52 protein-coding genes and 2 pseudogenes (1 of these 54 running past the window's edge) are annotated in these 55838 nt (G+C 73.7%); 15 read left to right on the forward strand and 39 right to left on the reverse strand.

Translation table 11 applies throughout. From position 1 onward, the window contains the following. Together QP089_RS18130 and QP089_RS18135 are read left to right on the forward strand one after the other, a co-directional pair. Window positions 1–420: hypothetical protein (locus tag QP089_RS18130; protein ID WP_285912825.1), on the forward strand; the 420-nt coding region annotated here is incomplete at its 5' end. 200 nt (window positions 421–620) lie between these two features. Next, entirely contained in the window at window positions 621–1463 is an 843-nt protein-coding gene (locus QP089_RS18135; RefSeq protein ID WP_285912826.1) for a patatin-like phospholipase family protein, read from the forward strand. A gap of 54 nt (window positions 1464–1517) precedes the next feature. Here the strand turns inward: QP089_RS18135 and QP089_RS18140 are convergent, their stop codons facing one another. The 16 genes from QP089_RS18140 to QP089_RS18215 form a co-directional block, all read right to left on the reverse strand. Further along, window positions 1518–2900, reverse strand: coding sequence for a nucleobase:cation symporter-2 family protein (locus QP089_RS18140; protein WP_285912827.1), 1383 nt, complete (start codon window positions 2898–2900; stop codon window positions 1518–1520). 111 nt (window positions 2901–3011) lie between these two features. Further along, window positions 3012–3863, reverse strand: a complete 852-nt coding sequence (locus QP089_RS18145; RefSeq protein WP_285912829.1) for a crotonase/enoyl-CoA hydratase family protein — start codon at window positions 3861–3863, stop codon at window positions 3012–3014. Between the two features lie 81 nt (window positions 3864–3944). Next, on the reverse strand, window positions 3945–4436 hold the full coding sequence (locus QP089_RS18150; RefSeq protein ID WP_285912830.1) for a metallophosphoesterase family protein: 492 nt from the start codon (window positions 4434–4436) through the stop codon (window positions 3945–3947). Between the two features lie 45 nt (window positions 4437–4481). After that, a complete protein-coding gene (sigJ, locus tag QP089_RS18155; RefSeq protein WP_285912831.1) occupies window positions 4482–5354 on the reverse strand; it encodes an RNA polymerase sigma factor SigJ in 873 nt (290 codons plus the stop codon). 8 nt (window positions 5355–5362) lie between these two features. After that, on the reverse strand, window positions 5363–6298 hold the full coding sequence (locus QP089_RS18160) for an NAD-dependent epimerase/dehydratase family protein (protein WP_285912832.1): 936 nt from the start codon (window positions 6296–6298) through the stop codon (window positions 5363–5365). A 367-nt stretch (window positions 6299–6665) separates the two neighbouring features. After that, window positions 6666–7388, reverse strand: a complete 723-nt coding sequence (locus QP089_RS18165) for a hypothetical protein (protein WP_285912833.1) — start codon at window positions 7386–7388, stop codon at window positions 6666–6668. Between the two features lie 372 nt (window positions 7389–7760). Beyond that, entirely contained in the window at window positions 7761–8570 is an 810-nt protein-coding gene (locus QP089_RS18170; protein WP_285912834.1) for a hypothetical protein, read from the reverse strand. A 56-nt stretch (window positions 8571–8626) separates the two neighbouring features. Continuing rightward, the gene (locus tag QP089_RS18175) at window positions 8627–9679 is read right to left on the reverse strand and encodes a 2-hydroxyacid dehydrogenase (protein WP_285912835.1); all 1053 of its coding nucleotides are present in this window, start codon (window positions 9677–9679) and stop codon (window positions 8627–8629) included. Then, window positions 9676–10308, reverse strand: coding sequence for a histidine phosphatase family protein (locus QP089_RS18180; protein ID WP_285912836.1), 633 nt, complete (start codon window positions 10306–10308; stop codon window positions 9676–9678). The genes QP089_RS18175 and QP089_RS18180 overlap by 4 nt, the downstream gene beginning before the upstream one ends. Then, entirely contained in the window at window positions 10305–11780 is a 1476-nt protein-coding gene (locus QP089_RS18185; RefSeq protein ID WP_285912837.1) for an FGGY-family carbohydrate kinase, read from the reverse strand. Before QP089_RS18185 ends, QP089_RS18180 begins: the two co-directional genes overlap by 4 nt. Then, window positions 11777–13288 (reverse strand): FGGY-family carbohydrate kinase, encoded by a 1512-nt coding sequence (locus tag QP089_RS18190; protein WP_285912839.1) that lies wholly within the window; start codon window positions 13286–13288, stop codon window positions 11777–11779. The genes QP089_RS18185 and QP089_RS18190 overlap by 4 nt, the downstream gene beginning before the upstream one ends. Window positions 13289–13319: 31 nt before the next feature. Then, window positions 13320–14564 (reverse strand): sugar ABC transporter permease, encoded by a 1245-nt coding sequence (locus QP089_RS18195; RefSeq protein ID WP_285912840.1) that lies wholly within the window; start codon window positions 14562–14564, stop codon window positions 13320–13322. Continuing rightward, entirely contained in the window at window positions 14557–15459 is a 903-nt protein-coding gene (locus QP089_RS18200) for an ATP-binding cassette domain-containing protein (RefSeq protein ID WP_285912841.1), read from the reverse strand. Before QP089_RS18200 ends, QP089_RS18195 begins: the two co-directional genes overlap by 8 nt. Window positions 15460–15506: 47 nt before the next feature. Beyond that, on the reverse strand, window positions 15507–16583 hold the full coding sequence (locus QP089_RS18205; RefSeq protein WP_285912842.1) for a substrate-binding domain-containing protein: 1077 nt from the start codon (window positions 16581–16583) through the stop codon (window positions 15507–15509). 290 nt (window positions 16584–16873) lie between these two features. After that, window positions 16874–17659, reverse strand: coding sequence for a DeoR/GlpR family DNA-binding transcription regulator (locus tag QP089_RS18210; RefSeq protein WP_285912843.1), 786 nt, complete (start codon window positions 17657–17659; stop codon window positions 16874–16876). A gap of 72 nt (window positions 17660–17731) precedes the next feature. Continuing rightward, complete coding sequence (locus QP089_RS18215; protein WP_285912844.1) at window positions 17732–18130, reverse strand: rhodanese-like domain-containing protein; 399 nt, start codon at window positions 18128–18130, stop codon at window positions 17732–17734. 232 nt (window positions 18131–18362) lie between these two features. Between QP089_RS18215 and asnB the strand changes: the two genes are divergently transcribed. After that, window positions 18363–20165 (forward strand): asparagine synthase (glutamine-hydrolyzing), encoded by a 1803-nt coding sequence (asnB, locus tag QP089_RS18220; protein WP_285912845.1) that lies wholly within the window; start codon window positions 18363–18365, stop codon window positions 20163–20165. Between the two features lie 65 nt (window positions 20166–20230). Here asnB and QP089_RS18225 read toward each other — a convergent pair whose 3' ends face one another. The 6 genes from QP089_RS18225 to QP089_RS18250 are packed head-to-tail and all read right to left on the reverse strand — an operon-like array spanning window position 20231 to window position 25703. Then, on the reverse strand, window positions 20231–20758 hold the full coding sequence (locus QP089_RS18225; RefSeq protein WP_285912846.1) for a DUF8788 domain-containing protein: 528 nt from the start codon (window positions 20756–20758) through the stop codon (window positions 20231–20233). Next, a complete protein-coding gene (locus QP089_RS18230; RefSeq protein WP_285912847.1) occupies window positions 20755–21201 on the reverse strand; it encodes a DUF8788 domain-containing protein in 447 nt (148 codons plus the stop codon). Before QP089_RS18230 ends, QP089_RS18225 begins: the two co-directional genes overlap by 4 nt. A 57-nt stretch (window positions 21202–21258) precedes the next feature. After that, window positions 21259–22035: a DUF8788 domain-containing protein gene (locus tag QP089_RS18235; RefSeq protein ID WP_285912848.1), complete on the reverse strand. Its 777-nt coding sequence runs from the start codon at window positions 22033–22035 to the stop codon at window positions 21259–21261. A 28-nt stretch (window positions 22036–22063) separates the two neighbouring features. Then, a complete protein-coding gene (locus tag QP089_RS18240; RefSeq protein WP_285912849.1) occupies window positions 22064–22525 on the reverse strand; it encodes a DUF8788 domain-containing protein in 462 nt (153 codons plus the stop codon). A gap of 33 nt (window positions 22526–22558) precedes the next feature. Further along, entirely contained in the window at window positions 22559–24115 is a 1557-nt protein-coding gene (locus tag QP089_RS18245) for a phenylacetate--CoA ligase family protein (protein ID WP_285912850.1), read from the reverse strand. 58 nt (window positions 24116–24173) lie between these two features. After that, the gene (locus QP089_RS18250; protein WP_285912851.1) at window positions 24174–25703 is read right to left on the reverse strand and encodes a pyridoxal phosphate-dependent decarboxylase family protein; all 1530 of its coding nucleotides are present in this window, start codon (window positions 25701–25703) and stop codon (window positions 24174–24176) included. A gap of 417 nt (window positions 25704–26120) precedes the next feature. On the opposite strand from QP089_RS18250, the gene QP089_RS18255 reads away from it, so the two are divergent. After that, window positions 26121–28922: an FAD-binding and (Fe-S)-binding domain-containing protein gene (locus QP089_RS18255; protein ID WP_446474068.1), complete on the forward strand. Its 2802-nt coding sequence runs from the start codon at window positions 26121–26123 to the stop codon at window positions 28920–28922. Here the strand turns inward: QP089_RS18255 and QP089_RS18260 are convergent. Beyond that, window positions 28891–29631, reverse strand: coding sequence for an IclR family transcriptional regulator (locus tag QP089_RS18260; protein WP_285912853.1), 741 nt, complete (start codon window positions 29629–29631; stop codon window positions 28891–28893). The genes QP089_RS18255 and QP089_RS18260 overlap by 32 nt on opposite strands. A 174-nt stretch (window positions 29632–29805) precedes the next feature. Between QP089_RS18260 and QP089_RS18265 the strand changes: the two genes are divergently transcribed. From QP089_RS18265 to dmpG, 3 genes are read left to right on the forward strand one after another with little or no spacing between them, the layout of a single operon-like run. Next, the gene (locus QP089_RS18265; RefSeq protein ID WP_285912854.1) at window positions 29806–30588 is read left to right on the forward strand and encodes a 2-keto-4-pentenoate hydratase; all 783 of its coding nucleotides are present in this window, start codon (window positions 29806–29808) and stop codon (window positions 30586–30588) included. Next, window positions 30585–31532, forward strand: coding sequence for an acetaldehyde dehydrogenase (acetylating) (locus QP089_RS18270; protein ID WP_285912855.1), 948 nt, complete (start codon window positions 30585–30587; stop codon window positions 31530–31532). Before QP089_RS18265 ends, QP089_RS18270 begins: the two co-directional genes overlap by 4 nt. A 50-nt stretch (window positions 31533–31582) precedes the next feature. Then, a complete protein-coding gene (gene dmpG, locus QP089_RS18275; protein WP_285912856.1) occupies window positions 31583–32617 on the forward strand; it encodes a 4-hydroxy-2-oxovalerate aldolase in 1035 nt (344 codons plus the stop codon). Window positions 32618–32628: 11 nt separating this feature from the next. On the opposite strand, the gene QP089_RS18280 is transcribed toward dmpG, so the two are convergent. The 9 genes and pseudogenes from QP089_RS18280 to hsaA form a co-directional block, all read right to left on the reverse strand. Further along, a complete protein-coding gene (locus tag QP089_RS18280) occupies window positions 32629–33303 on the reverse strand; it encodes an HAD family hydrolase (protein ID WP_285912857.1) in 675 nt (224 codons plus the stop codon). 243 nt (window positions 33304–33546) lie between these two features. Then, window positions 33547–34659 (reverse strand): NDMA-dependent alcohol dehydrogenase, encoded by a 1113-nt coding sequence (locus QP089_RS18285; protein ID WP_285913249.1) that lies wholly within the window; start codon window positions 34657–34659, stop codon window positions 33547–33549. Between the two features lie 116 nt (window positions 34660–34775). Then, entirely contained in the window at window positions 34776–34943 is a 168-nt protein-coding gene (locus QP089_RS18290) for an SDR family oxidoreductase (RefSeq protein WP_285913250.1), read from the reverse strand. Window positions 34944–34998: 55 nt separating this feature from the next. Continuing rightward, a pseudogene (locus QP089_RS18295) lies at window positions 34999–35334 on the reverse strand (SDR family NAD(P)-dependent oxidoreductase); the annotation flags it as partial. Next, the gene (locus tag QP089_RS18300) at window positions 35331–35561 is read right to left on the reverse strand and encodes a ferredoxin (protein ID WP_285912858.1); all 231 of its coding nucleotides are present in this window, start codon (window positions 35559–35561) and stop codon (window positions 35331–35333) included. The pseudogene QP089_RS18295 and the gene QP089_RS18300, both read right to left, overlap by 4 nt. 3 nt (window positions 35562–35564) lie before the next feature. Beyond that, window positions 35565–36713: a 3-ketosteroid-9-alpha-monooxygenase, oxygenase component gene (locus tag QP089_RS18305; protein ID WP_285912859.1), complete on the reverse strand. Its 1149-nt coding sequence runs from the start codon at window positions 36711–36713 to the stop codon at window positions 35565–35567. Next, complete coding sequence (locus QP089_RS18310) at window positions 36710–38410, reverse strand: FAD-dependent oxidoreductase (RefSeq protein ID WP_285912860.1); 1701 nt, start codon at window positions 38408–38410, stop codon at window positions 36710–36712. Before QP089_RS18310 ends, QP089_RS18305 begins: the two co-directional genes overlap by 4 nt. Window positions 38411–38426: 16 nt before the next feature. After that, entirely contained in the window at window positions 38427–38906 is a 480-nt protein-coding gene (locus QP089_RS18315) for a flavin reductase family protein (RefSeq protein ID WP_285912861.1), read from the reverse strand. Continuing rightward, window positions 38903–40120 (reverse strand): 3-hydroxy-9,10-secoandrosta-1,3,5(10)-triene-9,17-dione monooxygenase oxygenase subunit, encoded by a 1218-nt coding sequence (gene hsaA / locus QP089_RS18320; protein ID WP_285912862.1) that lies wholly within the window; start codon window positions 40118–40120, stop codon window positions 38903–38905. Before hsaA ends, QP089_RS18315 begins: the two co-directional genes overlap by 4 nt. Before the next feature lie 147 nt (window positions 40121–40267). On the opposite strand from hsaA, the gene QP089_RS18325 reads away from it, so the two are divergent. Both QP089_RS18325 and QP089_RS18330 read left to right on the forward strand, forming a co-directional pair. After that, the gene (locus QP089_RS18325) at window positions 40268–41056 is read left to right on the forward strand and encodes an IclR family transcriptional regulator (RefSeq protein ID WP_285912863.1); all 789 of its coding nucleotides are present in this window, start codon (window positions 40268–40270) and stop codon (window positions 41054–41056) included. A 127-nt stretch (window positions 41057–41183) separates the two neighbouring features. Next, complete coding sequence (locus QP089_RS18330) at window positions 41184–42080, forward strand: tyrosine-protein phosphatase (protein WP_285912864.1); 897 nt, start codon at window positions 41184–41186, stop codon at window positions 42078–42080. 21 nt (window positions 42081–42101) lie between these two features. On the opposite strand, the gene QP089_RS18335 is transcribed toward QP089_RS18330, so the two are convergent. Both QP089_RS18335 and QP089_RS18340 read right to left on the reverse strand, forming a co-directional pair. Further along, window positions 42102–42836 (reverse strand): glucose 1-dehydrogenase, encoded by a 735-nt coding sequence (locus tag QP089_RS18335; RefSeq protein WP_285912865.1) that lies wholly within the window; start codon window positions 42834–42836, stop codon window positions 42102–42104. Further along, on the reverse strand, window positions 42833–43972 hold the full coding sequence (locus QP089_RS18340; protein WP_285912866.1) for an LLM class flavin-dependent oxidoreductase: 1140 nt from the start codon (window positions 43970–43972) through the stop codon (window positions 42833–42835). Before QP089_RS18340 ends, QP089_RS18335 begins: the two co-directional genes overlap by 4 nt. 101 nt (window positions 43973–44073) lie before the next feature. Here QP089_RS18340 and QP089_RS18345 point away from each other — a divergent pair, with 101 nt between their 5' ends. Next, window positions 44074–44721: a PadR family transcriptional regulator gene (locus QP089_RS18345; protein ID WP_285912867.1), complete on the forward strand. Its 648-nt coding sequence runs from the start codon at window positions 44074–44076 to the stop codon at window positions 44719–44721. Between the two features lie 28 nt (window positions 44722–44749). Here QP089_RS18345 and QP089_RS18350 read toward each other — a convergent pair whose 3' ends face one another. Next, window positions 44750–45271 (reverse strand): flavin reductase family protein, encoded by a 522-nt coding sequence (locus tag QP089_RS18350; RefSeq protein WP_285912868.1) that lies wholly within the window; start codon window positions 45269–45271, stop codon window positions 44750–44752. Between the two features lie 117 nt (window positions 45272–45388). Between QP089_RS18350 and QP089_RS18355 the strand changes: the two genes are divergently transcribed. Further along, window positions 45389–46978, forward strand: a complete 1590-nt coding sequence (locus QP089_RS18355; RefSeq protein ID WP_285912869.1) for a FadD3 family acyl-CoA ligase — start codon at window positions 45389–45391, stop codon at window positions 46976–46978. On the opposite strand, the gene QP089_RS18360 is transcribed toward QP089_RS18355, so the two are convergent. Further along, a complete protein-coding gene (locus QP089_RS18360; protein WP_285912870.1) occupies window positions 46979–47635 on the reverse strand; it encodes a helix-turn-helix transcriptional regulator in 657 nt (218 codons plus the stop codon). A 108-nt stretch (window positions 47636–47743) separates the two neighbouring features. Between QP089_RS18360 and QP089_RS18365 the strand changes: the two genes are divergently transcribed. Both QP089_RS18365 and lipP1 read left to right on the forward strand, forming a co-directional pair. After that, the gene (locus QP089_RS18365) at window positions 47744–48502 is read left to right on the forward strand and encodes a glucose 1-dehydrogenase (RefSeq protein ID WP_285912871.1); all 759 of its coding nucleotides are present in this window, start codon (window positions 47744–47746) and stop codon (window positions 48500–48502) included. Window positions 48503–48504: 2 nt separating this feature from the next. Beyond that, window positions 48505–49452, forward strand: a complete 948-nt coding sequence (gene lipP1, locus QP089_RS18370; protein ID WP_285912872.1) for a LipP1 family hormone-sensitive lipase — start codon at window positions 48505–48507, stop codon at window positions 49450–49452. Between the two features lie 159 nt (window positions 49453–49611). Here the strand turns inward: lipP1 and QP089_RS18375 are convergent, their stop codons facing one another. After that, complete coding sequence (locus QP089_RS18375; RefSeq protein ID WP_285912873.1) at window positions 49612–50445, reverse strand: PIG-L family deacetylase; 834 nt, start codon at window positions 50443–50445, stop codon at window positions 49612–49614. Between the two features lie 50 nt (window positions 50446–50495). Between QP089_RS18375 and QP089_RS18380 the strand changes: the two genes are divergently transcribed. Both QP089_RS18380 and QP089_RS18385 read left to right on the forward strand, forming a co-directional pair. Continuing rightward, complete coding sequence (locus QP089_RS18380) at window positions 50496–51659, forward strand: glycosyltransferase family 4 protein (protein ID WP_285912874.1); 1164 nt, start codon at window positions 50496–50498, stop codon at window positions 51657–51659. A gap of 45 nt (window positions 51660–51704) precedes the next feature. Continuing rightward, window positions 51705–52358, forward strand: a pseudogene (locus tag QP089_RS18385) (phosphatase PAP2 family protein); the annotation flags it as partial. Between the two features lie 59 nt (window positions 52359–52417). On the opposite strand, the gene QP089_RS18390 reads toward QP089_RS18385, so the two are convergent. Further along, the gene (locus tag QP089_RS18390) at window positions 52418–53533 is read right to left on the reverse strand and encodes a lysylphosphatidylglycerol synthase transmembrane domain-containing protein (protein ID WP_285912875.1); all 1116 of its coding nucleotides are present in this window, start codon (window positions 53531–53533) and stop codon (window positions 52418–52420) included. 116 nt (window positions 53534–53649) lie between these two features. After that, window positions 53650–55838 carry the 3' portion of a bifunctional glycosyltransferase/CDP-glycerol:glycerophosphate glycerophosphotransferase gene (locus tag QP089_RS18395; RefSeq protein ID WP_285913252.1) on the reverse strand. It continues 565 nt past the right edge of the window, so the window shows 2189 of its 2754 coding nt (coding positions 566–2754); the start codon falls outside the window, past its right edge — the gene reads right to left on this strand; the stop codon is at window positions 53650–53652.

A 55838-nucleotide genomic window follows, 5' to 3' on the forward strand; every position in this document is an offset into this window, starting at 1 on the left:
GCGAACCCCAGAGCAGCCAAACCTCAGAAGAAAATCCCAGCAAACGATCCCGAAGGACCGTATTGCCTCAAAGAAATCCCCACCATCCCCGAAAAACGAGGACGGCCACGGGGCGATCCGACCTATAAAGCCGGATCGATAAAGGCACTGGCTTTTAACACGCTGTTGAGTTCTCAAGAAACGGACACCCACCGTGCTGGTCCCGCTTTCGCGTTTCCCGCCCCGGGGCGACTGCTCTTACTTTATCAGATCCGCTCGGAGTGTCAATTTCCGGGCTTTTCCGATTGCCTTTCCGGTCCGCTTGCGCGTCCCTTCCGGGCGGTGACTCCATTTCATCAGATCCGGCTCGATTCGCAAAATCGGGCCCTCTCCGACGCCACCACGTCACGGCTGGCACGGCAAAGCCGCGTCGGCTGCTGAGTGGTGGTTTCCCCATCGGCCGGCCGCCGCCATGCGGGCGTCCTGCATCCGTGAGGGGGACGAGGGATTAACTTACGTGGTCCGCGCGGCGTCGTCAAATCGGCGCGCGGGACCGCGTGGCGTCACCGGGGCGACGGGGCCGTCGAGGGAATGGATCTTCCTGCTCCTACGCTCTGTCCGTCACCGAGGAAGGGACGGGTATGAGCGACAAGGGACGCGCACTGGTGCTGGGCGGCGGAGGGGTCGCCGGCATCGCCTGGCTGAACGGGGTGCTGGCCGGCCTCGCCGAGGAGGGCGCGGACGTGACCGGCGCCGACCTGCTGGTGGGCACGTCGGCGGGTTCAGCGGTGGCGGCTCAGGTCGGGAGCGGGCGGCCGCTGAAGGAGCTGTACGCCCGGCAGGCGGATCCGGCGTTGCAGAACCGGGAGCTGGTGCCGACCGGGGTGTCGGTGAGCACGGTCATGGAGACCTGGATGGAGCTGGCCTACGAGCACCAGGGTGATCCGGCGGCGGTGCGGTCGGGGCTGGGGGCGCGGGCGCTCGCGGCCGACACGGTGCCGGAGGCGGAGCGGCGCGCGGTGATCGAGGAACGGCTGCCGTCGCACGAGTGGCCGGAGCGCAGGCTTCTCGTGACGGTCGTGGACGCGCTGACCGGTGATCTGCGGGTGCTGGACCGCGATTCCGGGGTGGAGCTGGTGGACGCGGTCGCCGCGAGCTGTGCGGTTCCGATGATCTGGCCGCCGGTGACGATCGACGGCGTGCGGTACGTGGACGGCGGCGTGTACTCGCCGACCAACCTCGCCCTGGCCGCGGGATACGAGCGGGTGCTGCTGATCGCGCCGATGGAGGACCCGTATCTGCAGGACGAGATGGCGGCTGTGACGGAGGCGGGCGCGCGAGTCGAGGTGATCCGGCCGGACGAGACGTCCCAGCAGGCCTTCGGCGCCGACCCGCTGGACCCGGCGACGCGGACGCCGGCGGCCGAGGCGGGTCTCGCGCAGGGCAGGGCGGCCGCCGCGGGCATCGCCGCCTTCTGGAACTGATCCACAGCGGCCCGCGGCGGGCGGTCGCACACCGCCGCGGGCCCGCGGGCCAGGTCAGGACGTGGTGGCCGGCTCCGCAGGCGGGACGGCGGCGTCCTCCGCTGGGGGCGTGCGCGTGAAGATGTTGAACACCAGGTTCAGCACGATGGCGCTGATGCTGCCGATGGTGATGCCACTGTTGAGGATCGCGGCGACGTCCTTGGGCATGTTCTCGCCGAACTGCGGGACGACGGTGGGCAGCAGTGCGAGCGCGATGCTGACGGCGACGACCAGGGCGTTGCGCTCCTGTCGCAGGTCGACCTTGGCGAGGGTCTGGATGCCGACGACGGCGACCATGCCGAACATCGCGACGGCCGCGCCGCCGAGGACGTCCGGTGGGATGGACGCGACGTAGGCGGCGGCCTTCGGGAACAGCCCGAGGACGATCATGATGGCGCCGGCCGCGACGACCACGAACCGGCTGCGCACCCCGGTGAGCCGGACGAGCCCGACGTTCTGCGCGAAGCAGGTGTAGGGGAAGGCGTTCAGCGAGCCGCCGAGGAAGGTCGACAGGCCGTCGGCGCGCAGCGCGCGGGTGATGTCGGCGTCGGTGACGTCCTTGCCGACGATCTCGCCGGTTGCCTTGGAGTCGCCGACGGTCTCCACGACGGTGACCATCATGACCAGCAGCATCGCGATGATCGGGCCGATGTGGAACGTCGGGGCACCGTAGTGGAACGGGGTGGTGACGCCGAACCAGTCGGACTCGCCGACCTGGTCGAAGGCGGTGTCGCCGAGCGCGTAGGAGACGACCGTCCCGCCGACGAGTCCGAGCAGCACGGCGATGCTGCTGAGGAACGGGCGCCGCAGCCGGTAGAGGGCGATGATGAACAGCAGCGTGCCGCCGGCGTAGACCAGGTGCTTCCAGCTGCCGAAGTCCTTGCCGGCGGCCTTCGCGGCGGCGCCTCCGGCGGCGTCGGTGAGCGCGTTCGGCAGCAGCACCAGGCCCATGATCGTCAGGACGGTGCCGGTGACGAGCGGCGGGAAGAACCGCAGCACCCGGCCGAGGAACGGGGCGGCGACCAGGGTGACCAGGCCCGCGGTGATGGTGGCGCCGTAGATCGCCAGCAGCCCGGCGGTGGCGTCGTGGGCGCCCTGCCCGATGGCGATCATCGGCGCGACGGCGGTGAACGTGACGCCCTGCACGATCGGCAGCCGGATGCCGATCCTCCAGATGCCGAGCGACTGGACGATGGTCGCGATCCCGCAGGTGAACAGGTCGGCGTTGATCAGGTAGACGAGCTGCTGCGGGGACAGCCCGATCGCGCCGGCGACCAGGATCGGCACGACGACGGCGCCGGCGTAGAACGCCAGGACGTGCTGGAAGCCGTAGAGCGCGAGCTTGGGGGCGGGGAGCACCTCGTCGACGGGGTGCCGGCGCGGTCCTTCTTCGGGCATGCCTGCTTGCCTTCCGGGGGTGGGTCCGACCAGGTGGACGCCCTGATCACGACGGCAGAAGATACCGGTGCCGCGCCCCGGACCCGATGCCCGGCCCCGCCCCCGGCGGCGCTAGGCGGGGTCGGTGAAGGCGGGCGGGCGCTTCTCGAAGTAGGCGCGGACGGCCTCGGCCTGGTTGGGCGAGCCGCGCAGGGCGCCGAGTTCGCGGGATTCCTCGAGGTACTGGCCGGCCAGGTCGCCGCCCTCGGCGGCGCGGTTGAGCAGCCGCTTGGCGGTGCGGATCGCGTCGGGGCTGCTGCAGGCGATCTGGCGGGCCAGTTCCAGCGCCGCCGCGCGCGGGTCCTCGGCGGTGCGCGTCGCCAGCCCGAGCCGGACGGCCTCGTCCCCCGGCACCATGCGTCCGGTGAACGTCAGCTCCTTGGCCACGTCCTCGCCGACGAGGCGCAGCAAGGCGGCGGTGCCGGTCATGTCGGGCACCAGCCCCCACCGGATCTCCAGCACCGACAGCTTCGCGTCCGGCGCGACGATCCGGATGTCGGCGCCGAGCGCGATCTGGAACCCGCCGCCGAGCGCATGCCCGTGCACGGCGGCGATGACGGGTTGCGGCAGCTCGTGCCAGGTGTGCACGGCCTGCTGCCCCAGGTTGGTGATGCGGCCGGGCTCGCGGTCGGTGATGTCGGACAGCACGCGCTTCTGCCGCTCCCCGCCGGATCCGCCGGTGCCGTCGCCGGACGGTGCGTCCCCGGCCATCGCGGCGAAGTTGGCGAAGTCGAGCCCGGCGCAGAACGCGCGCCCCTCCCCCGACAGCACGACGGCCCGCACGGAGGAGTCGGCGGCGAGCGCGTCGCCGGTCTCGGCGAGCGCCTCGAAGGTCGCGAGGTCGAGGGCGTTGAGCTTGTCGGGACGGTTGAGCCGCACGTCGGCGACTCCCTCGTGGACGTGGACGGTCACGCGGTCGGTCATGCCGGTTCCCTTCGTAAGCGCGGCCTTACATGCCCGATCATCTCAAGAGACGTCCCTGATGACCGCATTGCCCGCCGATGATCAGGTCACGGGGACGATCCGCGCGCCGGTCAGCCGGCCGCCGTCGATGTCGAGCAGGCCGATCGTGCCGTGCGGCTGGCGGCGCCGGTCGGTGGGCGAGCCGGGGTTGAAGATCCGCACGCCGTCGCCGGTCTCGTCCATCGGAATGTGGGAGTGCCCGAACACGACGAGGTCGGCGGCGGGGAACCAGCGCCGCATCCGGGCCGTGCGGCCGCGGGCCTGGCCGCTGTCGTGGACCATCGCGACCGCGAGGCCGCCGAGGTCGAGTTCGAGGCGCTCGGGCGCGCCCCACTCGGCGACGTCGGGGCCGTCGTTGTTGCCGAGGACGGCGTGCACGGGCGCGTACTGGGCGAGTTCGTCGAGGACGGAGGCGACGCAGACGTCCCCGGCGTGCAGGATCACGTCGGCGCCGCGCAGGTGCTCGGCCACGCGCGGCGGGCACGTCTTCCAGCGCCGGGGCGCGTGGGTGTCGGAGACCACCACCGCTCTCACCCCGCCATTGTCCGACGCCGCGCGCCGGCGTCCGGCACCGGGGGGTCAGGACGCGGGGCGGACGCGGCCGAGCTTGCCGGGGTTGAGGACGGCGAACAGCCCGTGGACGCGGCCGTCGCGGACGTCGAACGCGGTGAGCTGCTCGTGGCCGCCGATGCGCGTCCAGATCGCGGGCGCGCCGTTGGCCTCGACGATCCGGACCTCGCCGAAGCCGTAGCGGGACCGAAGCCCGGTGATGAACGCGGCGACCGCGTCGCGGCCCACGACGGGGCGGAGCGCGGCGCGGACCTTGCCGCCGCCGTCGTTCCAGGCCACGACGTCCTCGGCGAGCAGGTCGGTGAGGGCGGCGAGGTCGCCGCCGCGCGCGGCGTCGAGGAACCGGCCGAGCAGTTCGGTGTGGTCGGTGGTGGACGGCCGGAACCGCTCGCGGCCCTCCGCGAGCCGCGCCGCCGCGCGGCGGTGGTGCTGGCGGCACGTCGCGGCGGGGATCCGGACGATGCCGGCGATCTCCTCGTAGGGCAGTTCGAACGCCTCCCGCAGCACGAAGACGGCGCGTTCGGGCGGCGACAGCCGTTCCATCATGTGCAGGGTCGCGTAGGCGAGGGTGTCGGCCATCTCGGCGGTCTCCAGCGGCCCGAACGCGGCGGCGGACACCGGTTCGGGCAGCCAGGGCCCGGTGTAGGCCTCGCGGGTGACGCGGGCGGAGCGGAGCTGGTCGAGGGCGAGCCGCGACACGATCGTCACCAGGTAGGCGCGGGGCGTCTCGACCCCGGCGGGGTCGGTCCGCGTCCACCGCAGGTAGGCCTCCTGGACGACGTCCTCGGCGTCCCACATGCTGCCGAGCAGCCGGTAGGCGAGCCCGAGCAGCAGCGGGCGGTGCTCCTCGAACGCGCCGGCGGCGCCTCCCCGCGGGTCCATGCGGACGATCATGCCGCGTCGGGGGCGGCGGCGCCGGTCCCGCCGGCCTCGATGCCGTCCGTCCAGCTCGGGTGGCGGGGGCGCCAGTCGAGGCGGAGCCGGGCGCGGGCATTGTCGGCGCCGCGCAGCCCGTTCATGAACGCCACGCCCCAGCCGCCGACGGCGAGCCGGGCGAGCGCGGCGGGGGCGCGCTTGGGCGCGGGGGCGTCCAGCATCCGGGCGTAGCGGGTGAGGAAGTCCGCCATGGTGACGGGCGTGTCATCGACGATGTTCAGGACGCCGGTGACGTCCTTGTCGAGCGCGGCGACGATCGCGGTGGCGGCGTCGTCGGCGTGGGTGAACGACAGGACGGCGTGGCCGCCACCGACGACCGGCACCTTCCCGGCGCGGACCTGGGCGGTGAACGACCCGTCGGGCGCGAAGGCGGAGCCGGGCCCGTACAGGTGCCCGAACCGCAGGACGAGGCCGTGCTCGTCGGCGGTCGTCCTCTCCAGGTCGATGAGCGCGGACAGGACGGGCGCGAACTGCCTGGGGGTGCGCTCGGTCCACAGCGGCGCGTCCTCGTCGGCGAGACCGCCGGCGGGCTGGTAGGCGTAGGCGAGGCCCTGGGCGAGGACTCGGGCGGTGCCGGCGTCGCGGGCGGCGTCATAGAGGTTGCGGGTGCCCTCGGTGCGCAGCCGGTTGGTGAGCGCGAAGTCGCGGGCCAGGTGCTTCGGGTCGGGTGCGGCGGGGATGGCGGTGAGCAGGTTGACGACCGCGTCGGGCGCGGCCTTGCGGACGGCGCGGGACACCGCGTCCCGGTCGAGCGCGTCGGCGGCGAGGGTGCGGCCGTCCGGGCCGCGGCCGGAGCGCGACAGCCCGATCGGCTCGTGGCCGACGGCGTCGAGCAGCGGCATCAGCCGGCGGCCGATGACTCCGGTGGATCCGGCGACGAGAACGCGCATGACGGCTCCTGACGTCCGTCCCGGCGCGGGGCCGGGGAAGGTCGGTTACGGCATCAGGACGGGCCGGGATCGCCGGGCGTGACAGCGCCGGGTGTGATTCAGGGCACATGTCCGAAACCGGGTGATCTATCCACTCCGGGATCTGGACACCGGTCGGAAACAACTGTAAGCGCCGTGTCATGAGCCACCGCTGACCTGCGGGGTTAGGCTCGAAGTCCTCGCGCATCGTCCGCGGGATCCGGCCGAACGCCCCCGGCCGCTCCGGCACGGCGACCCAGCACCGCGAGGATCAGGGGGCGGCCGGGCGCCGAGGTGGAAGACCACTCCCTTGCACCGGCCCCGGGGCCCGGCCGCCGCCCCTGACCGGCTAGGAGGTCAGGTACAGCTTGCGGTCGAACGTCCCGGAACCGGGAGTGCTCTCGCCGCGGCCGATCGCGGCGCCGCTGCCGGTGCCGCTGGACGGGCAGAGCCCGCTGCTGCCGGACTCCGGGACGAGCTGGATCGCGTCGGACTTGCCCTGCAGGTCGTCGTCGGGCAGCGGCCGGTTCGGGTTGTCGCGGTTGTAGACGTCGAACGTCAGCCCGTCGGAGCCGCCGGTGCGGAAGCCGTAGATGCACGTGACGGTGAGGCCGAGCACCTGCCCCTTGAGGGTGATCCGCAGGTTCCCGCCGATGGCGATGACGCCGTCGCGGCCGCCCTGCACGGGGTCGTAGGTGAGCTGCCCGGACCGGTCGGACACGCCGCCGAGGTCCAGGTCGGTGGCGGGCGAGCTGAACCCGTTGGAGGTGTGGCACGCGCCGATGGAGGCGGCGGTCAGCTCGCCGGCGCCGGCGGAGGTGGTGGTGCCCTGCAGCCGCGCGCTGTCGCAGGTGCCGGTGACGTTCATGCCCAGGAAGCTGGTGGAGAAGTTCAGCGCGCCGACGGTGGAGATCTGCCAGTTCCCGGCGTAGGGCGCGCCGGTGGCGGTGTCCTGGCGGACCGTGGTGGTGGCGGCGGACGCGGGTCCGGCCGCCAGGGCGAGCGCGGCGCACGCGGCGGCCGCCGGGACGGCGAGCCGGGCGAGCGGGACGGGTCGGGCGGGAGCTTTCACGGGGTTTCCTCCTCGGAGAGGGTTTCCTGCCTCCGCGCGCGGGGGCGCCCGCGCGCGGCCCCCTGCGCGCGGCCGGCGGACGCCCGCCGTGACCGCGCCGATCACCATTTGTTCATACCCGAGTGATCCCGGAAAGCAAAGAGCGGATCGGAAGGCCGCCCGCATTTCATCGGATTCCGACAAGGAATAGAAGATGATCACTCATCTGGCCGTGGGTCGGAGCCCTGCGGCCTTGTTCTCCGCTCCCATCTTATAAAGCGAGCCGGAATTGGAACGGTCGCGGGGAGGAAATTCCCCGCGACCGCGGAACACCCGTGGGATGGCGCGCGGCCGGGCTGGGAGGTACGGACGGACCCGGCCGCGCGCCTGGTCTCAGCGGAACACGGGCTTCATCGCGTACACGCGGTTGGGCTTGTTGTAGCCGACGAACACGCGGGATCCGCGGCCTGCGGGCGCGACGGCGAGGCCCTCGCTCTCGCCCGTCAGCGGGATGGCGATCGCCTCCAGGATCGTGCCGGACCGCTCCAGGACGGTGATCGTGTTGTTGGTGTAGTAGAGGACCTTGTCGCCGGACATTTCCAGTCCCTGCGGAACGCCCTGGTAGGCGAGCGGGAACGTCGAGCGAACTTTCCCGTCCAGGTCCGTGAAGGCGAAGACGAACGGGCCGTTGTCCCCCGGTCCGGCGTGGACGAGCAGCCCGTCCCGCTTGTTGTCGACCGCGACCAGCCCGGAATTGCCGAGGGAGCCGAAGTCGATGGTGCGGACGATGCGGGGCTCGCCCGTCCAATCCACCACGTTCACCTTGGTCGGGTTGGTGCCGCCGCCGGTCGCGACGTAGAGCAGGCCGTCGCGGTCGCGGACGCCGACCTCGGCGGCGTGCCCGACCTCGAGCGGCGCGCTCTCCTTGAGCTTGGTGCCGTCGCGGTCGTACTCGCGGATGACGCCCTTGCCGCCGCCCACGTCGAAGCCGATGTAGAAGCGGCCGCGCCGGTAGGCCAGGCCCTGCATGTTGCCGGTGTCGGGGACGTCGAAGACCAGGTCGAAGGTGTAGGAGCGGGCGGCCGCGGCGGCGGGACGGGCCGTACCGGCCAGCGCGGCGGCGCCGGCGAGCGCGGCGGCGCCCGCGTAGCCGATGGCCGCGCGGCGGGTCAGTCCGATCTCGCCGGGTCCGGATGGGTGCATCGTGCCTCCTCTGGTGGGGGGTTGCGCGGGGAGTCTCGGGAGCGGCGCAGGAGGGGTCAGGCCGGGCGGGGGAGGTCGAGGACGCCGGGGTTGGCGCAGTGCAGGAGCGGTTCGCCGCGCAGGTGGCGGCCGACGTCCTCGGCGATGATGCGGGCGGCGTTCGCCGCGGTCTGCTTGCTGGCGCCCGCCAGGTGCGGGGTGACGATGATGTTCGGCGTGGTCAGCAGCCGCGAGCCGGCCGGGATGGGCTCCTCGGGGAAGACGTCGAACGCGGCGGCGAACAGGTGCCCGGACTCCACCGCGTCGCACGCGGCCTCGTAGTCCAGCAGCGATCCGCGCGCGCAGTTGACGATGATCGAGCCCGGTGCCATCGCGGCGATCTGCGCGGCGCCGATCATCCCGGTGGTCTGCGTGGTGGCGCGGGCGTGCAGCGAGACGATCTGCGCGCGCGCCAGCAGCTCGTCCAGCGGCACGAGCTCGGCGACGTCGGCGAGGTCGCCGAGGTCGTCCAGGTACGGGTCGTGGACGAGGACCCGCGCGCCGAGCGCGGCCAGCATCCGGGCGACGCGGCGGCCGACGGCGCCGCAGCCGACCAGGCCGACGGTGCTGCCGAGCAGCTCGACGCCGACGTCCTCGTAGCGGTAGTAGTCGCCGCGCCACTGGCCCGCGACCAGGTCGGCATGGGTCTGCGGGATCCGGCGGACGGCGGCGAGGATCAGCCCGAGGGTGTGCTCGGCGGTGGCGCCGGCGTTGCGGCCGGGCGCGAAGCAGACCGCGACGCCGTGCTCGGTGGCCGCGTCGAGGTTGGCGTTGACGGGCCCGCCGCGGCTGATCCCGAACAGCTCCAGGTCGGGGCACGCCTCCAGGACGCGGCGGGTGAGCGGCGCCATCTGGGTGACGCAGACCCGGGCGCCGCGCAGCGCCTCGATGAGCCGCTCCTCGGTGCCGGACGCCTCGTCCACCTCGGCGACCCGCCCGAACGGCTCGACCGGCCACGGCAGCGTGAGCTCGGCGAACTCCAGCTCGCCGGGGGCGGCGGCGCGCAGCGCGTCGATGAACAGGCGGTTGCGGACGAACAGGTCACCGGCCGCGAGGACGCGGGTCGTCATTGCAGGCTCCAGGGAACGAGCGATCCTTCGATCGCGGTGTTGAACTCCAGGAGGGCGGCCTCGCCGTCCCGGAGCCGGATCTCGGTCAGGGCGCAGTTGCCCAGCGACGGGAACCGCCGCCGGTAGTCCTCGAGCGGCATCCCCAGCAGCCGGCACAGCGCGAGCCGCAGGGCGGTGGAGTGCGCGACGACCAGGACGCGGCCGCCGGGATGCCGTCCGGCGATGTCGTGCAGGCAGGCGGTGAAGCGGTCGGCCGCGGCCCGCGGGTGCTCGCCGCCGGGCAGGTGGCCCGCGACGGGGTCGGCGTGGAAGGCGCGCAGCGCGTCGGGGAACGCGCGCGCCATCTCCTCGCGGGTGAGGCCCTCGCCGCGGCCGAAGTCGAGTTCGCGCAGGCGCGCGTCGACGACGGGGTCGGTGCCGATCGCCTTGGCGGCCGGCTCGGCGGTGATGCGGGCGCGGCTCAGGTCCGAGCACCAGACGGCGTCGGGACGGGCGGCCTGCGCCCACGCGCCGAGCAGCCGCGCCTGCTCCAGGCCGCGCGGCGTCAGCGCGACGTCGCTGGTGCCGGCGTAGCGGTTGTCGCCGTGCCATTCGGTCTCGCCGTGGCGGACCAGGACGAGCCGCGTCATCGGGCCGTCCTCGTCCGCGCGTGGGCGGCGGTCGGGGCGGGGAGCCATCCGCGTCCTTCCAGTTCGTCGACCATGCGCAGGTAGGCGTCGTCGAACCGGCCGGCGTTGCCCGGGCTCGGGTCGACGGTGGCGGCCACGGCGACCATGGACGCGGCGACGTCGGCGACGTCGCGTCCCGGGGACGCGGCGAGGACGGCGGCGCCGAGCGCGGGTTCGGCCTGGCGCGGCAGGAGGACCGGCCGGCCGAGGACGTCGGCGCGCAGCCGGCACCAGTACCGCGACTTGGCGGCGCCGCCGGTGAGGGTGAGGTCGCCGCCGGTCGGGGCGCCGAGCAGGTCGAGGTGGTCGAAGCAGAGCCGCTCGATGAAGGCGACGCCCTGCAGGACGGCGGCGTAGGCGTCGGCGTCGTCGCCTGTCGCGCCGAGGGTGAACCCGCGGGCGTCGGGCGCGACGAACGGGAACCGCTCCCCCGCGCCGACCAGCGGGTAGGTGAGCGCGGCGGCGGGTTCGCGGGCGGCGGCGCGGCGGTCGAGGTCGGCGAGGTCGCGGCCGGGGAAGTCGCGAGTGAGGGCGCCCGCTCCGGTGCTGGACGCGCCGCCGGGAAGCCACCGCCCGTCCGGCGCCTTGTGCGAGTACACGACACCGAACGGGTCGTGGACCAGGTCGTCGGTGACGCCCTTGAGGACCAGCGTGGTGCCGAGGACGGAGTTCCACGAGCCGGCGGTGAGGCGGCCGGTGCCGAGCTGGGCGGCGCAGCCGTCGGTGGCGCCCGCGATCACCGGCGTGCCCTCCGGCAGGCCGGTCGCGGCGGCGGCGTCGGCGCAGACGGCGCCGAGCGGGGTGCCGGAACGTTCCAGCTCAGGGAGCAGCTCCGCCGGGACGCCGAGCGCGTCGAGGACGTCCGCCGGCCAGGTCTCGGCGACGAGGTCGGCGCCGGTCTTGAGGGCGTTGCTGAGGTCGGCGGCGACGGGATGGCCGGTCAGCCGCCGGTTCACGAAGTCGGCCTGGTGCGCCAGGCGCGCGCCGTCCGGCAGGGCCGGGCCGTTCTCCAGCAGCCACAGCAGCTTGGGCAGCGCCCAGGCGGGCTGCATGCGCTGGTAGCCGAGCCTGCGCCACACCTCGCCGCCGGCCTCGTTGATCTTCTCCACCGCACCGGCGGCGCGGGTGTCGTCGTACATCAGCGCCGGGGTCAGGGGCCGCCCGTCGCGGTCGGTCAGCAGGACGGTGCCGGACGTGGCGTCCACCGCGACGGCCTGCACCGCGCCCGCCGGGACGCCGCGCAGCGCTTCGCGGCAGGCCGCGCCGACGGCCGTCCACCACTGCTCCGGGTCCTGCTCGTGGCGCGGGCCGTCGCGCCGGCCCGACAGCGGGGACGCCCCGCTGCCCGCGACGTGCCCGGTCGCGGTGACGGCCAGGGCGCGGACGCTCTGCGTCCCGAGGTCGACGCCGACCCAGACAGGTTCGGCGGTCACCGCTCGCCTCCGCGCTCGCGCATCGCGGCGAGCGTGGGCCAGGCCGGCGCCGTGGCCTGACGGACGTCCAGGAAGTCCTGGTACGCCTGCGCGTAGTGCGCGGCCCGGACGGGGTCGGGGTCGTAGACGTCGCCGGGCCGGACGTACCGTTCGGCCGCCTCCCGGGCGTCGCCGGCGCGGCCGGTGGCCAGCAGCCCGACGATGAACGCGCCGCGCGCGCCCGCCTCGGTGTCGGCGGACCGGACGACCGGGACGCCGGTGACGTCGGCGAGCATGCCGAGCCAGAACGGGCTCGCCGAGCCGCCGCCGTTGACTCGCAGCTCGGTCGGGCGCGTCCCGGCCGCCTCCAGGCAGTCGCGGACGACCAGGCTGAGCCCTTCCAGGACGGCGCGGGCCAGGTCGGCGCGGTCGTGCTCGACGGTGAGCCCGTGGAAGGCGCCGCGCGCCCTCGGGTCCAGGAACGGGGCGCGTTCGCCCGCGGGCGACAGGTAGGGCAGGAACACCAGGCCGCCTGCGCCGGGTGCCGACTGCGCCGCCAGGACCGCCAGCGCGGAGGGGTCGTCGCCGAGGCCGAACATCCGGCGGGCCCAGTCGACGACCTGGCCGCCCGCGAGCGTCGGGAACGCCCGCAGCCATCGGTCCGGCAGGCCCATCGCCACCGTGAACCCGGAGGGCTCGCCGTCCAGGCGCGGCTCGTCCACGACCATCTCGGTGCACAGCGTGGTGCCGAGGATCGTGCACGCCTGCCCGGTTCCGACCGCGCCCGCGCCGATCGCGGTGGAGGCGATGTCGTAGGGCGCGAGGACGACAGGGATCCCGGCGGCCAGGCCGAGCGTCTCCGCCGCGTCCGGCGTCAGCGGGGCGGCCCGCTCGTCGTCGCCGAGCAGGTCCGGCAGCAGCGGGCGGGCCCACTCCATGCCGTAGAGGCGGAGCAGGTCGCTCGAGTAGGCGCGCTCGCGGACGTCCATGAACGGCGCCGAGGCGTCGGAGGAGTCCGCCGCGATCCGGCCGGTGAGCCGCGCGAAGATCCAGCCGCCGCAGGTCAGGGACGTCGCGGACCGCGCGAGCCGGTCCGGGTCGTGCGCGCGCAGCCAGCTGAGGATCGCGTTGGGCAGCCCCGGGAACGGCAGCGACCCGTTCGCCGGGAACGCCTCGGCGATCACGCCCGCGCGCGCCCACTCCTCGACGACCGCGGCGGCGCGGCCGTCGTTCCACAGGATCGCCGGGCCGGTCGGCGCCCCGGCGGAGTCGACGAGCCAGCAGCCGTCGCCCTGCGCGGTCAGCGCGAGCAGGTCGACCTCGGCGCCCAGCGCGGTGACCTGGGCGGCGGCCTCACGCACCGCGCCCGCCACCGCGTCCCAGACCTCGCCCATGTCCTGCTCGGCCCGGCCGGGCGCGGGCCGCGACACGGCGGTGGGCCGGCGGACGACGGCCAGCTCCGTGCCGTCCTCGGCGTACCCGACCGCCTTGATCATCGTGGTGCCCGCGTCGACGCAGACGACCGCCATCAGCTCTCCCGTGGGGTGCGGAAACAGGGGGTCATGCGCGGCCGTGCGTCCGCCGCGACCGGCGGGCGACCGAGTCCAGCGCCACGGCCAGCAGCAGCACCGCGCCGGTGACCATGAACCGGTAGGAGGAGTCGAGGTTCAGCAGCGTCAGGCCGCTGGAGATCGACTGGATCACGACGATGCCGAGCAGCGCGGCGAACGCGTTGCCGCGCCCGCCGAACAGGCTCGTCCCGCCGATGACGGCCGCCGCGATCGCGTTCAGGTTCACGTCGCCGCCGCCGCTGCTCTGGTTCGCCGCCGCCAGCCGGGCCGCCGCGAGGATCCCGCCGACGGCGGCGAGCGTCGTGCACACCACGAACGCCGAGGTGTAGATCGCCTTGACGTCGATGCCGGCGCGGCGGGCCGCCTCGACGTTGCCGCCGACCGCGTACACCGACTTGCCGTACTTCGTCCGGGACAGGACGTAGTGCATCGCCAGGACGAGGCCGAGGAACAGCACGAACATCCAGCCGACGCCGCGGTCCCGGCTGAGATACCAGACGGCGACCGCGAGGCCCACCAGCAAGACCGCGCTGCGCAGCACCAGTGTCTGCTCGGTGGTGGCGGGCAGGCCGGCCTTGCGGCGCGCCGCCGCCCGCGCGTGGCCCGTCCAGTACAGCGCGCCGGCGCCCACCGCGGCGAGCGCGTACGCCAGCCACGGCGGGACGAAGTCGAGCTGCGCGAACGTCACCAGCCACGAGTCGAACGGCAGGTTGATCGAGCCCTTCGCCCCGAGGATCCACAGCTGCAGGCCGAGGAAGCCGAGCAGACCGGCGAGGGTGATGACGAAGCTCGGCACCCCGAGCCGGTTGAACACCTGCGCGTAGAACCAGCCGATCAGGCAACCGGCGGCCGCCGCCGCGACGATCGCGACCACGGCGGGCATCCCGTGGTCGACGAACAGCACCGCGGTGACGGCCGCGCTGAGCCCGCTGACGGACCCGACCGACAGGTCGATCTGCCCGACCAGCAGCATGAACACCACGCCGAGCGCGATCACCCCGACCGGCACGCACTCCATCGCCAGGTTCACCAGGTTCGCGCTGGACAGGAACACCGGGTTGAGGACCTGCATGACGGTCCAGATGACCACCAGGCCCGCGACGACCGGCCACACGCCGAGGTCACCGCCGCGCACCCGGTCCGCCATGCCGGTGAGGGTGGCGCGCAGGCCCCGGTCCTGCGGCTCCTCGGCCGGCGCCCGCTCCACCGGCGGCGCCGTGGTGAGGTCACTCATCACCGTCCCCCTTCGTCATCGCGACGGGCTCGCCGTCCTCGGCGGGCTCGCCGCCGGCATCGGCATCGGCGCGGGCCTGGTCAACGGGCGGGCGGCCGCGCCGAGAGCGGCGGCTGACGACGTTGTCGGTCGCGCCGGTGATCGCCGCGACCAGGTCCTCGGCGGACGTCGTCTCCGCGTCGAACACGCCGTTGTTGCGGCCGAGCCGCAGCACCGCCACGCGGTCGGCGACCGCCTTCACGTCCGCCATGTTGTGGCTGATCATGATGACGCCGAGGCCGCGCTCGCGGAGCCGCTCGATCAGGTTCAGCACCTCGGCGGTCTGCGCGACGCCGAGCGCGGCGGTCGGCTCGTCCAGGATGATGACCTTCGGGTCGCCGAGCAGCGAGCGGGCGATCGCCACCGTCTGCCGCTGCCCGCCCGACAGCGCCGCGACCGGCGCCTCCACCGACGGGATCTTCGCCGACAGCTGGCGCAGCAGCTCCCGGGAGCGGACCTCCATCGCCACCTCGTCCAGCCGCAGCGCCCGCAGCTCGCGGCCGAGGAACAGGTTCTCGATGACGTTCAGGTTCTCGCAGAGCGCGAGGTCCTGGAAGACGGTCGCGATGCCGAGCTGCTGGGCCGCGGCCGGGCTCGGCACCGTCACCTCCCGGGACTGGAAGGTGATGGTCCCCGCGTCCGGCGGGTGCACCCCCGACAGGACCTTCACCAGCGTGGACTTGCCGGCGCCGTTGTCGCCGACGAGCGCGACGACCTCGCCCGCCGCGACGTCCAGGTCGACGCCGGTGAGCGCGGCGACCGCGCCGAAGGACTTGCTGACCCCGCGCAGCGACAGCAGCGCGCCGTCCTTCGCGGCGGCCGGGGCGGGGGCCGTTGGGGTGGGCGTTGGTGACATGACCGACCTTCGTGGCTCGTTGCTTCGTGCCGTGCCGCTGCCCGGCGCTACCTGATACCGAGCTGGGTGCAGCCCGCGGCGTACTCCGCCGTGCAGACCTGCGACGCCTTCAGCGCGCCGCCCGGCCCGAGCAGCACCGTGGCGATGTTGTCCTTGGTGACCACGGTCGGGGTGAACAGCTCCGACGGGGTGTTGAACAGCGTGGCGTTCGCCTTCGGCTTGTCGCCCTTGACCAGCGTGTACGCCGCCTCCGCCGCGGCCTCCGCGACGATCTTGATCGGCTTGGAGATGGTGTTGTACTGGTCGCCGTTGACGATCCGCTGCGCGGCGGCGAGCTCGGCGTCGTTGCCGGTGACCGGCGGCACCGGCTTGCCGGCCGCCTTGAACGCGGCGACGCTCGCCCCGCCGGTGCCGTCGTTGGCGGCGACGACGCCCGCGATCTGGCCGCCGAACTTGCTGATCTGGCCGCTGACCCAGTCCTGCGCCTTGGCCGGCTCCCAGCCGGGGGTGTCGTACTCGGCGAGCAGCCTGAACCCGGACGGGTCGACCGCGCTGTGGATGCCCTTCTTGATCAGGTTCGCCGCGGCGTCCGTCGGCGAGCCGTTGACCTCGAGGATCCCGCCCTTGGCCTTGGTCTGCTTCAGATGGTCGACCAGCGACTGGCCGATCATCGCGCCGATCTTCTCGTTGTCGAAGGAGACGTAGAAGTCGGCCTTGGCGGCGGGGATCGGCCGGTCGTAGGCGATCACCGCGACCTTGCGGGACTGCGCCATCCGGACGATGGAGGCGGCCGCGGCCGAGTCCACCGGGTCGATCACGATGGCCTTGACGCCCTGCGCGAGCACCGAGCTCGCCTGCTGCTGCTGCTTGGAGGCGTCGGCCCCGGCGTTCTGGTACAGCACCTGGCAGCCGCCGCACAGCTGCTTCGTCTTCGCCTTGAACAGCGGCGCGTCGTACAGCTCGTAGCGGGTCGAGGCGATGTCGGGCATGAGGAACGCGATCTTGGCGTTCTTCGCGTCGCCGCCGGTCGAGCCCGCGCTCTTGGACGAGCAGGCCGCGGCGGGGGCGAGCACGGCCAGGGCCGCGCCGGCCGCGGCGGCGGCCCGGAGGGAAAGCTTCTTCACTGAGGTCTCCTCGGTGCTGCGCCCGCGATGAAGGGCGGCCGATCCAGCGCGGCGGCCGTCCGAGCCGGGGCTGCGCGGGCCGTCGCGGAGAGAACGTAACACCAGCAACGTTAGAAGTGTCAATACTGCGACGTTAATTAACATTCGCCGACGTGACGCGGTCGCCGAAAGGCAGCGGAAATGCGCAGGTCACAAGTCGATATCGACAGCGGACGACCCCTTGGCGGCAGGGGCCGATCCGGGATCGGTTCTAACATCGCCCATCACACGCGGGCGGGCGGAGCCGGCCCTCAGGCGCGCGCGGCGACCTCGTACTCGACCTTGTGCCGATCGAGCTCGCGGAGCGCGGCGGCGGAGGCTCCGTCGTCGGTGATGACGCGCTCGAACTCGCCGAGCGGCGCGACGCGGTGCAGCGCGGTGCGCCCCAGCTTGGTGTGGTCCACCAGCAGGACGTTGCGCACGGCGCTGCGCAGCATGGCCCGCTTCACCACCACGACCCGCTGCTCCTGGTGGCAGGCGTTGCCGGCCGAGACCGCCGAGGTCGACACGAAGCACATGTCCACCTGCAGCGACTCGATGGCCTCGACGCACGAGACGCCCATGAACGAGTTGTGCAGCGGGTCGTAGTCGCCGCCCAGCGCGATCAGCCGGACGCCCTGCACGGGGGCCAGCAGGTTCAGGCAGTCGAGGAAGTTCGTGACGATCGTCAGCGGGCCGGCGTCCTTGATCCGGCGGGCGAGGGCGAGCGCGGTGGTGGAGTCGTCCAGCATGATCGCCATGCCGGGTTCGACCAGCTCCGCCGCCGCGGCGGCGATGGCGTCCTTCTCCTCGCGCATCGACTTGCCGCGGTAGGCGACGCTGCTCTCGAAGACGCCCGAGCGCTGCGCGGTGACCCCGCCCCGGTACTTGCGGACGATGCCCTGCCGCTCCAGCTCGTCCAGGTCGCGGTGGATGGTCATCAGGCTGACCCCGAACCGCTCGACCAGCTCCGCGGCCGTCGCCGAGCCCTGCGCGAGCACCGCCTCGGCGATCGCGTCCTGGCGCTGCGCGGGCCCCCGCCGCTGCCGGTTGCTCATGCTGCGCTCCTCCGTCCGGACGCCGCGGCCGCGGCGGGTCGAGGGGAAGTTAACATCACCGGTGTTAAGAGCTCAACCCACGCTGTCATTCCCCGCCGTGGCCGGCAGCCCCGCCGCGCGCCATGCCTTGAAGCCGCCGACGACGTCGGTCGCGCGGGTCAGGCCGAGGTCGTGCAGCGACGCGGCGGCCAGGCTGGAGGTGTAGCCCTCCGAGCAGAACACGATCACGCGCACGTCGTGCCCGGTCGCCTGCGGCAGCCGGGCGTCGGACCGCGGGTCGAACCGCCATTCCAGGACGTTGCGCTCGACGACCAGCGCGCCGGGGATCTCCCCCTCGGCGGCCCGCTGCGCCGCCGGGCGGATGTCCACCAGCAGCGCGCCGTCGCGGGACTCGGCGTGCGCCGTGCGGGGGTCGAGCCGTTCCAGCCGCCCGCGCGCGGCGTCGAGGATCTCATCGATGGTGCGAGGCATGCCCCCAAGGATGGCATCAGATTTCCTACTGAGCCAGTTGGCAATGGCCGTGGGCGTCCACCACGAGGTGTTCAGGGCCCGGCCTGTGGAACGGGGCCGCCTGACCGGCTGGCCTCCGGTTGCGGCGCGTTGGCAAGGGCGGGCGGCGGTGAGGTTCCTTACGGTTCGTTTCCTGTCAAACGAGGTAAGGAAGGACAGTTAGCTGTACGACGCACATGTCAGAAGGGACATTATGTGCGGCATCACCGGATGGGTGGACTACGAACGGGATCTCACGGAAGAACGCGCCACCGCGCTCGCGATGACACGCACCATGGCCCTGCGCGGACCCGACGATGAGGGGCTCTGGACGGGCCCGCACGCCGCGCTCGGCCACCGCCGCCTCGCCGTCATCGACATCGAGGGCGGCGTCCAGCCGATGACGGAGGGCCCCGCCACCATCGTCTACAGCGGCGAGACCTACAACTTCCACGAACTGCGCCGCGACCTGGAGGGGCGCGGCCACCGGTTCCGCACCCGCAGCGACACCGAGGTCGTCCTGCGCGCCCACCTCGAATGGGGCGCGGAGTTCGTCGAGCGCCTCAACGGGATGTACGCGTTCGCGATCTGGGACGCCCGCCGCGAGGAACTGCTCCTCGGCCGCGACCGCATGGGCATCAAGCCGCTCTTCTACGCTCCCACGAAGAACGGCGTCCTGTTCGGGTCCGAGCCCAAGGCGATCCTCGCCAACCCGCTGTTCGACGCGCGGGTCGACGAGGAGGGCCTGCTGGAGCTCCTCACCAACGCCAAGACCCCCGGGCACGGCATCTACAAGGGCATGTACGAGGTCGTCCCCGGCCACACCGTCACCGTCTCCCGCACCGGCGTCACCGACCGCCGGTACTGGGAGCTCACCGCCCGCGAGCACACCGACGACGTGCCGGCGACCGTCCGGCACGTCCGCGAGCTGCTCGACGACATCGTCGAACGGCAGCTCATCTCCGACGTCCCGCTGTGCACGCTGCTGTCCGGCGGGCTGGACTCCAGCGCGCTCACCGCCCTCGCGGACCGCGCCCTCGGCCGCGCCCACGTCCGCTCCTTCGCGGTCGACTTCGTCGACGAGACCGGCGGGTTCGTCCCCGACGACCTGCGCGAGACCGCCGACGGTCCCTACGTCCACGACGTCGCCGCGCACCTCGGCTGCGACCACTCCGACGTCGTCCTCGGCAACGACCAGCTCTCCTCCCCCGAGGCGACGCGCACCGTCCTGCGCGCCCGCGACCTGCCCGCGATGGGCGACATGGACAGCTCCCTCTACCTGCTGTTCGCCGAGGTCCGCCGGCAGTCCACGGTCGCGCTGTCCGGCGAGTCGGCCGACGAGGTGTTCGGCGGCTACCGCTGGTTCCACGACCCGGACGCGGTCGGCGCCGACGCGTTCCCGTGGACGTCCGCCGCGCTCGGCCAGGGCCTGGACCTGCTCCACCCGTCCCTGCGCGGCGACGCCGACGCCTACCTGCGCGACCGCTACCACGAGGCGCTCACCGAGGTCCCGCACCTGCCGGACGCCTCGCCGCGCGAGCGGCGCATGCGGGAGATCTGCTACCTGCACCTGACCCGGATGGTCCGGCTGCTGCTCGACCGCAAGGACCGGATGAGCATGGCCGTCGGCCTGGAGGTCCGCGTCCCGTTCTGCGACCACCGCCTGGTCGAGTACGTGTTCAACACGCCGTGGTCGCACAAGACCTACGACGGCCGCGAGAAGAGCCTGCTGCGCGGCGCGGTCGCCGACGTGCTCCCCGATTCGGTCGTCCGGCGCCGCAAGAGCCCCTACCCCGCCACCCAGAACCCCGGCTACGAGCGGGCCGTCCGCGACCGCCTGCGCGCCGTCGCCGCCGACTCCTCCGCTCCCGCCCGCGACTACCTCGACCTCGACGCGGTGAAGAGCGCGCTCGACCGGCCCCTCGGCAAGGCCAGCATCCAGCGCGACCGCGTGCCCATCGAGCGCGCGCTGGCCTTCAGCGAGTGGCTCGCCGAGTACCGCCCCGCGGTCGCCTGAACCTCCCGGCCGGCGCGGCCGCGCGGGCGGGGCCGGAGATTCAGGCCCCGCCCGCGCGGCCCCGTTCACACCGGAAGGACCCGCAGCGACGCGTGGTTCACGGTGTTCAGGTAGAGCTTCTCCTTGGTGCCGTCCTGCTCCAGCTCCAGGACGAGGCGGTAGCGGTACAGCCCGGGACTCGCGGTGCTGAGCACGGCGCCGGCCCAGTAGTAGTAGATCGCCGTGTAGGGCGACCGCATCAGGTCGGGCATTCCGTAGATCTTGAGCTCGGTCATGATGCGCCGTTCGGCGACGTCCTCCTCGTCGCCCCGCTCGGTGTCCAGGAACACCAGGTTGTTGATCTTCGGCATGGGCGGCCAGGTGCCGTCCGGCCGCTTGTGCATCGCGATCGGCCGGATGATCCAGTTGATCACCTGGCCCTGCTTGCAGATCGTCTCCAGGTGGTCGGTGCCCTGCCCGACGCCGCCGACGCTGTTGTCCATCATGTAGAGGGCGTCGTCGAGCGAACCGGTCTCGGCGGCCCGCTCCATGTTCACCAGCGTGACGACGTTGAGCTGGACGGAGTTGAGCTGGCCGCGGGTCTCGGTGGTCATCGGCGCTCCCTCCCCGCCTCCGCCTGCCCGACCAGGGCCGGCGACGACACGGCGTACGGCTCGGTGACGGTGCCGAGCCGGAACTTCAGCCGGTACGGCACGGGCTCGGTGACGTGCCGCTTCACCGTCGCGGTCCAGTAGGCGATGTCGGTGTTGGGGTAGACCTTCCGTTCGGGCGCGCAGACCTTCTCGTCGATCACGATCTCGTCGAGGGCGGCGTAGGTCTCGCACTCCAGGACGACGACGTTCCAGATGATCCGGTCGCCGGAGCGAACGCGGGTGCGCAGGTCGAGGGTGCCGAATCCGGTGGACCCCTCGGCCTTGTTGGTGTCGTACAGGTACAGGTTCCCCTCCAGGGTGCCGGAGGCGAGGGCGGCGACCGGGTCGACCACCGCGGTGATCGACACGGGCCGGGACTCGGGCGGCTTGGCCTTGCTGGGCATCGGCTCTCCGTTTCGGGCTCGGGCGGCGAGGCTCGGGCTGCGGGCGGACGTCGGGTCTCAGGGGATCGGCAGGACGCCGAGGCCCGCCCCGGTGAAGGCGTTGCGCTTGGGGTCGCTGATCACCTTGATGGCGGAGTCGCAGGTGTAGTCGACCGGCTCCCAGGCCGGTTCGCCGTTGCGCCACACCAGCTCGTGCAGCTGGATGTGCATCGTGTAGCGGTAGGTGCCGGGGCGGGAGGTGTCGACCGACGCGGCCCAGTACCAGCCGTCGGACACCATGTCCGGCGAGCCGTACTGCGCCGGGTACATGACCTTCTCCTCCACGGCCGGCCCGGTGATGTCGGTGATGACGGGGTTGGGGTGGTTGTGGGCCTGTCCCTCGCCGGTGACGACGTTGCCGGTGACGTCGAGGATCTTCCCGGCGGCCGGGGTGCGGCCGCCGCGCCGGCGGGTGCGGGCGCCGACGCGGCGGCGCAGCCCCTCCAGCTCGGCGGCGGTGTCGACGGACGGGTCCTCGGCCCGGTCGGCGACGCCCGCGATCTCCTCCAGCGCCTCCTGGTCGGCGGCCTGCGCCCGGTCGGCGTGGTAGCTGCGGGGCACGGTCGGCGGGATGGAGCCGAGGCTCGCGGGCAGCCAGTTCAGCACCTGCTCGGTGGCCTGCGAGCCGTCCGACCAGTAGGCGCCGGGGCAGATGGTCACCAGGTCGGGGGTGCCCTGCCCGGTCGAGCCGAGGAAGCGCATGTTGTCGAAGAGGTAGACGTTGCCGGTCAGCGTCCGGGACTGGAGCGCGTTGGCGATGTCGACGAGGACGATGATCCCTTGCTGCTGGGCCATGGGGCCGCCTTCCGGGTCGCGGGTCGGATCACGCGCACATCAGCGCGGGCGTGTCGATGTGCAGGACGCTGTCGCGGCCCTCGTGCATCTGCACCTCCAGCCGGTACCGGTAGGGCACGCCGCGCACGAGGTGGGCGGGGACGATCCCCTCCCACACCTTGAGGTCGAGGTTCTCGTGGCCGCCGTCCTGCGCCTCCCAGGCCGGCGCCCGTTCCGCGCCGGCCCCGCCGACCCCGCCGGTCGCGCCGGTCCCGCCGGGCGGCAGGAAGGTGATCGCGGAGATCTCGGCGGTCGTCTGGACGTCGATCGCGATCGCGGTCCACTGGACGACCTGTCCCGGCATCACGACGGTGCACAGCTCGGTCGTGCCCTGCCCCCGGCTGCCGAAGGACCCGTCGTCCACCAGGGAGAGGTTGCCGTTGTGCAGGGTCTGGTCGGACAGGGCTCCGACGGCGTCCACCAGGACGACGATGTTGACGTGGGGATTCACTGGCTCTCCTTGCTCTGGGCTGCTTGCCGCACGTCACCCCCGGTCGCGGACCAGGGGGACCTTGCCGACGGCCGTCCGCTCGATCTCGGGGGACGACCGGGGCACGAAAGCGAGGTGGAAGCGGTAGCCGGTGCGCTCGACCGCCGCCTGGGTGGCCTCCCGGTCGTTGAACAGCGACAGGGAGCGGGGCAGCGCGCCGGCGAACACCCGCTGCACGCCGGAGGGGCCGAGCGCGGCGGACACCGCGTGCGCGAGGCCGTCGGGGTCGTCGACCGCGGCGAGCAGCGTGATGGACCGGCATTCGCGGTGGTTGACGAACTGGAGGTCGTGAGCGGCCTCGTCCAGGTCGACGCCGGTGGCCTTGCGCAGGTCCTCCCGGACGGCGGCGTAGGCGAGCGCCGCCGAGTACTGGCTGTCGTTGATGTGCAGGACGTCGCCGGTGCGGCCGGCGAACTCGAACCGGCCGGTCTTCAGGCCGGGCCCGTCGAGGGCGGGGCGGCGGACCATCCGGTCGCCGAGCTTGAGCCGCGGCAGCGGCGCCTCGTGCGCGTGCAGGCGGGTGACGACCAACTCGCCCTCCTCGCCCTCGGCGACGGCGCGGCCGTTCTCGTCGACGATCTCGACCAGGTGCAGGCCCGGCACGGCGGCCAGCCAGGGCGAGTCGTCGTCGAGCTGGAGGCCGATCGTCTCGGCCTGGGTGGCGGCGAAGTAGCTGAGGATGGCGACGTTGGGGAAGACCGCGCGCAGCTCGGCGCGCTTGCGGTGCGGCAGCACGCCGCTGCCGTACAGGGCGACGCGGAAGCTCTCCCGCGCCTCGCGGCTCAGCCCGGCGCCGAGGTCGCCGAGGATCGCGATGCCCGCCGAGATCCCCATCATCGCCTTGGGGCCGGGGTAGGAGAACATGTGCTCCAGCACCGGCGCGGTGACCGGGCCGGCGCCGATGTAGTTGACGCCGGGGACCTGCTGCAGGACGCCGCCGACCATCGTCCCGCTGCTCCACATCTGGTAGTCGGCGAGGTTGGTGAACAGCCACTTGGGGTCGCCGCCGGCCAGGTGGTCGCGGAGCTGGTAGGTGCCCATGAAGGCGCCCGCGATCCGGTAGGTGTCGCGCAGCTCGCGCAGCGAGTAGACGATCTCCAGCGGCAGCCCGTCGCTGGTGCCGCCGCTGGCCACGACCTCGAACCCGCCGTGCCCGAGCGGGACGACCATGCCGGGGCGGGCGCCCATGAACATGTCGCGCTGGACGGTCTTGTCCGACAGCGGCACCCGCTCCCACTCCTCGTAGGTGGCGGGCGGGCCGGTGATTCCGGAGGCGGCGAGCCGCTCGCGCCACAGCGGGTTGAGCAGCGCCGTGTTGATCATCTGGCCGAGGCGGCGGAGCACCAGGGCGTCCTGGATCTCGTGCGGGGTCTCGCTGTAGGGGACGCCGCAGATCCGCTCGCACTCGCGCAGCTTGCTCGCGAACGACGGCAGCGCGGGGACGTCGTCCACCGACCAGGGCCGCATCTCCTCCTCGGGGATCAGCCGCGCGGCCAGTTCCGCGCCGTCTCCGGGGGGTCGCCCGGGTGGGGCGAGGATCATCGAGGTCATATGGCTCTCCTTTTCGTCGGGGTTCGGTGATGCGGGGCTTCTGCGGGGGGCGGGACGGTCAGGCGAGGTCGTCGTCGCGGAGCAGGCGCTCGCCGGTGGCCCTGATCTCGGCGAGGAGCATCCGGAAGTGCTCGGCGCTCACCTGGTGGTTCATCAGGACGACGCGCAGGGCGGCGACGCCCCGCACGTTCACCTTGGAAATGAAGAACCGGCCCGCCAGCCTGACCTGTTTCCTGATCCGCAGTTGCAGGCGGTGGACGCGGTCCTCGTCGATTCCCTGCGGGCGGTAGCGGAAACAGAGAATGTTCGCTTCCGGCTGGTGCAGGGTCTCGAAATCGGGTTCATCGAGAAGGGCGCGATAGGCCTCGTTCGTCGTCCGGCACAAATGCTCGATCTTCTCGGCGAACAGCGCGCGCCCGTACATCGCCCAGAGCGTCCACAACGGCATGATCATCGGGCGTTTCGTGCATTCGACGTTCTTGTCGCCGTTGTCGAACTCGCAGTGCGCGTCCGGCTCCTCGTCGAAGACGTAGCTGGCTACGCGGCGCTGGAAGGCGCCGGGAGCGTCCTGCGCGTCGCGGTAGAACAGCATCGTGCAGGGCGCCGGGACGAACATCAGCTTGTGCGCGTCCCAGGTCAGCGAGTCGGCCTTCTCGATGCCGCGCAGCCGGTGCCGCAGCGCGTCGGAGACCAGCAGGCTCGCGCCGTGCGCGCCGTCCACGTGCAGCCAGATGCCGTGCGCGGCGGCGATGGCGGCCAGCTCGTCGAGCGGGTCGAAGGCGCCGAGCGCGGTGGTGCCGGCCGAGGCCACCAGGCAGAACACCTCCAGGCCGCGGCGCTCGGCGGCGGCGAGCACGGCGGGCACCCGGCGGGCGGCGATCCGGCCGCGCCGGTCCAGCGGGAGCCGGACGATCCGGGACTCGCCGATGCCGAGGATGCCGGCCGCGCGGGTCACGCTGTAGTGCACGTCCTCGCCGACCGCGATCGCCGGGCGGCCGCGGCCGCGGTGCTCGCCGCGCGCCCAGATGCCGGGGCAGGCGCGGTTGCGGGCGGCCAGCAGCGCGGTGAGGTTGGCCAGCGAGCCGCCGGACGTGGTGACCATCGCGAACCGGCCCGGCTCCCAGCCGATGAAGCGGTTGAGCTCCTCGGCCATGATCCGCTCGGCCGTGATCGGCAGCTGGCCGGCCTCGTAGTAGGACGACGGCTGGTTGACGACCGAGCCGACGAAGTCGATCACCCCGGCGAGCGGGACGGTGCCGGAGAACTGCCGGCCCATGTAGCCGGGCGAGTGCACCTGGATCCCGGTGCGCAGGTAGAGGTCGACGATCGCGGCGAGCCGCTTGTCGTCGAAGGCGGCGATGCTCTCGCGCTCGGTGGTCATCAGCGCCCGCGCGGCCCGCGACAGCGTGCCGGGGTCCGACAGCTCCAGGCCGCGGACCGACAGGTCGGCCAGATGCGATTCCAGCCGGGCGGCGACCGCCTCGGAATTCCTTCGGAAGAGGGCCGGATCGAATGCGGCGAACAGCGACTCCTTCGACTCCGTCCAGTGCGACAAGGACGGCGGGCATTCTTCCGACACGTCTGCCACGTTGTCACTCCTCCATTTATCTGACCACTTCAGAAACTCACCTGACACGGGCGAGTGTAGGCAGAATTCAACGTGGGCAACAAGGGCATGTAGTGCTAACCGTCGGGACACCGCAGTCTTTGGGGGACGACACCGCGATCGGGGGCCGAATGACTGCTTTGTCGTATTTGAACGGCCATTCCCCGAAAGCGGCCGCGCCGAGTCGCGCCCGGTGCCCGTTGCGAACCCCCCGATGCGACCCGCCGGGTGCCCAATCGCCGGGGCGGGGACGGCGCGGTACTACCGTCGTCCGCAAGGCGCCGCCGCGGGCGGCGGTCGAGGGGCGAAGGGGCGGATGTGAGCGATCACGGCGGTCTCGTGGAGGCGCTGCGGCGCGCGGGCGTCGGCGGCGTCGACGACTCGGCGCTGGCCCGGTCGATGTACTCCTCGGACGCCTCGCTGTACCGCGTCGCCCCCCAGGTGGTGGTGACGCCCCGGGAGACCGGGGAGCTGCCCGCGGTGCTGGCCGTCTGCCGGGAGCACGGGGTGCCGCTGACGATGCGCGGCGCGGGGACGTCCATCGCGGGCAACGCGGTCGGGCCCGGCGTCGTCGTGGACGCGAGCCGGCATCTGAACCGCGTCCTGGAGATCGACCCGGAGGCGGGCACCGCGCTGGTCGAGCCCGGCATCGTCCAGGCGCGGCTGCACCAGGTCGCCGGTGCGCACGGGCTGCGGTTCGGGCCCGACCCGTCCACCCGGACGCGCGCCACCCTCGGCGGGATGATCGGCAACAACGCGTGCGGGTCGCGGGCGCTCGGCTACGGGCGCACGTCCGACAACGTGCTCGGCCTCGACGCCGTGGCCGGGTCCGGGGAGCGGCTTCGGCTCGGCGACGTCCCGGGAGCGTCCGGCGATCCGCTGCTGGAGCGGTTGCGGGAGCTGGTGGCCGGGCATCTCGCGCTGATCCGGACCGAGTTCGGGCGGTTCGGCCGGCAGGTGTCGGCCTACTCCCTGGAGCATCTGCTGCCGGAGAAGGGCTTCGACGTCGCGCGGGCGCTGGTCGGCAGCGAGGGGACCCTGGCGGTGACGCTGGCGGCGCGGCTGCGGATGGTCCGCGAACCCGCGTGCCGGCTGCTGGTCGTGCTCGGGTACGGCTCGATGGCGGAGGCGGCGGACGCCGTCCCGGCGATCCTGCCGCACGGCCCGGTCGCCTGCGAGGGGCTCGACTCCCGGATCACGGACGTCGTGCGGGAGCGCCGCGGACCGGACGCCGTGCCGCCGCTGCCCGACGGGTCGGGCTGGCTGCTGGTGGAGCTGGCCGGCCCGGAGATCGGCGCGCTGCGGGCGGCCGCGCGCCGCGTCGTCGCCGACTCCGCGAGCGCGGGCTCGATGCTGGTCGAGGACATGGCGCTGGCCGACGCGCTGTGGCGGATCCGGGAGGACGGCTCGGGCCTGGTGGCGCGGACCCCGGACGGCCGGCAGGCGCACGCCGGCTGGGAGGACGCGGCCGTCCCGCCCGAGCGGCTCGGCGCCTACCTGCGCGAGTTCGAGGCGCTGCTGGACGACCGCGGCCTGTTCGGCGTCCCGTACGGGCACTTCGGCGACGGGTGCGTGCACGTCCGCATCGACTTCCCGTTCGACCGTCCCGGCGGCACGCGCGTCTTCCGCGACTTCCTGAACGACGCGGCGGCGCTCGCGGCCCGGCACGGCGGCACGATGTCCGGCGAGCACGGCGACGGGCGGGCACGCGGCGAGCTGCTACCGCACATGTACTCCCCCGAGGCGCTCGACCTGTGCGCGCGGGTGAAGGACCTGTTCGATCCCGACGGCCTGCTGAACCCCGGGATCATCGTCCGGCCCGCCCCGGTGGACGCCGACGTGCGGATGGCGGGCATCCCGCCGGTCACCCGCGCGCAACTGCCGACGCTGGGCCTGGCGTACCGCCACAACGGCGGCGACCTGTCGCGGGCCGTGCACCGCTGCACCGGCGTCGGCAAGTGCCGCGCCGACAACACCGGGACCGGCGGGGTGATGTGCCCGTCCTACCTGGCCACCCGCGAGGAGAAGGACACCACGCGCGGCCGGGCCCGCGTCCTGCAGGACGTCGTCTCCGGCCACCTCGGCCCCGACGGCTGGAGGACGCAGGCCGTCCATGACGTGCTCGACCTCTGCCTGTCCTGCAAGGGGTGCGCGTCCGACTGCCCCACCGGGATCGACATGGCGTCCTACAAGGCCGAAGCCCTCCACCAGCGCTACCGGCGCAGGCTCCGTCCCCGCGCCCACTACGCGCTGGGATGGCTCCCCCGCTGGACGCGCCTGGCCGCGAAGGCGCCGGCCGCCGTGAAGCTGATGAACGCCGCGATGCGGTCGCAAGCGATGCGCCCGCTGGTCGCCTGGGGCGCCGGGATCGACCGCCGCCGTTCACTGCCCGCGTTCGCGCCGGTGACCTTCCGCCGCCGGTTCGCCGCCCACCGCAGCCCCGCCGGCCGCAACGGCGACGTCGTCCTGTTCGTCGACACCTTTACCGACGCGTTCTCCCCCGACGTCGCCGACGCCACCGTCAAGGTCCTCGAACACGCCGGCTACCGCGTGGCCGTCACCGAACGGCCGGTGTGCTGCGGCATCACCTGGTTCTCCACGGGCCAGCTCGACGGCGCCCGCGCGCAGCTCCGGCGCACCGTCCAGGCGCTCCTGCCGCATGTGCGGCGCGGAGCCAGGGTCGTCGGCATGGAGCCGTCCTGCACCGGCGTGCTCCGCTCCGACGCCGAGGAGCTGCTGCGCGGCGCCGACGCGGCCGCCGCCCGCGAGGTCGCCGCCGCGACCCGCACCCTCGCCGAGCTGCTCGCCGAGACGCCCGGCTGGACGCCGCCCGACCTCACCGGCGTCACCGGCGTCGCGCAACCGCACTGCCACCACCACGCCGTCATGGGCTGGAACAAGGACGCCGCCCTGCTCAGGGACGCGGGCGCCGAGGTCGGCAGGCTCGGCGGCTGCTGCGGTCTCGCCGGCAACTTCGGCGTCGAGAAGGGGCACCACGACGTGTCCGTCGCGATCGCCGAACACGCGCTCCTCCCCGCCGTCCGCGACACCGCCGAGGACGGCGTCGTCCTGGCCGACGGCTTCAGCTGCCGCACCCAGCTCGAAGACCTCGCCGGCCGTCCCGGCGAGCACCTGGCCCAGCTCCTCGCCCGCCACCTGCCCGGCGAGGTCAGCGGTGCGCGAGCGTCCGGGACAGGGTGAGCGCGGCGGTGTGGACGGCCGGGGCGACGGCGGCCAGGCGCATCCGGTTCGACCAGCCCGACACCGACAGCGCGCCGATCGCCTCGCCGTCCGGGCCGAGTACGGGGCTGGCCGCGCAGAGGATGCCGTTGCCCGACTCCTCGCGGTCGTAGGCGACGCCCTCCTCGCGGATCCTCGCCAGCTCGCGGGTGAACAGGCCGGGCGCGACGACGGTGCGCTCGCCGACCTTGACCAGCCCGGCGTCCAGCACCCGCTGGACGACCTCGGGCGGTGAGAACGCCAGGATCGCCTTGCCGACGCCGGTGGCGTGCGCGGGCAGCCGCCCGCCGACCTGCGACGGCATCCTCGGCGCGTCGGAGGCGCCGAGGATCTCCACGTAGACGACCTCGGCGCCCTCCAGGACCGCGAGGTGGACGGTCTGCCGCGTCGCCTCCCGCAGGTCGGACATGTACGGCACGGCGGCGTCCCGCAGGACGCGCTGCCGCGGCACCCGCTGGCCGATCTCGAACAGCTTGAGGCCGAGCCGCACCCGCGTCCCCTGCCGCTCCAGCAGGCCCGCCCCGACCAGGTCGAGCGCGATCCGGTGCGCCGTCGAGCGCGGCAGTCCGCTGCGCCGCGCCAGCTCCGCCGCGCCCAGGCCGTCGTCGTCCGCCCGGAAGGCGGTCAGCACCGCGACGGCGCGGCGCAGGAAGGTGTCGTCGGACGGCATGGCCTCACTGTAGAAGACGTGTCCCACCACGCGGGACGGCCGCGTTGCCGGGAGGGCCTCCGGCGCGGAAGGCTCGGCGCAGAGACGACGAAAGGAACGGCCATGGACCCGGGCTCAGCTTCCCCCGAGGGGGGACGACCCCCCGCGCCACCCGGCCCGGCTGCGCCGGACTGGGTGGAGAAGGCCGCGAGAGCCCTGCTCGACGCGTACGCCTCCGGCGTCCCGATCGCGCCCCTGACCGCGTCGCACCCGGACATGACGGTGGACGACGCGTACGCGATCCAGCGCGTCCAGTCGGACGCGTGGACCGCCGCGGGCGCCCGGATCAAGGGCCACAAGGTGGGCCTGACGTCGGCCGCGATGCAGCGCCAGATGGGCGTGGACCAGCCGGACTTCGGCATCCTGCTCGACTCGATGTTCCTGCCGGAGAGCGCCCCGATCGACGCGGGCCGGTTCCTGCAGCCGCGGGTGGAGCCGGAGGTCGCGTTCGTGCTCGGGCGGCCGCTGTCCGGGCCGGGCGCGACGGCCGCCGACGCGGTCGCCGCGGTGGAGTACGTGCTGCCCGCGCTGGAGGTCATCGACTCGCGGATCGCGGACTGGAAGATCACCCTGCCGGACACGGTCGCCGACAACGCCTCCAGCGGCGGCCTGGTGCTCGGCACCCGGCCGGTCCGGCTGGACGACCTCGACCTCGCGCTCATGGGCTGCCTGCTGCACCGCGACGGGAACCTGATCGACACCGGCGCGGGCGGCGCGGTGCTGGGCTCGCCGATCAACGCGCTGGTGTGGCTGGCCAACGTGCTGGGCGAGCGCGGCATCGCGCTGGAGGCCGGGCACGTGGTGCTGCCCGGCTCGATCACCGCGGCCGTCCCGGTCGCGACCGGAGAGACACTCACGGCAACGTTCGCCGGGATCGGTTCCGTGACCGCCCGGTTCGGAAAGGAGGCCCTCAGATGAGCGAAGCGACCCGGGGCGCGCGGGGGGCCGTCCCCCCTCGAGAAGGCACCGGCAGACTGACGGCCGCCATCGTCGGGCCCGGCAACATCGGCACCGACCTGCTGGTCAAGCTGAAGCGCAGCGAGCTGATCGACGTGCACTCGATGGTCGGGGTGGTCCCCGAGTCCGACGGCCTGGCCCGCGCCCGCGAGATGGGCGTGCCGGCGTCGGCGGAGGGCGTGGACTGGCTGCTGGACCAGCCGGCGCTGCCCGACCTGGTGTTCGAGGCGACGTCGGCGAAGGCGCACCTGGCCAACGCCCCGCGCTACGAGGAGGCCGGGATCACCGCGATCGACCTGACGCCCGCCGCCACCGGGCCGCTGGTCTGCCCGCCGGTGAACCTGGACACGCTGTCGGACGCGCCGAACCTCAACATGATCACCTGCGGCGGGCAGGCGACGATCCCGATCGTGCACGCGGTGTCCTCGGTCGTCCCGGTGCCGTACGCGGAGATCGTCGCGTCGATCTCCTCGCGCTCGGCCGGGCCCGGCACCCGCGCGAACATCGACGAGTTCACCGAGACCACGGCGCGCGCGATCGAGCAGGTCGGCGGCGCGGCCCGGGGCAAGGCGATCATCATCCTGAACCCGGTCGAACCGCCGATGATCATGCGGGACACGGTGTACTGCGCGATCCCGTCCGACGCCGACACCAAGGCGATCGCCGCGTCGATCGAGAAGATGGTCGGCGAGGTCGCCACGTACGTGCCGGGCTACACGCTGCGCGCCGAGCCGCAGTTCGACGGGCCCCGCGACATCTGGAACGGGATGGCCCGCGTGGCGGTGTTCCTCGAGGTCCGCGGGAACGGCGACTACCTGCCGCCGTGGGCCGGCAACCTCGACATCATGACCGCGGCCGCCGCCCGGGTGGGCGAGCAGCTCGCGCGCAGGAAGGTCTTCTCATGAGCGAAGCGAACCGGGGGGTGCGGGGGGTCGTCCCCCCGCAGGGAGCAGGTATGACCGAGCAGACGGCGGAGAAGATCCGCATCACCGACTCGACGCTGCGGGACGGCAGCCACGCGATGGCGCACCGCTTCACCGAGGAGCAGGTCCGCGGCGTGGTGCACGCGCTGGACGGCGCGGGCGTCGAGGTCATCGAGGTGACGCACGGCGACGGCCTCGGCGGCTCGTCCTTCAACTACGGCTTCTCGCTGGAGGACGACGTCAAGCTCGTCGCCGCGGCCGTGGACGAGGCGACGCAGGCCAAGATCGCGGTGCTGCTGCTGCCCGGCCTCGGCACGGTGAAGGACCTGAAGATGGCGCACGACGCGGGCGCGTCGGTGGCCCGGGTCGCGACGCACTGCACCGAGGCGGACGTGTCGCTGCAGCACTTCGCCGCGGCCCGCGAGCTCGGCATGGAGACCGTCGGGTTCCTGATGCTGTCGCACCGGGTCGGCCCGGAGGAGCTGGCGAAGCAGGCGCGGATCATGGTGGACGGCGGCGCGCAGTGCGTGTACGTCGTCGACTCGGCGGGCGCGCTGGTGCTCGGCGAGGCGCAGGAGCGGATCAGCGCGCTGGTCAAGGAGATCGGGCACGAGGCGCAGGTCGGCTTCCACGGCCACCAGAACCTCTCGCTCGGCGTCGCCAACTCGGTGCTGGCGCAGCAGAACGGCGCCCGGCAGATCGACGGGGCGCTGTGCGCGCTCGGCGCGGGCGCGGGCAACTCGCCGACCGAGGTGCTGGTCGCGACGTTCGAGCGGCTCGGCATCCCGACCGGCGTGGACGTGCAGGGCGCGATGGCCGCCGCGGACGACGTGGTGAAGCCGTTCCTGCACCGGCTGCCGTTCGCCGACCGGGGCGCGATCACGCAGGGGTACGCGGGCGTGTACTCCAGCTTCCTGCTGCACGCCGAGCGGGCGGCCGAGCGGTACGGCGTGCCGGCGCACGAGATCCTGCAGAAGGTCGGCGAGGCCGGCTACGTCGGCGGCCAGGAGGACATGATCATCGACGTGGCGCTGCAGCTCGCCGCGGAGCGCGAGCGCGCCTCCTGACCACGGCCCGCTCAGGTCCGGGAGCCCGATCCGGCGAGCGGGCCCGCGTCCAGGTCGGCGAGGAGGGCGCGGAGGTCGTCGTAGACGGCCGCCGCGCCCGCCTCCGCCAGCTCGTCCCGGCTCCACCCGCCGGTGAGGACGCCCACGCACGGCATCCCGGCCCGCGCGGCGGCCTCGACGTCCCAGCGGGTGTCGCCGACGAACACCGAGCGCGACGCGGGGACCCCGGCGCGCTCCATCGCCAGTTCGACCAGGTCCGGGGCCGGCTTGCTCGCCCCCACCTCCGAGGACGACGTGGCCTCGTCGATCGCGTCGTCGGCGTCGAGCGCGGCGCGCAGCGCCTTCAACTCGGGCTCGGCTGCGGAGCTGGCCAGCACGACCCGGCTCCCCCGCCGGTGGCATGCGCGCAGCAGGTCGGCGGCGCCGTCGAACGGTTTGAGCCGCGTCCAGTACTGCGCGTAGAGGGCGGAGTGCGCCGACCGGACGGCGTCGTCGTCGTCGCGGTCCCGGTCGCCGGGGAGCAGGTGGTCGAGCAGCTTGTCCGAGCCCATCCCGATCGCCCGGTGGATGGTCGCCATCGGGACGGTGTGGCCGTACTGCAGGAACGCCTGCCACCACGTCGCGGCGTGCAGGTAGTTGGTGTCGACCAGGGTCCCGTCGACGTCGAAGAGCACCGCATCGATCATGCCGGGGCCGTACCCGCGGGCGGGCGGGGAAACCGGCGCCGGCCGCACCTTCGGGCGCGCGTGCGGCCGGCACCGGGGTCTGCGGTCGGGAACGGGACCGACCGGACAACGGAACTCTAGGCGCTTCTTGGCGCTACGACAATAGCTATTGGCGGTCCGCCAACAAGAAGTCCGGCGGGCTACGCGGAACCGCCCCGCGGCCCGAGGGCCGCGGGGCGGTTCCGTGCCAGCGGGGACGGCGGGTCAGTGCTCGTGCACGATCACGCCGCGCAGGTTCCTGCCGTCGCGCAGGTCCTGGTAGCCCTCGTTGACCTGGTCGAGCGTGTACCGCCGGGTGACCAGCGCGTCCAGGTCGAGCTTGCCCTGGTCGTACAGGCGCAGCAGGCGCGGGATGTCGTACTGCGGGTTCGCCGACCCGAACAGCGACCCCTTGATCGTCTTCTCGAAGAGGGTGAGGACGGCGCCGGACACGTGGATCGTGAGCTTCTCCGGATGCGCGAGCCCGGTGACCACCAGGGTGCCGCCCTTGCCGGTCACGTTGAACGCGGCGGTCACGACGTCCTCGTCCACCACGCCGACGGTCACCAGCGCCTGGTCGGCGCCCTGCCCCCAGGTCAGCTCCATCACCTTGGCGAACGCCTCGTCGGCGTCGCCGAACGCGTGCGTGGCGCCGAGTTCGAGGGCCTTCTCGCGCTTGAACGCGACCGGGTCGACCGCCACGATGTTGGCCGCGCCCGCGTGCCGGGCGCCCTGGACGGCGTTGATGCCGATTCCGCCGATGCCGTACACCGCGACGGTGTCGCCGGCCCGGACGCCGCCCGCGTACACCGCGCTCCCCCAGCCGGTCGGGACGCCGCAGCCGACCAGCACCGCCGTCTCCAGCGGCAGCCACTCGTCGACCTTCACCACCGAGTGCTGGGAGATCGTGGCGTACTGGCTGAACGTGCCGATCATGCACATGGCGCCGAAGTCCTCGCCGCCGCCGTGGAAGCGGAACGTCCCGTCGGGCATGTCGCCGTTCAGGATGGTGGCGCCCATGTCGCAGATGCTCTGCCGCCCGGTCGAGCAGTAGCGGCACGTCCCGCAGTTGGGGATGAAGCTGCACACGACGTGGTCGCCCGGCGCGACCTTGGTGACGCCGGCGCCGACCTCCTCGATGACGCCGGCGCCCTCGTGCCCGCCGACGATCGGGAACCGCGGCACCAGGTCCCCGTCGGTGAGGTGCAGGTCCGAGTGGCACAGGCCGGCCGCCACGTAGCGGATGAGGACCTCGCCGTCCTTCGGGCCGTCCAGGTCGAGCTCGGTGATCTCGAACGGCTTGCCGGGTCCCGCGAGTACTGCTGCCCTGGTCTTCACGCGCCTGACCTCCGGGGTCCGTGGGTGAGGTACCTCACAACGTAACCCCGCGCACCTGTCCCGGCATAGGGCGCGGACCGGGCGGGACGGGCGAGCGGCGCCCCGCCCGGCCCGGGTCAGTAGCCGGGCCCGCTGAGCAGGCCCCCGTCCACGAGGATCTCGGTGCCGGTGCAGTACGCGGACTCGTCGGACGCCAGGTAGACGGCGGCGCCGGCGACGTCGTCCGGCTCGCCCCAGCGCGGGATCGGCAGCGCCTTGAAGAACGCGTCGGCGTCGACCTCCACGCGCCTTCATCGGCTCGGCCACCGCCCGCATCCCGAGCCACGGGCCGACCAGGTTCACGTCCAGGACCTGCTGCAACTGCTCGCGCGTCATGTCGGTCAGGAGCCGGTGCCGCAGGATGCCGGCGTTGTTGACCAGCACGTTCAGCTTCCCGAACCGGTCGACGGCGGTCGCGACCGCGCGCCGCCAGTCCTCCTCGCGCGTGACGTCCATCGGGACGAACACCGCGCCGGTGGCCGCCGCGACGGCCTCGCCCCGCTCCTCCAGCAGGTCGCCGAACACCACCCGCGCGCCCTCGGCGGCGAACCGGCGCACGTGCGCCTCGCCGATGCCGCGCGCGCCGCCGGTGATCAGGGCGACCTTGCCGTCGAGCCGTGCCATCCTCGTCCTCATTCCGGGTTCTCGATCCGCACCAGGCCCTCCGCGACCGCCCACTCGATGGACGCGCGCAGCGCGCCGCAGTGCCGGATGCGGGCGCCGGGCTCGCCCGCCGCCACCCGCGGGGCGATCTCCCCACAGGCGGCGCCGGCCTCGGCGGTCCACTGCACGCTGGTGTGCGGCGGGCTGTTCTTCTCGACCAGGACGCGCGCCCCGCACGCCCGGCAGTCGACGGGCTGCATCCGCTAGCCCCGCATCGACTCGGGGATCGCGGAGAACGACACGCCGTTGGCCACGTTCTCGGCGACCTCCGTGCGCCAGGTCCGCACGGCGCGGGAGGTGTCGATCTCGAACTCGAACCGGTCGGTCATCTCCGGCGTGACGTCCTCGACGTCCACGTAGAACTGCCGGTACCAGCGGCGCAGCTGGTAGACGGGGCCGTCCTGGTCGCACAGGAGCGGGTTGTCGATCGCGGTCTTGTTCTTCCAGATCTCGACGTCCTGCAGGAAGCCGAGGCCGACGCCCTCGGCGACCTGCGCGGCCGTCGCGTCGGCGTCCTCGGCGGACATGCCGGGGAACTTCTTGACGATCACGCCCCACTGGAGCATGAAGGAGGTCGGGCTGATCGGGTAGTGGCAGTTGATCAGGACGGTCTCGACCGTCATGTCCTCCGCCTCGTTCCAGAGGTAGTCGATCATGTACGAGGGGCCGTAGTAGGCGGCCTCGGACTTCTGGTCGATCTTCTGCGGCGGACCCGGGACGAACCCGAGGTAGGCGTCGTCGCGGGACGTCCCGTCGAAGTACTGGGCGGCGACGTGGCCCTCGAAGACGTTCTTGAAGTAGGTCGGCAGCGCGTAGTGGATGTAGAAGAAGTGCGCCATGTCCACGACGTTGTCGACGATCTCGCGGCAGTGCGAGCCGTCGACCCGCAGCGTGTTCCAGGTCCAGGCGCTCCACTCGTCGCTGAACGCGCCCTCGATGCGCGGGATCGTCACCTCGGGCGGCGGCGGGTTGCCCTGCGGGTCGTTCCAGACGAACAGCTGCTTGTTCTCCTCCAGCACCGGCCAGGCGCGGGTGCGGGCGCCGCGCGGCGTCCGTTTGGCGTAGGGGATGCCCGCGCACTTGCCGTCGCCGCCCCAGCGCCAGTCGTGGAACGGGCAGGCGATGGCGTCGCCCTTGACGGTGCCCTGGGTCAGGTCGCCGCCCATGTGGGGGCAGTAGCCGTTGAGGACGTTCAGCTTGCCGTTCTCGCCCTGGAACACCACGAGCTTGGTGCCGAACGCCTCGACGGCGTGCGGCTTGCCGTCGCGGAACGCGTCGGCCAGGCCGAGGCAGTGCCAGCCCCGGGCGAACCGCTCGGGCGGGGGCGCGGCCTCGATGACGCGGTGGTTCATGATGTGCCTCCTTGCGTGGCCGGCTCGTCGCCGGCGGCCTCGACGGTGGCTGCTTGCTGGGCGATGTGGGCGGCGGCCGCGTAGCCGAAGGTCATGGCGGGGCCGATGGTGGCGCCGGGTCCCGGATAGGTCTCGCCGGTCACCGCCGACGAGCAGTTCCCGGTGGCGTACAGGCCCTCGATCGCGGACCCGTCCGCGCGCAGCACCCGGGCGTCGGCGTCGGTGACGAGCCCGCCCTTGGTGCCGATGTCGCCGGGGACGACCGGGACCGCGTAGAACGGGCCCTTCTCCAGCGGCGCGAGGTTCGGGTTCGGCAGTGTCGGGTCGCCGTAGTAGTTGTCGTAGGCGCTGTCGCCGCGCCCGAAGTCGGCGTCCTTGCCGGCGCGCGCGAACTCGTTGAACCGCTCGAACGTCGCTTCGAGCCGGCCGGGCGGGACGCCGATCTGGGCGGCCAGCTCGGCAGGCGTGTCCCCGGTCTTGAGGAAGCCGCTCTCCCGCCACTTCTTCGGGAACGGCTGGCCGGGGAACAGCCCGACGAACACGTAGCGGGCCTTGGCGCGCGCATCGATGATCATCCAGGAGCCCATCGCGGGCATCCCGCGCTCGTACATCCGGTCGACGAACTCGTGGTACGGCAGCGACTCGCGCGCGTACCGCTCCCCGTTGCCGTCCACGATCACCATGGACGGGATGGCGCGGTCGGCGACCAGGAAGAACAGCCGGCCTTCCGGCGTCGGGACCGACGGCGCGCCCCACACCTTGTCCATCAGGTCGACGGCGGCGCCGAGCCGCTGCCCGGCGCGGAGCGTGTCGCCGGTCTGCCCTTCGGCGGCGTGCGTCCACTCGGTGCTGGTCGGGGCCGGGAGGTACTGCTCGCGCAGCGCCTGGTCGTGGGAGAACCCGCCCGCCGCGAGGACGACGCCGCGCCGCGCGCGGACCGTCACGTCCCGTCCGCCGCGCCGGACCGTGACTCCGGCGACCCGGCCGTCCTCGACGACCAGGTCCTGGAACGGGCTGGACAGCCACAGCTCGCCGCCCGCCTCGGCGAGGGCGAGCCGCAGCCGGGCGATCAGCGCCTCGCCGAGCGACAGCAGCCTCCGGCCGGTCAGCAGCGCGCCGACCGCGCGGACGCCGACGCGCACCGCCGTCCGCTTGCCCTTCCACGTCCGCGTGACCATGTTGAGCTTGCCGAAGTCGGCGGAGGTCATCGTCAGCCCGTAGGTGGGCAGGCCGGCGCGGCGCATCCTCGCGAACTCGGGGCCGAGCTTGCGGCCGTCCACGATGCACGGCTCGACCGACCGGCCCTCCGGCTTCCCGCCGGGCGCCTCCGGGTAGTAGTCGGAGTAGCCCGGCGTGTACGCGAACCGCACCCAGCGGGTCCGGTCATGGAGGAAGCGCAGCATCTCGGGGCCGCGCGTCAGGTAGGCGTGCTTGCGCTCGTCCGGCACGCGGTCGCCGACCGTCGCGTCCAGGTAGGCACGGGCGTTCGCCAGGGTGTCGCGCTGCCCGGCCTCCTCCAGGTAGAGGTTGTTCGGGATCCAGACGGCGCCGCCGGACAGGGCCGTCGATCCGCCGTACCGGCCGGTCTTCTCCACCACCAGGGCGGTGAGGCCGTGCGCGCGGGCGGTGACCGCCGCGGTGAGGCCGCCCGCGCCGGAGCCGACCACCACGACGTCGTACTCGTGTTCTGCCTGCATGAGGTCCCTTCTCCGGCTAGTGGAAGGCGCCGGCGGCGTAGTCGCCGCGGAAGTACAGCAGCGGCCCGTGGTCGCGCCGGTCGTGCAGCCCGCGGACGGCGCCCACCACGATCAGGTGGTCGCCGGCCTCGTGGACGTCCTCGATCGCACAGTCGATCGCGGCGAGCGCCCCGTCAAGGTGCGCGGTGCCGTGCGGCGAGGCCGTCCAGCCGACGCCGGCGAACTTGTCGGCGCCGCTCACCGCGAACGCCCGGCACACCCCGCGCTGGTCCTCGGCGAGGACGTTGACGGCGAAGCGGCCGGTCGCGGCGATCCGCGGCCAGCTCGTGGACGTGCGGGCCACGCAGAACATCACCAGTGGCGGGTCCAGCGACAGCGACGCGAACGACTGGCAGGCCAGGCCCGCCGGCCGCCCGTCGCCGTCCACCGAAGTGACGACGGTGACGCCGGACGCGAACCGGCCGAGCACGTCCCGGAACTCCGCGGAACCGCTCATATCATCGTGTCCGTCACTTCGAGGCCGAGCGCGCCCATCCCGTACAGGGTCAGCGCCCGCTCCGGGTCGTTGACGGCGTGGACGCGCCCGGCGTGCGCGTCCCGCCAGCCGCGCTGCACCGGATGGCCCTCCTTGAGCGCGTGGCCGCCCGCGTTCTCGAACAGCAGGTCGACGGCCCGGATCGCGCGGGCGGTCCCCATGACCTGGTCGCGGCGGGTGCGCAGCCGCAGCTTCAGCGGGAACTCCTCCCCCGCCTCGGCCGCCGCCATCAGCTCCCGGATGTTGCGCTCCATCAGCGTCCACGCGGCGTCGATCTCACCGGCGGCGGTGGCGATGCGGACCTGCGCGTGCGGGTCCTCGGCCACCTTCTGGCCGTAGGAGACGCGGATGCGCTCGCGGGTCGCCTTCAGGTAGGCGTCCAGCGCGCCCTGCGCGATGCCCGCGATCGGCATGCTGATCGTCGTGGAGAACACCGCGGCGAACGGCAGCTTGTACAGCGGCGCCTTGTTGACCTCGTGGCCGGGGCAGGCGCATGCGGAGGTGTCGGCGAAGCTCAGCGTCCGGTACTCGGGGACGAAGGCGTCCTCGACCACGATGTCGTTGCTGCCGGTGCCGCGCAGCCCGATCGTGTGCCACACGTCGTCGATCCGGTAGTCGGCGCGGGGCAGCAGGAACGTGCGCATGTCGACGGGGTCGCCGTCGGGTCCGGGGACGAGCCCGCCGAGGAACACCCAGTCGGCGTGGTCGCAGCCGGAGGAGAAGCTCCACCGCCCGCTCACTCGGAACCCGCCGTCCACCGGCGTGATCTTCCCGGTCGGCGCGTAGGACGAGGAGATCCGCGTGTTCGGGTCGGCGCCCCACACGTCCTCCTGCGCGCGGGCCGGGAACAGCGCGAGCTGCCAGGGGTGCACGCCGACGACCGAGGCGACCCAGCCGGTGGACCCGCACGCCGCGGAGATCTCCCGGACGGCCGTGTAGAAGGTCGCCGGGTCGGCCTCGTGGCCGCCGAACGCCTTCGGCTGCAGCAGCCGGAAGAACCCCGTCCCGGCCAGCTCCTTGATCGTGGACTCCGGGACCCGGCGCGCCTCCTCGGCCTCGCCGGCCCGTTCCGCGATCGCGGGCACGAGGTCGCGCACCGCCTCCAGAACCTGCTCGCTCATGCGGGCGCCCTGCGGGGGGACGACCCCCCGCACCCCCCGGTTCGCTTCGCTCATGCCTGCTCCTTGCTCACGCACTCGTCCCCCCGGACGCCGTGCCGGGTGATCCGGCTCACCCGGGAGTTGCGTGCACGGTAAGCCTGGTGTTCCAATTAGAAATAACGACGTCCCGCTGAGCGGGAGACAAGCGGGAGGAACCAGCCCATGCCGGCACCCGCCGCGGCGACCGAGCCGCCCCTGGAGTCCTCGATGCTGGCCCGTGCGGCGCGCATCCTGTACTCCTTCACGAGCACGAGCCCCGAGCTGTCGATGAGCGAGGTGGTCCGGCGCACCGGGCTGCCCCGGTCGTCGGTGCACCGCATCCTCGACCAGCTCGTCCAGCTGCGCGCGCTGGAGCGCACCGGACCGCGCTACCGGCTCGGCCTCGGCCTGCTCGAGCTCGGCGCGCTCGCGGTGCACCAGAACCGGCTGCGCGAGACGGCCCTGCCCCACCTGCGCCGGCTGCACGAGGCGACCGGCGCGCTGGTGCACCTGGCCGTGCTGGACGGCCCCGAGATCGTCTACCTGGAGAAGATCGGCGACGGGCCGCAGGAGCGCGTGCCGTCCCGGCTCGGCGGCCGGCAGCCCGCCTACTGCACCGGCGCGGGCAAGGCCCTGCTGGCGTTCGCCGGCGAGGACGAGCTGGCCGAGACGCTCGCCGCCGGGCTGCCCGCCCGCACCACGTTCACCATCACCGACCCGGCCGCGTTCCGCCGCGAGCTGGCCTACATCCGTGACCACGGCGTCGCGTTCGACCGCGAGGAGGGGCACCGAGGCGTGTCCTGCGTCGCCGCGCCGCTGCGCGACGCCGCCGGGCGCGCCGTCGCGGCGATCTCCGTCTGCGGGCCGCCGGCCCGGATGGACGCGCGCCGGATCGTCCCGCCGCTGCTCACCACGGCCCGCGACGTGTGGCGGGCCCTGTTCACCGCGGGCCCGCACCCGCGGCCGCGCTGACCGGAGGCGCTGACCGGAGGCGCTGACCGGAGGCGGTCTCCCGCTCATCGGGAAAGCGGCGAGGCGCGCGCGGCGGGGGTTCCTACGGTGTGGGCCACCTCTCACCCCCTCTTCCAGGAGGACCCCCATGCCTTCGATTCGTGGCGCGGGCGTCGCCGCGCTCCTCGCGGCCGGCGGCCTGCTCGCCTCCCCCGTCGCGGTCGCGGCGGCGCCCGTCCCGGCGGCGGTCGCGCAGGCGCAGGACGCACTGCAGGGCACCGTCAACTTCCGCGACCTCGGCGGATACCGGACGGTCTCGCACGCGCGCGTCCGGCCCGGCCGCGTCTTCCGGACCGACGCGCTGAACCGCACGACGGACGCCGACCTCGGCGCGCTCGCCCGGCTCGGCGTCCGCGCGGTCGTGGACTTCCGCACGCCCGGCGAGGTCGCGGGCGACGGCGCGGACCGGCTCCCGCCCGGCCTGGCCGTGACCGCGCGCCCGATCTCCGACGCCGGCATGTACGCGGCCGTGAACGCCGCGATCGGGTCGAAGGATCCCGCGAAGCAGGAGGCCGTGCTCGGCGGCGTGCGCGGCGCGGAGATCATGCGCGCGCTGTACCGGACGTTCGTCAGCGACGCCGGTTCCCGCGCGGCGTTCGGCCGGACGCTGCGCGACCTCGCCGACCGGTCGAGCACGCCGCTGGTCTTCCACTGCACGAGCGGCAAAGACCGGACCGGATGGATGAGCTACCTGCTCCTGCACGCGCTCGGCGTCCCGGACAGCACCGCCCGGTACGACTACCTGCTGTCGAACCAGTACCGGCAGGACGCCGACGCGGCCACCCGCGCGCAGCTGAAGGCGGCCGGGTACATGCAGGATCCCGAGCTGCTCGTCCCGATCCAGGAGGTGCGCCCCGACTACCTGGACGCGGCGCTCGACCAGGTGCGCCGCTCCTACGGCACGCTCGACCGCTACCTGCGCGTCGGCCTCGGCGTCGACGCCCGCACCCAGGCCCGGCTGCGCCACGACCTGCTCGTCCGCTAGCCGCGTTGAGGGACGGCGGGGTCAGCCGGTGCTGAGGCCGCCGTCCACGGCTAGTTCGGCGCCGGTGATGTAGGCGGAGGCGTCCGAGGCGAGGAACAGGACGAGGCCCGCGACGTCCTCGGGGATGCCGGCACGGCCGAGGGGGACGCGCGGCGCCTTGCCCGCGCCGCGCTCGACGCCGATGCTCGCGATCATCGGGGTGTCGATCACGCCGGGGTGGACGGAGTTGACCCGGATCCCGTCGGCGCCGAGGTCGAGCGCGGCGGAGAGCGTCAGGCCGCGCAGCCCGAACTTGCTCGCCCCGTAGGCGGAGTGGCCGCGGATGCCACGCAGGCCCGCCGTGGAGGAGATGTTCACGATCGACCCGCCGCCCCGCGCGCGCATCGCGGGCACCACCGCCCGGATCCCGAGGAACGGCCCGATCAGGTTGATGCGCAGGATGTCCTCGAAGTTCTCGCGGGTCTCGTCGGCGACCGGGGCGGTGCGCCAGATCGCGGCGTTGTTGACCAGCACGTCCACGCCGCCGAACTCCTCGCCGGCGACTGCGGTCACCCGTGCCCAGTCGTCGGCCGACGCCACGTCGTGAGGGACGAACCGGGCGGCGTCCCCGATGGACGCCGCCACCGCCGCGCCCTCGTCCGCCAGCACGTCGGTGAGCACCACGCGGGCGCCGGCCGCGGCGAGCATCCGCGCCTCGGCCTCGCCCTGCCCGCGCGCGGCACCGGTGACGATCGCGACCTTCCCGTCGAGCCTCATGCCCCGGAACCGGCCCGCTCGGCGGCGCGGAAGTGCGGGATGACCGTCTCGCCCCACTGGCGGATCGTCTCCATGCACACCTCCTGCGGGACGGTGCCCATCTGGATCAGGCACATGATCTCGTCCACGCCGATGTCGGCGAGCCGCTGGACGTACTCGATCGCGTAGTCGGCGGTGCCGTAGGCGTGCTCGGCGTTGAAGGTGCCGGTGTCCTGCGGGCGGGCCGGAATGTTGGCCTCGTTGAGCTTGGCGACCAGCGCCTCCTTGTCGCGGGCGAGCGCGGCGATGTTGTCGTCGTCCTCGGTGTCCTCGGCGGGGGCGGGGCCGTGGCCGTACCAGTGCGCGATGGACTCGGCGAAGAACCGCTGGCCGCGCGCGCCGATGCGCAGGGCGCGGTCGCCGTCGTCCAGCACGATCGTCGGGCACAGCGCCACGAACCTGTCGGTGGTGTCGGTGGTGACGAGCCGCTCCGGCGTGCGGGTGCGGACGATGTCCCAGTAGAGGTCGTACATCTCCTTGACCTCCTCGGGCCCGGCGAAGCCCATCACCAGCGCGCCGACGCCGAGCGCGGCGGCGAGCTTGACCGTATCGCGCTTGGAGCAGGCCATGTACAGCGGCGGGTGCGGGGTCTGCACGGGACGCGGCAGGATCTTCGCCGGGCCGACGTCCAGCAGGTCGGTGTGCCAGTCGACCTCGTCCTTGCGCCAGGCGTTGGCGAGGAAGCGCAGCGACTCCTCCATCTGCGGGTAGGTCGCGGACGGCTCGACGCCGTACATCCCCATCTCCATCCGGGTGGAGCCGCGGCCGCCGCCGACGTCGAGCCGCCCGCCCGACAGCGCGTCCAGCATGCCGACCCGCTCGGCCACCCGGACGGGGTGGTTGTAGTTGAACGGCATGCAGATCACGCCGTGCCCGATGCGGATCCGGGACGTCCGCGCGGCGACCCAGCTGAGGAAGACCTCGGACGCGCTCATGTGGGCGTAGCGCTCCAGCCCGTGGTGCTCCACCGCCCACACGCGGTCGAAGCCCATCTCCTCGCCGTAGACGGCCTGGTCGACGCTGTCGAGCAGGAGCCGCCGCTCGCGCTCGGGGGTCGGGTTCGCCAGCTGGGCCTCGAAGATCATCGAGAACTGCATCGGGGTGCACCTCCAGTATTACGAGTCGGAATATTCCTAACAGATATATTGCTGGGCCGCCACATGACCGTCCGGCATGGGCCGGCCGCTACGCTGGGCGGGTGAGCGACACGGCACCGAACGGCGGCGCGGCGAGGGGCGGCACGGCAAAGGACCGCACGGCGAAGGACGGGGCGGCCGGCGAGTCGCCGAACCTCCCGCCGACCAGCTGGGCCGTGCTCGGGCTGCTGTCCTTCGGCCAGGAGCTGTCGGGCTACGACCTGAAGAAGTGGGCCGACTGGAGCCTGAAGTTCTTCTACTGGAGCCCGTCCTACAGCCAGATCTACGGCGAGCTGAAGCGGCTGGAGAGGCTCGGGTTCGCCACGTCCCGCGTCGAGCTGACCGAGAGCACCCGGGGCAAGCGCGTCTACGCCATCACCGAGGAGGGCATGGCCGCGGTGTCGCGCTGGGCGCGCGAGGCGCCGGTCGAGCCGCCCGTCCTCAAGCACGGCGTGATGCTGCGCACCTGGCTCGGCCACCTGATGGAGCCGGCCCGGCTGCGCGAGATCCTGGAGCAGCACGGCGACTACGCCGAGAAGATGAGCCGGCGCGCGGCGGCCGACGCCGGGGGCGCGGCCGAGGTCGCCGAGTGGGCGTACCCGGAACTGGTGCTGCGCTGGTCGCAGCGCTACTACGAGGCCGAACGGGAACTGACCCGCCAGATGCTCGCCGACCTGGACGAACTCGCCGCCGGGTCCGCGAAGCGCTAGCACCGGGCGACCCGCCGGCCCGCCGCGCTCAGCTCGCGAGCGCATGGCCGAAGCCGCCGCGGAAGAACAGCAGCGGCCGGGCGGCGCGGCCGGCGGCCAGGTCCCGCACCCGCCCGACCACGATGGCGTGGTCGCCGCCCGGCAGCTCCCGCTCGACGTCGGCCTCGATCCAGGCCAGCGCGCCGTCCAGCAGCGGCGAGCCGCCGGGACCGGGCGTCCAGGCGACCCCGGCGAACTTGTCCCGGCCCGCCATCGCCCGGCACAGCCCGCCCTGGTCCGCGGCGAGCACGTTCACCGCGAACCGGCGCGCCGCGCGCACGCGCGGCCAGGTGGTGGACGCCGCGCCCGGGCAGAAGCAGACCAGGGGCGGGTCCAGCGACAGGGACGAGAACGACTGGCAGGCCATGCCGACCGGCTCGTCGCCGTCCATGGCCGTGACCACCACGACCCCCGTGCAGAACGCGCCGAGGACCCGGCGCATCCGCTCGCCCGTCACCGGCACCGCGCCCCCGGGTGCCGCCGTCTCCTCCGTCGCCGCGTGCGCCGCCATGCGCCCTCCCCATGCATCGAATCGATATATTTCTAATAGAAACATTCCGATTAGAAGCATCGCTGTGGTTCGATGTCAAGGCGCCCGGCTCCCCGTCCGGCCCGAAGGAGCGAGACCATGCCGCCCGACCTGCCCTCCGACCCGCCGCCCCGGACGATCCCCGCGCTCGTCCGGCACGCCGCCCGCGTCCACGGCGACCGCGAGGCGCTGGCGGCCGAGACCGCGCGGGGGCCGCTCCGGCGGACGTTCGCGCAGCTCGGAGCCGATGTCGAGGCGTCGGCGCGGGCGGCGATCGGCGCCGGGGTCCGGCCCGGCGACCGGGTGGCGATCTGGGCGCCCAACAGCGCGGAGTGGATCGTCGCGGCGCTCGGGCTGGTGAGCGCGGGCGCGGTGCTGGTGCCGCTCAACACCCGCTACCGGGCGGCCGAGGCAGCCGACATCCTGCACCGCAGCCGCGCGACCGCGCTGTTCACCGTCCGCGGGTTCCTGGGCAACGACTACCCGGCGATGCTGGCCGCGTCAGGCGCCGACCTGCCCGACCTGCGGCGGATCGTCCTGCTGGCGGGCGAGCCCGACGCGACCGCGGTGAGCTGGGCCGACCACCTCGCGGGCGGCGCGGTCGTCGGCGCGGACGAGGCGCGGAAGCGCGCCGCCGAGATCCGCCCGGACGACGTCTGCGACATCGTCTTCACCTCCGGCACCACCGGACGTCCCAAGGGCGCGATGTCGACGCACGGGCAGACCCTCCGGGTCTTCGAGGCGTGGAGCGGGGTCGCCACGCTGCGGCCGGGCGACCGGTACCTGCTGATCAACCCGTTCTTCCACACCTTCGGCTACAAGGCGGGCGTACTGGCGTGCCTGCTGAACGGCGCGACGATGCTGCCCGAGGCGGTGTTCGACGCCGGGCGCGCGGCCCGCCGGCTGGCCGAGGAGCGGGTCACCGTCCTGATGGGCCCGCCGACGATCTTCTCCGCGCTGCTGGCGCTGCCCGGCCGGCCGCCGCACGCGCTGCGGCTGGCGGGGACCGGTGCGGCGGACGTGCCGGTCGACCTCGTCCGCCGGATCCGGAGCGAGCTCGGGGTGCCGGACGTCTTCACCGCCTACGGGCTGAGCGAGGCGTGCGGCGTGGCGTCGGTCTGCCCGGTGGACGCCGACGCCGAGACCGTCGCGCGCACCACCGGTCCCGCGCTGCCCGGCACCGAGATCCGGATCGCCGGCGCGGACGGCCGGCCGCTGCCGCCCGGCGGGACCGGCGAGATCCTGGTGCGCGGCTACAACGTGATGAAGGGCTACCTGGACGACCCGGACGCCACCGCGCACGCGATCGACCCCGCCGGCTGGCTGCGCACCGGCGACTGCGGGCGCCTGGACGAGCGCGGCTTCCTGACCGTCACGGGGCGGCTGAAGGACATGTTCGTGGTCGGCGGCTTCAACGCCTATCCGGCGGAGATCGAGAGCGTGCTCGTCCGGAATCCGGCGATCGCGGACGCGGCGGTCGTCGGGGTGCCGGACGCGCGGCTCGGCGAGGTCGGCGCGGCGTTCCTGGTGCCGCGGGACGGCGAGACGATCGACCACGAGGAGCTGACCGGCTGGCTGCGCGAGCGGCTCGCCAACTTCAAGGTGCCCCGGCACTTCCACGTGGTGGACGAGCTGCCCCGCAACGCGAGCGGGAAGGTCGTCAAGCAGGAGCTGCGGGAGCGGGCGTGATCAGCCCGGGGCCTGCGTGGGCGTGCCGGCGGGCGGGACGGCCCGTCCGGACGCGAGCAGCTCGTCCAGGTCGGCGAGCATCTGGTCGGCCAGGTCGCGCTCGGCGGTGTAGTAGCGGGTCGCCCAGCGCGCCACCAGTTCGGGGTAGGCCCAGCCGGACACCGACGCCGCGTAGGAGCGGGAGTACTCCGCCTCCTCCAGCAGGCGCTGGGCGTCGTCGCGGTGCTCGGTCACGATCTGCCGCAGCCGCTCGGGGGTGGCCAGGTGCCCGAGCCACACGCGCAGGGCCGTCCCGTGCTTGAGGACGGGCGGCTCGACCGGCGCCCGCTCGACCCAGCCGGCGAGCGCGTCGCGTCCGGCCGGGGTGATGGTGTAGACGCGCCGGGACCGGCCGTCGGCGGCGGTGCCCAGGCGGGACTCGGCGTATCCGACGCGCTCCAGCCGCTTGAGCTCGGTGTAGATCTGGCTCATCGCGGGGCTCCAGTAGAAGAACCGCAGGATGTGCTCGGCCCACTGGCGGATCTCGTAGCCGGTCAGCCCCTCCCCGAAGGACAGGATGCCGAGCACGGCCCAGGCCGTGGCGGGCAGCCGTTCGCCGGACGGTTCGCCGGACGGTTCGCCGGACGGTTCGCCGGGCGGTTCGGAGGGCAGCGCCATGCGCCCAGCGTAGCCACTGGACCGGGTCTGCCGCGTCACATCCCGACCTAGATGTTCCAATTTGGAATATGTTGTGAAGAAAGCGCACGTCAGAGCGAGGAGAGGGACATGTCCGGGCTGCAGGGCAAGGTAGTGATCGTCACGGGCGGGGCCCGCGGCCTGGGCGCCGCGGCCGCCGCGCGGATGGCGCGCGACGGCGCGAAGATCGTCGTGACGGACCTGCTGGAGGAGCCGGGCACCACGACCGCGGCCGAGGTCGGCGGGCTGTTCGTCCGGCACGACGTCACCGAGCGGGCCGGCTGGGAGGCCGTGACCAGGGCCGCGCTCGACGCCTACGGGCGGATCGACGGGCTGGTCAACAACGCCGGCATCGCGTCGAACTCGCTGATCGAGAACGAGACCCCGGAGTACTTCGAGAAGGTGCTGAGGATCAACCTGTTCGGGGTGTTCCTCGGCCTGCAGGCGGTCATCGAGCCGATGAGGGCGGCGGGCGGCGGCTCCATCGTCAACATCTCCTCCGCGGCGGGGCTGACCGCGCTGCCGCTGACCTCCGGCTACGGCGCGTCCAAGTGGGGCGTCCGCGGCCTCACCAAGATCGCCGCGACGGAGCTGGGCCGGCACCGGATCCGGGTCAACTCCGTGCACCCCGGCATGACCTACACGCCGATGACCGCCGAGCACGCCACGCCGGGCGAGGGCGGCTTCCCGCTCGCCGCGCTCGGCCGGGTCGGGGTGCCCGAGGAGATCGGCGAGGCGGTGTCCTTCCTGATCTCGGACGCGGCGGCCTACGTGACCGGCGCCGAGCTGGCCGTGGACGGCGGCTGGACCGCGGGCGAGGTCGTGATGATGGCGCAGGCGGCCGGCTGACCATGCCGCTCGACCCCCGGGCGCAGAAGATCGCCGCCGCGATGACGGCGGGCTTCCCCCCGATCGGCGCCGAGGTCACCGACGCGGTGCGGGCGCGGCGGCTGCTGGCCGCCGCGCCGCGTCCCGACCTCGCACCGATCCCCGTCGCCCGCACCGAGGACCGCGACCTGGACGGCGCCGGTCCGCCCGTCCGGATCTACTGGCCGGACGGCGCCGCCCCGTACCCGGTCACCGTGTTCTTCCACGGCGGTGGCTTCACCCTCTGCGGGCTGGACAGCCACGACCGCTTCTGCCGGATCCTCGCGTCCGGCGCCGGCACGATCGTGGTCTCGGTCGACTACCGGCTGGCGCCCGAGCACCCGTTCCCCGCCGCCGTCCAGGACGCGCGGGCCGCCGTGGCCTGGGCGCACGCGAACGCGGCGGCGCTCGGCGGCGATCCGGACCGGCTGGCGGTGGCGGGCGACAGCGCGGGCGGCGCGCTCGCCGCGGTCGCTTGCCTGACCGCCCGCGACCACGCGGGGCCGCCGATCACGTTCCAGCTGCTGGTCTATCCGGTGACCGACGCCGGGCAGGACACCGCGTCCTACCGCGAGCACGCCGAGGGCGGTTTCCTGACGGCGGCGCACATGCGGTGGTACTGGGAGCAGTACCTGGCCGATCCGGCCGACGCGGACCACCCGTACGCCTCGCCGCTGCGGGCCCCGGACCTGTCCGGTCTGCCGCCGGCCTTCGTCCTCACCGCCGAGTGCGACCCGCTCCGCGACGAGGGGGAGGCGTACGCGGCGCGGCTGGCCGAGGCCGGCGTCCCGGTGGAGGTCCGCCGGTTCGACGGCGCCTTCCACGGCTTCTTCGGGCTCGACCACGTGCTTCCCGTCGCCGCCGAGGCCCGCCGCGTGACCGTCGACAGGCTCCGCGCCGCGCTCGGCACCGCCCCGCCCGCTCGGCCGTAGCCCTGCGGCGCGGGCCCGTCACCAGGCGTCCGGCACCGCAACGATCTACTACTGGGTTTGTAGTAGATTGGGGCGAAGCGTACGTGATCGAGGCTTGGGGCTGCCGTGACGGGGGCGAGCGTGACGGGCCCGTGCGCCGCCCGTCCCGCGCCTGAGGCGTCAGCCGGGCGGCCGGGCGCGGGCGTCGCGCAGGGTCGCGAAGACGTCGTCGAGCAGGGGGCGCGCGGGCGTCCTGCCGTGCTCGACGTACCACTCGCGGCCGAGGGCGAGGCGGAACACCGGCCGGGGCAGCCTGAGCAGCACCGCCAGCGTCCGGACGCCGGTGTCGGCGCCGGCCTGGCTCGCGTGGGCCGCCATCGCGGCGCGCTTCTGGGCGGCGAAGCGGCGCACGTCCACTCGATGGGTGAGGGCCTCCGGGGCGGTGTAGGCGGCGGCGAAGCGGGACGGCGCGAAGTCGGCGGGGATGCCGGGCAGCCGCGCGATGAGCGCGAGCGCGCGCCGCAGCAGCCGCCGGTCGACCGTGGCCTCCAGGACGACGGGGGTTCCGGCGAGTCCGGCCGCGCGGGTGCCGACGCGGTGCACCTGGACGTGGTCGGGGTGGCCGTATCCGCCCGCCGGGTCGTAGACGGTGAGGACGTCGGCCTCCTCTTCTTCGAGGATCGCGGCCAGCCGTGCGGCGGCCTCGTCGACGTCCGCATGGGCGAAGGCGTCGGCGGCCCCGGACGGGTCGGACGCCATGCCCGAGTCGGCGTAGCCGAGCCACTCGACCCGCGCGCAGCCGAGTGCGCGGGCGGAGTCGCGGAGTTCGGCGAGGCGGCGCTCGCCGAGCCGTCCGTCCGCGCGGTCGGCGGACGATGCCAGGCCCGCCTCCCCCACGGTCGCCATCACCAGGACGACCCGGTGCCCGTCGGCGGCGGCGCGCGCGAGAGTGCCGGCGGTCAGCAGCGCCTCGTCGTCAGGGTGGGCGTGGAAGGACACCAGCGTGTACGGCACCGGTCAAGTCTGCCGGAGCACGCCGGCGTCCCGGCACCGGGAGCGCGCCGATGAGGATCGCGCACCTGACCGACTACTACTTGCCGCGGCTGGGCGGGGTGGAGATGCACGTCCACGACCTGGCGACGCGCCAGCACCAGGCGGGCCACGACGTCACCGTGATCACCTCGTCCGCGCGGCCGGTGCAGGAGCGGCACGCCGAGTGGGGCGGCGACGAGGACGGCGGCGGTCCGCGCGTGCTGCGGCCCACCGAGCGGATGCCGTTCCCGACGACGCTGAACCCGGCCGGGATCGCGGCGGGCCGGAGGCTGGTGCGGCGCGGGAAGTACGACGTCGTCCACGTGCACGCGGGCCCGTTCACGCCGCTGGCGATCGCGGGCACGGCGCTGGCGGCGCGGATCCCGACCGTGGTGACGGTGCACTCGTTGATCTCCTACATGGCGCCGGCGTTCCGGGCGCTGGACGCGGTGACGGGCTGGTCCGCGCTGCCGGCGGTGTGGACGGCGGTCAGCGACACCGCCGCCGAGCCGGTGCGGCGGCTGGTCGCGCCCGCGCCGGTGTTCGTGCTGCCGAACGGCATCGACGCGGAGTCCTGGCGGGTCGAGCCGCTCCCCCGCACGCCGGGCGAGGTGCTGGTCGTCGCGGTGATGCGGCTGGCGCCGCGCAAGCGGCCGCATCACCTGCTGCGGGTGCTGCGGCGGGCGCGCGCGGCGCTGGGCCCGCGGGCCGGGCTGCGCGCGGTGATCGTCGGGGACGGTCCGGAGCGCCGCTCCATCGAGCGGTACCTGCGGCGGCACGCGATGACGGGCTGGGTGAGCCTGCCGGGGCGGCTGGAGCGGGAGCAGATCCGGGCGCTGTTCCGCCGTGCCGACATGTTCGTGGCGCCGGCGGTGCTGGAGTCGTTCGGCATCGCCGCGCTGGAGGCGCGCTGCGCGGGACTGCCCGTCGTGGCGCGGACCGAGGGCGGTATCGGCGAGTTCGTGACCGACGGCCTGGACGGGTTCCTTGCGTCCGGTGACGGCGCGATGACGGAGGCGATCGTCCGGCTGGCGTCGGACGAGGCGCTGCGCACCCGGATGGCGGCGTGCAGCCGGGCGGTGCCGCCGCCGGTGACCTGGCCGGGCGTGCTGCGGCGGACCGAGGACATGTACGGCCTGGCCGTCGAACGGCTGGAACGGGCGCCCGACGGGCCGTCCGGGGGAAGGGTGGGCTGAGCCGTCCGCGCGTCGCTCCTGCGCCCCGAAGCGCACAGCACCGACATGGCAAGCGCACGGCGCAAGAGGCCGTGGCTCGTGGGCGAGTTGCTGATCGTTCTGGCGCTGTTGAAGGTCTACGACTACGTCCGCTCGCTCGCCGACGCGCGCCACGGCCCGGCGCTGGAGCACGGCCGGGACGTCCTCGGCGCGGAGCACCGCCTGCATCTGGACGTCGAGCTCCGGCTGAACCGGTGGCTGACGGGGCACCACGCCGTGGCGTGGGCGGCCGTCGAGTGGTACCAGCTGGCGCACATCGGCGTGACCCTGGCGGTCCTGGCGTGGTGCTACATCGCCGGGCCGGGCATCTACCGGCCCGCGCGGAACGCCCTCGTGCTGACGAACCTGGCGGGCATGACGGTCTTCTTCGTCCTGCCGGTGATGCCGCCTCGGCTGCTGCCGGGCGCGGGGTTCGCCGATTCGGTGGCCCTGGCGGGGTTCGGCACGACCCACGGCGGGCCGGTGCCGGCCGACCAGTACGCGGCGATGCCGTCCCTCCATCTGGCCTGGGCGACGTGGGTGCTGACGGTGGTGGCGGCGTTGCTGCGGCCGTACCGGGCGCGGTGGCTGGCGGTGCTCTATCCCGCCGCGACGGCGTTCGTCGTCATGGCGACCGCCAACCACTACCTGCTGGACGTCGTGGCCGGTGCGGCGGTGACGGCGGCGGCGATCCCGGCGACCGGCCTGGTGCGGTCGGTCCGCGGGACGGCCCGCGCGCGTCAGATGATCCGGCGGCGCAGCAGGACGGCGAACACGCACGCGCCCGGCAGCAGCGGCAGCCAGACGGTGATCAGCCGGTACCCGACCACCGCGCCGAGCGCGGCGGCCGACGGCACGCCCGCCCCCGCCAGCCCGGCGACCAGCACCACGTCCAGGCCGCCGATGCCGCCGGGCGAGGGCACCAGGGCCGAGACCGAGGAGACCACCAGGTAGACCACGACGACGGTGGGCACCGTGATCGGGACGGCGAGGCTGCGCAGGACAGCGAACAGGACGAGCCCGTGCAGCAGCGGCGAGAGCACCGAGCCGAGCCACAGCGCGACGGCCCGTCCGGGGTGGCGCAGCACCGCGCCGAGCCCGGCCAGCTCGCGCCGCAGATGCGCCCAGCCGGCGACGGCCCGCGTCCGCGCGACCCGTGCGAAGCGGGCCGGACGCAGCAGCACCAGCGCGACGGCCACGGCCACGGCGACGACGCCGAGCCCGGCCTCCACCCACGGGCTCCCGGCGACCGCCGCGGCGACCTCCCGGGGACGCGGCCAGTGCCGTTCCCCCAGCATGCCGAGCGCGGACGGGACGCCCGCGACGGCGACCGCGAGCAGCAGCAGGTGCGTCACCAGCCCGGCCAGCGAGTTCACCCCCACCGAGCCCATCGCCGCACCCCGCGTCAGCCCGCAGCGCCGCAGGAACCGCACGTTGATCGCGATGCCGCCCGACCCGGCGGGCAGCAGCTGGTTGGCGAACGACGCGGCGACCTGCACCGCGAACAGCCGGCCGACCGGCGGGCGCACCGGCATCGAGCCGAGCTGGGTGACGGTGCCCACGCACCACATCGCGGCGGTGGCGAGCGCGGCGACGAGCAGCCAGGCGCGGTCGGCGCCCATCAGGCTCTCGCTGCCCGCGTCGAGCGCGACCCGGTGCATGACCGCCAGCACGACGACCGCGCCCGCGACGGCCGTCCCCAGCACCACGCGCGACACCGACGCCTCCGCCGCCACGGCGCGTCCGAGCGCCGCAAGTCCCGCACGCCAGGCTTCCCCCGCACCCTCGGTGCGTGCCGTGGCCGGGGCGCCGCGTCCGGCGCGAACCGCGTCGCGTTCGGCTTCGGAAGGTGTCACTCCCCCGTCCCCTCCACTCCAGGCGTCCCCGTCCTCGCCGCGCGCGTCCGGGGCGGTGCCGGTCGGCGCGGTCCCTTTCTACTACAAAACGGGTAGTACACCCTGCGGGTCGCCGGTCACCGCCCGCCGCCGGTGAAGAACCGCTCGACGATCGCCTTGGCCGCGGTGCCGGTGTCGTACTCGCCGTGCAGATCGGCGAACCGGCGCCGGGCGGCGGCGTGCTCGCGGCGGACGCCGTCCAGGTCGGCGAGCGCGGCCAGCAGCGCGTCCTCGTCGGCGGCGACCGGGCCGGGCGCCGGCGCGGGAAGGCCGGTGCGGCGCGCGGCGTCCGGCGTGTAGAAGATCATCGGCCGGTCCAGCAGCGCGTAGTCGGACAGGAGCGGCGCACGGTCGGTGACCAGCGCGTCGGACAGCAGCATCAGCAGCGTGACGTCGTGCACCGCGCCCGCGTCGATCACGGCGCCGTCCATCCCGGGCGGGAAGACCGCAGTGCCGGGGCCGTGGGGGCGGACGAGCAGGACGTGCGAGCCGCCGAGTTCACGGGCGAACCGCTCCAGCGGGAACGGGACCTCGGACGGCATGGCGGGCCGGTCGTCGTCGCGAGGGCGGAACGCCGGCGCGTACAGCACGACGGTACGGCGGTCGCCGCTCAGCCCGAGCCGCCGCCGCAGCGCCGCCGTCTCGTGCGGATCGCCACCGTTGATCAGCGGATCGTTGCGCGGGCAGCCGGTCCGCAGCGGCTCGGCCGCCGCGCCAAGGCCGCCCGCCGCGCGGACGTCGTCCTCGGACCGGACGACGATGTGGTCGCACCGCCCGTCCAGATCGGTCGGGTTCAGCGCCGAGCCCCGCGTCTGGATGTAGGTGGTCTGCGGGCGCTTCCGCAACTCGCCTGGCAGGCTTCCGTCGTCGATCCAGAACTCGGCGCGGGCGAGCGCGCGGTAGTAGGCCCAGGAGCCGCGCTTGACCGGGAACGCCTCGTCGGGGAAGCCGCGCCGGGAGTCGCGGTAGGACCAGATCGCCCGGCAGGCGGCGCCGCTGTCGTGCAGGGCCCGGTAGATGTACTTGGGGTCGCCGCAGTACCGGGCGCCGGACCGGCTCTCGAAGACGACCGTGCCCCTGCGCACCGGCAGCCGGACCAGCACCCGGTTGAACACGGCGATCTTCGTCCGGCGGGCGGTGAACCGCTCGCGCAGCCGCCGCTCGGCCCGGGCGAACCGCCGCCACCAGCGCCGTCCGGCGCCGGTGCGGGCGGCCCGGCGCAGCACGGCCAGGGTGACCCGGGCGGGCCAGCGGCCGGCCTCGACGCGCAGGGCGAGTTCGCCGGTCGCGGCGACGTAGGCCACCAGCCGGTCGCCGGCGGCGCGGGTGAGGCGGGGCCGGACGGGCACGGCGAGGTCGCAGTGCGCGGTGCCCTCGGAGGTCAGCCGCACCTCGACCGCGGTGTCCCCGGCGGTCAGCCGCAGCCAGAGCGCCCACGTCTGGTCGACCAGGCCGATCGGGCGGATCACGTGGGAGGGGAAGAACACCGCCTCCCAGGCGATCCGGCCGTTCTCGCGGCGGACGGTCGCGGGCACGCGGAACGCGCGGCGGGGCCGGCGGCGGTCGCGGATCTCCAGCCGGGCGCCCAGTTCGGCGTCCTCGGGGATCCGGCCGAGCGGGTTGACGACGGTGCCCGACAGCCGCAGGGCCTTGCCGTCGCGGCGCATCGCGGTGACCCGGCCGCCGAGCACCAGGTCGCCGAGCGGCGCGGAGTGCACGCCGAGGCCGGTGACGTCCAGGACGCGGCGGGCCGACGCGGTGCCGAGGTGCTCGCCGGTCCAGTAGATCCGGCCGTCGCGTTCGGCGGGCGCGATCGACAGGACCGGCCGGGCGCCGCCCTTCGGCGCGTGGTCGGCGGCGGCCAGCGCCGCCTCGATGTCGCCCTCGCGGATCATCAGCGCGGCGATCGCGGGCATCTTGTCGGCGGCCTCGAACACGGCGTCGTCCAGCCCGGCGAGGTAGGGCCGGGCGAGTCCGGCGAACGCCTCGCGGTGCCAGGGGTCGCGGCTGCGCATCTCGCGCAGGTAGAGCAGCAGGTCGTGGTTGATGAACTTGGCGTGCTGGTGGAGCGCGACCTCGTCGGCGCCGTGCGCGTGCAGCGCCGCGTCGATCCGCCGGTGGATCTCCAGCCGGTCGGCGAAGTTGCCCAGCTCAGCGCGGCGGTTGCTGATCGACAGGGTCGCGGCGCGCGGGTCCACCAGCCAGTTGTAGACGCGGTGCGGGATGACCGCGATCCGCTCCGCGGCGAGGTAGGCCTGGGCACTGA

Origin of the sequence: Actinomadura opuntiae, assembly GCF_030283205.1 — a bacterium.
Classification (GTDB): Bacteria; Actinomycetota; Actinomycetes; order Streptosporangiales; family Streptosporangiaceae; genus Spirillospora.

What these genes read in the sequence shown, in the direction of transcription:
- QP089_RS18135 (WP_285912826.1), top strand. Translation starts at nt 621, where the DNA reads ATGAGCGACAAGGGACGCGCACTGGTGCTGGGCGGCGGAGGGGTCGCC.
- QP089_RS18140 (WP_285912827.1), bottom strand. Translation starts at nt 2,900, where the DNA reads ATGCCCGAAGAAGGACCGCGCCGGCACCCCGTCGACGAGGTGCTCCCC.
- QP089_RS18145 (WP_285912829.1), bottom strand. Translation starts at nt 3,863, where the DNA reads ATGACCGACCGCGTGACCGTCCACGTCCACGAGGGAGTCGCCGACGTG.
- sigJ (WP_285912831.1), bottom strand. Translation starts at nt 5,354, where the DNA reads ATGGACCCGCGGGGAGGCGCCGCCGGCGCGTTCGAGGAGCACCGCCCG.
- QP089_RS18160 (WP_285912832.1), bottom strand. Translation starts at nt 6,298, where the DNA reads ATGCGCGTTCTCGTCGCCGGATCCACCGGAGTCATCGGCCGCCGGCTG.
- QP089_RS18170 (WP_285912834.1), bottom strand. Translation starts at nt 8,570, where the DNA reads ATGCACCCATCCGGACCCGGCGAGATCGGACTGACCCGCCGCGCGGCC.
- QP089_RS18175 (WP_285912835.1), bottom strand. Translation starts at nt 9,679, where the DNA reads ATGACGACCCGCGTCCTCGCGGCCGGTGACCTGTTCGTCCGCAACCGC.
- QP089_RS18180 (WP_285912836.1), bottom strand. Translation starts at nt 10,308, where the DNA reads ATGACGCGGCTCGTCCTGGTCCGCCACGGCGAGACCGAATGGCACGGC.
- QP089_RS18190 (WP_285912839.1), bottom strand. Translation starts at nt 13,288, where the DNA reads ATGGCGGTCGTCTGCGTCGACGCGGGCACCACGATGATCAAGGCGGTC.
- QP089_RS18195 (WP_285912840.1), bottom strand. Translation starts at nt 14,564, where the DNA reads ATGAGTGACCTCACCACGGCGCCGCCGGTGGAGCGGGCGCCGGCCGAG.
- QP089_RS18200 (WP_285912841.1), bottom strand. Translation starts at nt 15,459, where the DNA reads ATGTCACCAACGCCCACCCCAACGGCCCCCGCCCCGGCCGCCGCGAAG.
- QP089_RS18210 (WP_285912843.1), bottom strand. Translation starts at nt 17,659, where the DNA reads ATGAGCAACCGGCAGCGGCGGGGGCCCGCGCAGCGCCAGGACGCGATC.
- QP089_RS18215 (WP_285912844.1), bottom strand. Translation starts at nt 18,130, where the DNA reads ATGCCTCGCACCATCGATGAGATCCTCGACGCCGCGCGCGGGCGGCTG.
- asnB (WP_285912845.1), top strand. Translation starts at nt 18,363, where the DNA reads ATGTGCGGCATCACCGGATGGGTGGACTACGAACGGGATCTCACGGAA.
- QP089_RS18225 (WP_285912846.1), bottom strand. Translation starts at nt 20,758, where the DNA reads ATGACCACCGAGACCCGCGGCCAGCTCAACTCCGTCCAGCTCAACGTC.
- QP089_RS18230 (WP_285912847.1), bottom strand. Translation starts at nt 21,201, where the DNA reads ATGCCCAGCAAGGCCAAGCCGCCCGAGTCCCGGCCCGTGTCGATCACC.
- QP089_RS18235 (WP_285912848.1), bottom strand. Translation starts at nt 22,035, where the DNA reads ATGGCCCAGCAGCAAGGGATCATCGTCCTCGTCGACATCGCCAACGCG.
- QP089_RS18245 (WP_285912850.1), bottom strand. Translation starts at nt 24,115, where the DNA reads ATGACCTCGATGATCCTCGCCCCACCCGGGCGACCCCCCGGAGACGGC.
- QP089_RS18255 (WP_446474068.1), top strand. Translation starts at nt 26,121, where the DNA reads ATGTACTCCTCGGACGCCTCGCTGTACCGCGTCGCCCCCCAGGTGGTG.
- QP089_RS18260 (WP_285912853.1), bottom strand. Translation starts at nt 29,631, where the DNA reads ATGCCGTCCGACGACACCTTCCTGCGCCGCGCCGTCGCGGTGCTGACC.
- QP089_RS18270 (WP_285912855.1), top strand. Translation starts at nt 30,585, where the DNA reads ATGAGCGAAGCGACCCGGGGCGCGCGGGGGGCCGTCCCCCCTCGAGAA.
- dmpG (WP_285912856.1), top strand. Translation starts at nt 31,583, where the DNA reads ATGACCGAGCAGACGGCGGAGAAGATCCGCATCACCGACTCGACGCTG.
- QP089_RS18280 (WP_285912857.1), bottom strand. Translation starts at nt 33,303, where the DNA reads ATGATCGATGCGGTGCTCTTCGACGTCGACGGGACCCTGGTCGACACC.
- QP089_RS18300 (WP_285912858.1), bottom strand. Translation starts at nt 35,561, where the DNA reads ATGCAGCCCGTCGACTGCCGGGCGTGCGGGGCGCGCGTCCTGGTCGAG.
- QP089_RS18305 (WP_285912859.1), bottom strand. Translation starts at nt 36,713, where the DNA reads ATGAACCACCGCGTCATCGAGGCCGCGCCCCCGCCCGAGCGGTTCGCC.
- QP089_RS18310 (WP_285912860.1), bottom strand. Translation starts at nt 38,410, where the DNA reads ATGCAGGCAGAACACGAGTACGACGTCGTGGTGGTCGGCTCCGGCGCG.
- QP089_RS18315 (WP_285912861.1), bottom strand. Translation starts at nt 38,906, where the DNA reads ATGAGCGGTTCCGCGGAGTTCCGGGACGTGCTCGGCCGGTTCGCGTCC.
- hsaA (WP_285912862.1), bottom strand. Translation starts at nt 40,120, where the DNA reads ATGAGCGAAGCGAACCGGGGGGTGCGGGGGGTCGTCCCCCCGCAGGGC.
- QP089_RS18325 (WP_285912863.1), top strand. Translation starts at nt 40,268, where the DNA reads ATGCCGGCACCCGCCGCGGCGACCGAGCCGCCCCTGGAGTCCTCGATG.
- QP089_RS18330 (WP_285912864.1), top strand. Translation starts at nt 41,184, where the DNA reads ATGCCTTCGATTCGTGGCGCGGGCGTCGCCGCGCTCCTCGCGGCCGGC.
- QP089_RS18335 (WP_285912865.1), bottom strand. Translation starts at nt 42,836, where the DNA reads ATGAGGCTCGACGGGAAGGTCGCGATCGTCACCGGTGCCGCGCGCGGG.
- QP089_RS18340 (WP_285912866.1), bottom strand. Translation starts at nt 43,972, where the DNA reads ATGCAGTTCTCGATGATCTTCGAGGCCCAGCTGGCGAACCCGACCCCC.
- QP089_RS18350 (WP_285912868.1), bottom strand. Translation starts at nt 45,271, where the DNA reads ATGGCGGCGCACGCGGCGACGGAGGAGACGGCGGCACCCGGGGGCGCG.
- QP089_RS18355 (WP_285912869.1), top strand. Translation starts at nt 45,389, where the DNA reads ATGCCGCCCGACCTGCCCTCCGACCCGCCGCCCCGGACGATCCCCGCG.
- QP089_RS18360 (WP_285912870.1), bottom strand. Translation starts at nt 47,635, where the DNA reads ATGGCGCTGCCCTCCGAACCGCCCGGCGAACCGTCCGGCGAACCGTCC.
- QP089_RS18365 (WP_285912871.1), top strand. Translation starts at nt 47,744, where the DNA reads ATGTCCGGGCTGCAGGGCAAGGTAGTGATCGTCACGGGCGGGGCCCGC.
- lipP1 (WP_285912872.1), top strand. Translation starts at nt 48,505, where the DNA reads ATGCCGCTCGACCCCCGGGCGCAGAAGATCGCCGCCGCGATGACGGCG.
- QP089_RS18380 (WP_285912874.1), top strand. Translation starts at nt 50,496, where the DNA reads ATGAGGATCGCGCACCTGACCGACTACTACTTGCCGCGGCTGGGCGGG.